Raw genomic sequence first — 57,671 nt, forward strand, 5'->3', positions numbered from 1 at the left:
TGTAAAGCAAACTGTACCGAAGAGGAGCATGCTAAAAACAGGAGAAGTGAGTTTGTTATTGTGAAGAAAGGTGAGGAAAAAAAATAAACGCTAATCTCTAAATAGTATATAAAAAATAAACCCTGCCAAACGGCAGGGTTTATTTTTTATATAAACTCATTGAGCTTTATAAGGTTATTTGAAAATCTAATTATCGCTTTGATACCATTCTGCAAATGAAGTTTCGGTTTCCTGTAGTTTGAGGGAGTAGAGCTTAATATTTTCAGGTAGCCTGCGTTTAATTTTTTCTGCAAAATCTATAACCATATTTTCGCTTGTAGGCTGGTAATCTACTAAAATTACATCATGCCCGCGACTTTTAAGTTCATTAGCGAGTTCCAGGTGTGGTGTATTTTGGTTAAATACTGTTGCATGGTCAAATACATCAACAATTTCTTCTTTTACTATGTGTTTCAGGTCACCAAAATCTATTACCATGCCATATTTTACGTGCTTGCTGTTAGTAATGGGTGTGCCTATAACGGTAACAGAAAGCTTGTAGCTATGCCCATGGACATTCTTGCATTTTCCATCATAGCCGTACAATGCATGGCCGGTTTCAAAATTAAATTGTTTGGTAATCCTGATTTTGCTCATTTTATAGTAATTATTACGCAAATTTACTAAATTAAAACGGCTCAATTATTTTTTATCAACATAACTGTTTTCAAACTATATTTGTCCGCTTTTAATTAGTGGCTATGTACGCGGAAAATAATCCTTTTTACGAAAAGGTAATTGATGACATTGCGCATCAACATTATAGTGTGGCGGATAATTTTTTTACGCTCGATGAAATTTCCGCCCTGCGGGATGGCCTTCTTGTTAAATATGAAGAGGATCAGTTCAAAAAATCAGCAATTGGTAACCAGTTTAACGAACAGGTTGTTAAAGCTATACGTGGTGATTTTATTTGCTGGCTGGATGCACAAAATATGGGTGAGGCAGAGAAACATTTTTTTTCTAAAATAAATGACTTTGTGGATTACCTTAATAGAACCTGTTTTTTAGGCATTGTTGAAAAAGAATTTCATTATGCCATTTATCCTCCGGGAACATATTATAAGCGCCATCTGGATGCTTTTGTAAATGATGACCGTCGCAGGCTTTCTATAGTATGTTACTTAAATGATGAAGACTGGCAAAACGATTATGGCGGAGAACTGGCTATCTATTTAAACAAAGATGGTAAAGAACAAGTAGTGGATATTTATCCCTTACCCGGCAGAATGGTTATTTTTGAAAGCCAGTTACTGGAACATGAAGTGAAGCCGGTAAAGCATGAAAGACTAAGTATTACCGGATGGTTAAAAACAAGGGGGCAGGCTATTTAAATTTATCAAGGGCATTTTTTGTAAACTCTGACATTGCCAGCCTTCCTGTTATTTTGGCTCTTTCGGACAAAAGTTGATCCCAATCATCAGTACCTTCCCAAAATATTTTTTTTAATGCATAAAGGGCTTCCGGATTCTGGGCAGATAAGTGTGCCGCCATTTTGTTTACTTCTTCAGTTAAAAGCTCTACTGTTGGCAATATTTTATTATAAAAACCTTTTTGTAATGCCCAATCACTGCTTTTCCATTCAGTGTCAAGGCTCATTTCAGCTAATGCACTGGTTCCGCACTTTTTTATTATAGCCGGAGCAATAACAAAAGGGCCTATACCAATGTTAATTTCAGGCAGGCGTATAGAGGCCTTTACGGTAGCTATTGCATAATCACAAGCAGCAATAAGGCCAACGCCACCCCCGGCGGCTTTACCCTGAATGGCCCCGATAATTATTTTTCCGCATGCCCTCATAGCATTAATTACATTGGCAAATCCCGAAAAATAAACAGCACCTTCTTCATAATTGGATATATGCTGCAATTCTGTAAAAGATGCTCCGGCGCAAAAAGTACCATTGCCTGAACTTTTAAGTACAATAACGTGCACCTCATGGTTATGTGCCAAGGTGTTAAATGTGCTGGAAAGCTGTTTTAAAAGCGCTGAAGGCAACGAATTTGCCGCTGGATGGCAAAACTCAACCCAAGCTGTGTTATTCATTATAGAAGTGGTTATTTCCCCGTTTTTATTTTCTGTTATCATTTAAAGTTCGTTTAGATATTGAAATTTACAAAATTGACAGGGGTATAGAAACTTTTTTTTAAAATTGTTTATTATTTGTAATGTGAAGTGATTTTATACTATATTTGCAAACGCAAAATTTAATGGGGATGTAGCTCAGCTGGCTAGAGCGCTTGCATGGCATGCAAGAGGTCGTGGGTTCGACTCCCATCTTCTCCACAAATAAAAATCGAAAATCCTTGTAATTTAAACAGTTATAAGGTTTTTGTGTTTTTAGTTATCCGTTTTGTATTAAATAATTCTCCTGATTATTAATCACTAACCAATATGCAATGGACAATTTACTCAATAAATAACCTCCATTTGATTAATCAGGTCTTTTATTTTGCTTTCATCGCTTTCACTGTTAAATAAATTTTCGCTTGGGAATTTCATTCCAGTATGAACTATTTTAGAGCGTAATGTATATAAAGCATTAAATTTCTTTTTATTGTTCTCATTATTGCCAATATATTTCAGAAGATAATCACGATATTTTTTTGACACACTATATTTTGGCTGGCCACATTCGCTACATTTGGGCGGCTTAAATTCTCTATTTTCATAATTAACCATTGTTTCAATTGAAGTAAATGCAGAGATTACAGATAATGTCTTTTTATACTGTCTAAGTTCAACAGCTGAAACATGATGTGATATTGCCGTGTCAATGATTTTTTTAGTTTCTTTATCCAGAAGATAATACGCATCTAAACCTAAAAAATCAAATCTGGGAATGTAATAACAGTATTGCTATAATAATTGCTAATTTATTGTTAATTTACAAAATTGCCTTCATCCACAAAATAATTGGTAACTTCTTCACCCTTGTTGTTGTAATAACAAAAGCGGAACACGCCTTCTAAAACGAAACCCACATAGCGGGGCACCTTACCGGCTTCAGAGAGGTAGTCGTCTTTTTTAAATTCAAGCATTTCAACCTTGCTGAGTAAAAACTCGATTTGCTGTTTGTTCAAGTCACCAAATTGCAGGATAAGATTAATGAGTGCTTCCATCATGTAAAGATAATGCACAGCGCAAAGCAGTCATTTACTATATAGTAAAAAAATAGAACACGCCGACACCAACTTATTTTTATTGCGAAAACATTATAGTGAGCCTTGTTAAAATTTGTCAATACTATAACGTTAAAAAACGAGTTATATTCATACCTTGAAACAAACTCATGACCAACAGTAACCTTATTAAGAAACTTAAGGAAGGCGACCAAAAAGCCTACCAGGAGGTATATATGGCCTATTTTGACCGGCTTGTGCAGGTTGCCAAAAAGTTTGATTTTAAATTCCTTACACCTCACGACCTGGTTCAGGAAACGTTTTTGCACCTCTACAAGCAGCGTGACCTGCTAAAAGAAGACGTACTGTTTGACAAGCAGCTTTTTGTAATGTGCAAAAATCTGATTATTAACCATCTTAACCGCGAAAATAAGGTCATACCCCTCGACCCGCATAAATTTCAGGTTCCGGCGGAAGAAGACATCCAACACAATTTTGAGGCCCAGAGGCTCAAGCTAAACCAGCTGCTGGACCAGCTGCCTGAGCAGCAGCGCAAAATATTTACCCTCCACAAACTGGACAACTATTCGTATCGTGAGATAGCTGAAATTACTAACCTTTCAGAGAAAACGATAGCCAACCACATTTATCTGGCTACAAAATTTATTAAAAAAAGTTAGCTTTTCATTAGGAACTTTTTTTTCGCCATTTGTTATACCCCAAAACAGCACTTGATTATGGGGCTTGCAGTATTTAAAACCAGCGTTACTACACAGCAACAGGCAGACCACCTGCTGCACCTTTTACGCCAGCGCATATCAGATGGCGTAATTTATTTCCACCCGCAGGGGACTGTGCACAATTGCCATATACAAACCAACCGCGATATTACCGATATAGCCTGCGCCTTTTTTAACAATGAAGGCTTTGACTGCCAGAAACTTTAAAAATATATACTATGCACGAAAAAGACATTGAAAAGAAGATGCAGGAAGCCTGGAACGCCCCGGTAACTCAACAATCGCAAACTGATAAGGAAGCCCTGTGGCAGCAATTTGCCAGCGAGGCCTTCCCGGCTAAGAAAAAACGCACATGGCTGTACCCGGCAGTGGCGGTATTTGTGGCGTCATTAGCCATAGCGGCTTATTTTACAGTGGTCAGCACAAGTAATGGTAATAGCGCGCTGGCCTATACCATTATAGAAAACCCGTCCACCATAATCAAGAAGGTTATTTTACCCGATAGTTCTGTGGTAGAGCTGGAACCCAAAGCCGAGATCCGCTATGGCGAAAACTTTACGTACAACCGTAACGTAAAGCTAACCGGCGAAGCCTCTTTCAGCGTTCAGAAGGACAGGCAGCATCCTTTTAGCGTAAACTGCGGCGAAACCACAACAACAGTGCTGGGCACCTGTTTTACGGTTAACGGCACTACCCAAAACAGCGTGCAGGTAAACCTGTATGAAGGTAGTGTGCAAATGAATGTAAAAGGCAGCAAGAGCAGCTGGATACTATCGCCCGGAGAAGAGTTTGAGTACGAAAACGGCTTGGTAACAGTAGAGGCGTTCAACCGTTTCCGTGATTTTAACAATACAGAGCTAAGCATCATAATAGCCTATATAAAAAACAATTACGGCTATAGTGTAGACATACCCGCAGAATACCTCATAAAAAAAATTACCCTGCGGCTTAATAAAAAGGAGGAGCTTGAAAATGTAGTGGGCATCATTGCCCATATCTATGAACTAAAACCCACAATAGATGAAAAAGTAAAGAAAATCACCTTACAGTAAAAATGCAAAAGGATGCCATAGCCGCGAAACTAAACATCCTTTCATGATTAAACAGAGTCTCGAAAACCCTCTTAACCTATTTCAAAAATACAAAAATTTATGAAGCATTTATTTTCAGCATGCTTTTTACTCTTTAGCCTGGCCCTTTTTGGGCAGCAGGTAACCCTTACGCTTACAAAAGGAGCCACTTTAAAAGAGATATTTGGCACAATAGAGCAGCAAACTGACTTTAAGTTTGCCTTTACAGACCAAATAGACCTTACCCAGAAATATACCGGGGAAAACGTTGGTCTTAAAGGCGCTACCATACAGCAGGTGCTCTACGCGCTAGGCAAAAACCTGCCATTTAAGTTCACCATTGCTGGCTACAATATCACGGTAAAGCGTGCAGCAACACTTGCGCCTGCATCAAAAAAGCTGGGGTCATACATACTTTCAGGCACGGTTACAGACGATAAGCAGGAAACCTTGGTGGCAGCCAACATACATATTTTAGAGACAGATGCATGGATCAGCACCGATGAAAACGGTAAATTCTCGGTAACACTTCCTCAAGGCGATTATTCACTTGAAACCAGCTTCATTGGCCTTAAAAAAAACAGCCTGAAGGTAAGCCTGTCTAAAAATACTAGCATAAATATTGGTATGCGGGAAGATGCCGAAACGCTGGATGAGCTGGTTATAACCCAAAACAAAAAGGCAGTAGACATCCGTAAGCCACAAATGAGTGTTAACAGCCTAACCTCTGCTGAAATTAAAAAAATACCGGTAGCCATGGGCGAACCTGATTTATTAAAATCGCTCATGACGTTGCCCGGCGTTACCAATGCCGGTGAGCTTTCTTCGGGCATAAACGTGCGCGGAGGCGCGGCTGACCAAAACTTGGTGCTCTTAGACGATGCACCTATCTTCAGCGATTCGCACATGTTTGGCTTCTTTTCGGTTTTCAATGCCGATGCCGTTAAAAGCCTAGACCTGTATAAAGGCGGCATACCCTCTAAATTTGGCGGCAGGGTGTCGTCTATATTAGATGTGCAACAGCAACCGGGTACTAACGACAGCCTCAGGTTTAACGGAGGTATAGGACTTATATCGAGCAAGTTGCTTATAGAAGGCCCTGTGCAGGGCGACAAGAGCTCGTTTATGGTGGCAGGCCGCACCTCTTATGCCCACCTGTTCCTTAAGTTGGCAGATAACAACAACTCGGCCATGTTTTATGATGTTAATGCCCGTTTTAACCAGAAGGTTAACGAAAACAACAGCCTCCATTTTTCGGGTTACTTAGGCCGAGACAAATTTGATATAGGTAACAACTTTTCCAGCAGCTATGGCAACACTATGGCAAACCTGAAGTGGAAACACAGTTTTTCAGATAACCTGCAAACCGCGCTTATGATGTTTTATAGCGATTACAAGTTTAAAGTAGGTGTTGGTTTTGAAGGGCTGGACTGGGACAGCGGCATTGCTACCTACGGCTTAAAATATGACTGGCTGCACAAGGCGGGCGAAAATTTCAGCTTTAATTATGGTATAGAAACCTCTTATTATGATTTTAACCCCGGCACGCTGAATCCTGTAAGTGAAGATTCGCAGTTTAACTACCAGCAGTTCCAGAAAAAGTATGCCCTGGAGCCATCGGCCTACCTGGATATTGAACAAAAAATCACCGATAAGCTCAACCTACGCTATGGCGTGCGCTATAGCATGTTTTACCGCTTTGGCCAGGAAGAGGTTAACATGTATGAAAACAGCAACCCGGTGCTGTACAACCCCACGTTTGGCATATATGAAGAAGCCGACCCTATAGGCACTATTAGTTACGGCCGTGGTGATAAAATAGCCAGCTTCAGCAACTTTGAGCCACGTGCTGCACTGTCATATACGCTTAACGAAGACCAGTCGTTTAAGGCCAGCTACAACCGGATGGCACAGTACCTGCACATTATTGCCAACACGCAGTCTCCGCTGCCACTGAACATCTGGACACCCAGCGGGCCTTACATAAAGCCGCAGTTGCTGGACCAGTATGCCCTGGGCTATTTCAGGAATTTTAGAAATAAGGAATACTCGCTTGAAACCGAGGTGTTTTACAAAAACATTAAAAACCGCATAGACTATGTAGACGGCGCCGATATTTTTGCCAATGAGCAAATTGAAACCGTACTGCTAAACGGCAAGGCGCGCTCTTACGGGCTTGAAGTATTATTCCGCAAAAATACCGGCCCCTTTACGGGATGGGTATCCTACACCCTTAGCAGGGCAGAGCAAAAAACCGAAGGCAGGACACCCGAAGAGCCCGGCATAGCCAAAGGCGGTTGGTACCTTTCGGCTTACGATAAGCTGCATAACCTGAACGTCACCTGTAGCTATGCCTTTAGCCCCAAGTGGTCATTCAACGCTAACTTCACGCTGCAGTCGGGCCGTCCGGTTACCTTCCCTAATGGATACTTTGATTTTGGCGGCATACAAGTGCCGAATTATTCGGAGCGTAATAAAGACCGCCTGCCGGCCTACCACCACCTTGACCTGGCCGCTACCTACACCCCGAAGCCCAACAAGAAAAAAGGCTGGCAAAGCGAGTGGGTATTTAGTATTTACAATGCGTATGGCCGTAAAAATGCGGCATCCATAACTTTTGGCGCTAACGAAGATACGGGCGCAAATGAGGCTACCCGCCTGTCTATATTTGGCATACTGCCCAGTATTTCTTATAACTTTAAATTTTAATTCCAATGAAAAAGAAGAACGTAACCTTATATAAGCATATTATAGTATTGATACTGGTAAGCTTTAGCTTGGTGTCGTGTGAAGACGTTATCCAGGCCGACCTTGATACCGGCGAGGCTAAGCTGGTCGTAGATGCCGAAATACTGTGGCAAAAAGGCACTGACGGGGCTGTGCAAACTATAAAAATAAGCCGCATGGCGGCCTACTACAATCCCCAAACCCCGAAAGTAACGGGTGCTGTTGTTTACATCTCAAACAGTGCAGGTACCCAGTTTGCCTTTGAAGAAACAGCGCCGGGGATTTATACCTGCACAAGTTTCGTACCTGTGCTTAACGAAAACTACACCCTGCATGTAGCCGCCGACGGGCAGGAGTATACCGCTAACGAAACCCTGATGCCTGTTGCTGAAATAGACCACACCGAACAAAGCGAGAATGGAGGCTTTTCTGGCGATGAACCCGAGGTTGCCATTTATTTTAACGATCCGGCTGGGCAGGCTAATTACTACCTCACCAGCTTTATAACCCATACACTGCCCTACCCTGATTATTATCTTTCCGATGACGAGCTTACTGACGGCAATGCCATTAGAGCCGATTACAGCCATGATGATTTAGTAGCTGGGGACGCACTTCAAATTACAGTAAGGGGTATTTCGCACCAATTTTACAACTATATGAACCTGATTCTGAGTGCGGCTGACTCAGACCCGTTTAGTACCCCTCCCGCTAACATTAAAGGTAATATACTCAATATTGAGGGTAATGGCACCCCCGCGCTGGGGTACTTCAGGCTTTCTGAAACGGATTATATCGAGTATATAATGCAATAACTTCTGCCAAAGCCCAGTAACCATATGCGCTTGGCAGAATAGGTACTGTTGTTCCGAAAATAACGATTTTATTTCGCGTTATCTAAAGGACTACAGGAGCAAGCCTTGGTTACCATGTTTAGTGATCGTTGTTGTTAAATATGATAGTGGCAGTTCTGCACACAAACTGTATCGTCTGTTACCTTTAGGAATTTCATCTATCATTTGTGTAATTTTTCTTATTTTCGAGCCAATATTAATACAAAGGCAATGCTGAATTCGTTTTTAATGATAGGTCAATCAAACATGGCTGGCCGTGGGTTTTTAAAAGATGTTCCCTTAATTTACAATCATCATATTAAAATGCTTAGAAACGGACGTTGGCAAACCATGTGGGAACCTATTAATTATGACCGCCCAAATGCCGGTGTTGGCCTTGCCGCTTCTTTTGCTGCCGCGTGGCATTTAGAAAATCAGGACAGTCAAATTGGGTTGATTCCATGTGCAGACGGAGGAACTAGCTTAGATGATTGGAATATTGATGGAGCCTTATTTCAAAATGCGGTTTCTCAAGCCAAACTTGCTCAAAAAACCAGCAATTTAAAAGGTATTCTATGGCATCAGGGGGAAAATGATTGTCAGCCAGAAAGCGCACAAAAATACGGTGAAAAATTTGCTGTAATAGTTGAAAAATTACGTGAGGAACTCGGTGATAATGTTATACCGTTACTTATTGGCGGACTAGGGGATTTTTTGACTGACGGTATTTATGGGGCTTATTTTGCATCCTACCAAAAAGTAAATGAAGCATTGGAAAAATTTGCCCAAAACACACATAACTGTTACTTTATTACAGCTACTGGTTTAACTGCAAACCCTGATAATATTCACATCGATGCACAATCTCAAAGAATTTTTGGAATTCGTTATTTTGAAGGTTTCTGGAAAAAGAAGCACATATTAAAACCTCTTGAAAACGAAAGTGAATTGGTAGACACTATATACCAGCGTACCCTAACCAAAGAAGAACAGAAAGGCTTTCTCGATATTCAGTTTTCTATGGGATATTTATCACTAGAAGCTTATACATCTAAAGTTTCCGGGTTATAGTATTAGCTGGAATTTATAAAACCTACGCCAGGCTTATACGCTTGGCGTAGGTTTTTATAAACAATGTATGATTACAGATTATCAATAGCTTCCTATACCGGGACCTCTCCATCGTGCATGCTTATCACTTTTTTAAAATGTTAGAACGATCTAATATTTTTGAAAGAGTTTTCTCAACATTTTCAATAGAATTCTCTTTATGATGCGCTACATTAAATTCTATTAAGCCAAAGCTTTTAGTCTCAGTTAAGGCTATCGGTTGCAAATGGCATAGTTCAATTTTGTCTGATGTAAAAACAGGTCAACATAATGCTTAGCCAGGTAATAATTTGTAAGGCTGGCAAGGCCTTCCTGTTTGCATTTTTCAGCAGATAAAGAATGTATTGTATTAGCTAATAATACTGAATGTTTTTATTTTCTGATACCTGCATTGTTTTACAGAGCCGTGTAAATCTATTTGTAATAAGTTTTTCCCAGGAACCTGATACAAAATACACAGCTCTATGGTCTCAGGCACCTTGTTTTGAAAAGCTAAAAAAATCGTTTCAGCAGAGAGGAAGGGATTCGAACCCTCGATGCCCTTTTGGAGCATACACACTTTCCAGGCGTGCGCCTTCGACCACTCGGCCACCTCTCTAAATAATGGCTGCAAAAATACTATAAATAGGGTAATAAAAAAATTATAAACTCATTTCACCACATAAGGGTGTTTCAAACTGCTCTTTAAAGTTATGGGGGGCTGTTTCTTTACCTAAAAGATACATCATTTTGGTTATTGCCGCTTCGGTTGTAATATCTGCGCCGGATATTACCCCTATCTCTTTTAACAGGGTGCTGGTTTCATATTGCCCCATATTTACCCTTCCTCCGGAGCATTGTGTAACATTAACTATATGCAGCCCTTTTTCTATGGCTTTTTGCAAAATACCAACAAACCAGTGAGAAGAAGGTGCATTACCAGAGCCATACGTTTCTAAAATAACACCCTTGAGCCCGGGTATGGATAGCATAGCCTGGAGTACGGTAGCGTTAATTCCAGGAAATAATTTTACTATAGCTACATTACCGTCTAATGTGTAATTAATCTGCAGGCCAGATTTGATTTCAGGTGCATACAGTGCAGCATCATTAATTTTTAGATGTACGCCGGATTCTGCCAAAGCAGGGTAATTTGGAGATGTAAAAGCATGAAAATGTTCGGCGCTTATTTTGGTTGTGCGGTTACCGCGATACAGTTTATACTCAAAATAAAGGCATACTTCTTTAATTACTGAGGTTCCATTTTCCTGCAGGGAGGCAATTTGTATGGCTGTAATGAGGTTTTCTTTAGCATCGGTACGTAAATCGCCAATGGGGAGTTGAGACCCTGTAAGGATTATGGGTTTAGCCAGGTTTTGTACTATAAAGCTAAGTGCAGATGCTGTGTAGCTCATAGTATCGCTGCCATGCAGTACTACAAAGCCATCAAAAGCATCATAATGGGCTATAATAATTTGTGCTATCTTTTCCCATTGCGAGGGATCCATGTTAGAGGAATCAATAGGGGCTTCAAACGAAAACGTTTCAATATCGCAATCCAACTGCTTTAATTCAGGTATCTGCTGCAGTAGTTTTTTAAAGTTGAAGACTTTTAAAGCCCCCGTTTCAAAATTTTTCACCATACCGATGGTGCCTCCGGTATAAAGCAATAAAATTTTGGGTTTAGGCATCATGATACTTCATTTTGTTTATCACAGGGTTGGCATACATGGCCAGAAAACCATCCCGCATAATTTTATTTTCTATATCAATGCGCATTTCAAGCCTGCGTTCAAAAAGCTGCTTTTCTTTTTCAGTATACTGGTCAGAAAACAATTCTGAATTGTTTAAAAGATCATATGCAATATAATTGGTAGGCCATAGTTTATATCCGCTTATCACAGCATCATCTATAACCTGCGCCAAGGCTTGTATTTGCTTATTAGCGTTATCAAATTCATCCAGCACATTTAATTCAGTGTCCAAAACCTTACCTATGTGAAGGTGAATGCGTTTTTTCTGGCCCATTATACCGCTAAGCAGGGTATTAAAATCTTCATTTTTACTTTTCACATACACCTCATCGTTTGCCTGAGCCATAAGCTGGGGCATTTTTAGCGCATCTGTAGGGTCATATTCATACGATATAGAAACAGGTACAATTTTTATTTTTTTAAAATATTCCGCAAGGCTTGGCTCATCTGATGCCATGGCAATCATTTTAAGTACGCCCTGTTGTGTTATATCGTTGCCATCTTTGGTACGCCCTTCGCGCTGTGCAATCCACACCGACCTGTTTTCCCGGCTTATTAGCTGGTAAATGTATTCAGACATCAATTTTGATGACATGAGTAATTCACGCGGAGAGAGTTCTCTTTGTACCAGAAAATTACGGTTAAGCCGCGAAAGGGTATGTATGAAAGGTTTTTTCACCAGGTTATCACCAATAGCTGAAGCCGTCATTATAAGTCCGTGTTCCCATAGCGACACATTTAGTAAAGAGGTGTCCAGAATAATATCCCGGTGGTTTGAAATATAAAGGTAAGAGGTATGTTTTTCCAGATTTTCAAAGCCGGAAGTGGTTAACCCTTCAGAGCTTTTTTTGAGTACCATTTGTATGGCATGGTAAATAAAATTAGCCTGAAAATCGCGTTTGCTGTGTGTGCGCTTTAGTTGTTCCATCCACACGGCATCCTCTATGTCCGGAAACGCAAAATTCATCAGGGCTTTCATCATTGGGTGGCTAACTACACTGCGTAAAGCCTCGTTAACCTCACTATCATAAAAAGGCCTTATATGATCATATTTCGACATTTATTCCAGATAATTTTTTTAGAATAAGCAAAAGAACAAAAAATAAATGGATTTTGTGGATATTCTTTGTTAAATGCTGTAAATATTACGGGAATTTTGTGTAGTAACGGTTGCTATTTCCTGAATAGTTGTGTTGTATATTTCGGCAAGTTTTTCGGCAATAATTGGTATGTAGGCACTTTCATTGCGTTTACCACGATAAGGAGCCGGAGCCAGGTAAGGCGCATCGGTTTCTAATACAATATTGCTAAGCGGTATCTGGCTTAAAAACTGGTCTATTTTACCATTTTTAAAAGTGGCTACCCCGCCTATGCCCAGCTTCATACCATAACCTATGGCAAGTTGCGCCTGATCAAAAGTGCCGGTAAAGCAGTGGAAAATCCCGAATAATTTTTCATCTTTTTCGCTTTCCAAAACTTCAAAAACCTCTTCAAAAGCATCACGGCAATGTATGTTAATAGGCAGGCCATGTTTTTTTGCCAGTTGTATCTGGTGTTTAAAAGCAAGCTGCTGCTCTTTTAAATAAGTCTTATCCCAGTATAGGTCTATGCCTATTTCGCCAACGGCATAAAATGTATTTTGAGCCAACTGCTGCTCTACATAGGCCAGTTCTTCCCGGTAATTTTCTTTAACATGGGTAGGGTGCAGGCCCATCATCAAAAAAATATTATCAGGATATTGCTGTTGCAGTTTCACCATGCCAGGGGTGCCTTTTGAATCGATAGACGGAATGAACAAACGTTTAACGCCGGCATCTAAAGCACGCTGTATTATTTGCTCACGGTCATCGGCAAAATTTTCGCTGTTTAAGTGGGTATGGGTATCTGTAAAAATCATTTTATTGCATTAAATGCAAAATTACAACTTTACACTTGTATTAGCTTCCTGATTGTATAAATTCCCTTAAATTTGGGTTTTTTGAAAATATAATTATGGAAAACCTTCACGATACGTTAAAACAAAAAGGATATAAACGCATAAGGTTTAAAATTTCTAAAACCCAGCACCTTTTAATTAAAGCGAAAGTAAATGGTATTGAGGGTAATTTTATATTAGATACGGGCGCCAGCAACAGTTGTGTAGGGTTTGAATCGGTTGAGCATTTTTGCCTTATGGCCCGCGACAGCGATGCTAAAGCGGCAGGTGCAGGCGGTGTGGGTATGCTTACAAAATCATCATTAAAAAACTCTATTAAAATGGGCCGTTGGGTTAGTGATGACTTTAACCTGATAATTTTTGATATGCAGCATGTAAACGAGGCATTAAAAGAATTTAAGGCAAAACCCGTTCATGGTATTATAGGTGCCGATGTATTGCAGGAAGGCAAAGCCATAATAGATTATTATAACTTTTGTTTGTATTTAAAGTAAACAATAAACCCATCCTCAAACTGGATGGGTTTATTGTTTATCGCATTTTAATAAGTACGCATCTTATCAAAAGTATGTTCTAATAAATGTTTCAATTTTTCTATAGCGCCGTTTATAGATTTTTCCACGGTATCGGCATGATTGGTTACTGCCATAGGTTTTTTGCCGCTAATATGTACCTCTATAGTACAACGTTTGTCGTCAGAACCTGATTTACTACTGCTGTTTTCGTCGGCAAGATGAATTTCAATATCGGTTATATTGTCTTCAAAACGCTTTAATTTCTGGTTGATTACTTCTGTATAGTACTCTTCCCTTCTTTCGCTTCCTTCAATATGATTGTCTGTTACAATTCTAATTTGCATAATAATTCAGTTTTTTTGTTAAACATCATTTACTTCAAAGTTACGTTTTTCGCAGCTTTTATACATTAAAATTAGTATAACATTAATAATTACGGGATGATATCTGTCATGATTTGTTTTAAAATATTAAGCAGTATAATAATGTTGTTTAACTCAGTTATTATTTAATTGTGCAAAGGCCATTATTATGTTAAACATATCTATAATGGGTTTTCTTTAGGGGGTGTATTCTGTAATTTTAGTGTCCTGAATTTCAAAACCACAGCTTATGAATTTTGATACCGAAACTATCTTGTATCTGGGCATTACGCTGGGCGCTTTGATAGCAGTGTATGCGGTTGCCTTTTTTATCCTGAAAAAAGTAGGGAAAAACCCTAAAAATATACTGCCGGATAATTTTGCCCATCGTATAAAATTGCCTTTGTTATTCTTTTTTATCTCTATTGCTACACGGGTTGTGGCCGCCAGTAAAATTATTAGTGATGAGTACCAAAACCCTATATCCCATATTGGTACTGTTTTATTAATTATTAGTGTTACCTGGTTTTTGATATTGTTTGTGGCACTGGTTAAAAAGGGACTTATCCGTAAATATGATATTACTGCTGCAGATAACCTTAATGCCAGGCGGGTTTATACACAGTTTAGCATACTGGAGCGTGTGGCTAATTTTATAATTGTAATTTTTGCGGTAGGTGCCGTGTTAATGAGTTTTGATAGTATCCGTTCTATTGGGGCCAGTCTTTTTGCTTCTGCCGGTGTTGCGGGTATTATAATAGGTTTTTCAGCTCAAAAGGCATTAGGTACCGTGTTAGCAGGTATGCAAATTGCCATAACCCAGCCCATACGATTAGATGATGTTGTAATTGTAGAAGGTGAATGGGGTTGGATAGAAGATATTTTTCTTACATATGTAGTAGTGCGTATATGGGATAAAAGGCGCCTTATCCTGCCTACTACTTATTTTATTGACAAGCCTTTTCAAAACTGGACACGAAAAAGTGCCGATATTATGGGTACAGTATTTATATATGTAGACTTTAAATTTCCTGTTGAGCCACTTCGTGAAGAGCTTGACCGCTTGCTGGAAAGCGTTAAAGGTGATTTATGGGACGGACAGGGAAAGGTGCTACAGGTTACCAATGCTTCAGAAAAAGGTATTGAGCTAAGGGCGCTCATGACCAGTAAAAGCTCGCCCATTAATTGGGATTTGAGGGTGTTTATACGTGAAAAACTGATATTGTTTATACAGCAGTATTATCCGCAACATTTACCAAAAACAAGAATTGAGATGCATGAGGAACAACACCTAAAGAAAGATAATAACACTGATGAACAAAACAATGGAACTACCTGATAATTTTATGCCTCAACCTGTTGCGGGTAAAAAAGTACTGGTTACCGGCGGTACAACCGGTATAGGCAGGGCTATAGTATTGCTGCTGGCTTCACAAGGGGCTGATGTGGTATTTTTTGGGCATGAGCAACACCATCTTAATGATGCATTGGTGGATATTTATAAAATAGCTAAAGGCAAGGTGTTTGGGTATGTAGCCGATGTATCTGACGAAAAAGATATACATTATATTTTACAACAGGCCGATGAAAAGCTCGGCGGGCTGGACATTTTAATAAACAATGCCGCCATTGGTTTTAGCAACGTAACCGATGGCAGTTATAAAGACATACAGAAAGTAGTAAACATAAATTTATTGGCATATATGGCTTTTTGTGCGGGCGCTATTGAGCGTATGCAGGTAAAAGGCAGTGGGCACATTGTAAATATTGGATCAATGAGTGCAGAAGTACGTGAAGCTACAGGATCGGTATACGTAGCGACAAAATCAGGTATACAGGGCTTTTCGGTGGCAATGCGCAAACAGGTGAACCCCATGGGTATAAAAGTAAGCCTTATAGAGCCCGGCGCAGTAGACACTGACCTGCAACAAAAGCCAACCCCCGCAAAACTGGAGGATATTGAGTCAGGAGAAATGCTAATGGCCGATGATATAGCCTCAGCAGTATTATACTGCCTTTGCCAGCCCAGCCGTTGCGATGTAGTTGAAATTAAAATAAAGCCACACAACCAGTTAATTTAAAGGGTATCTTGTAACCCTTGTTACTATAATAAAGCATCAAAATAAAAGGCATAAAAAAACAGAAGTAACCCTAAGGCTACTTCTGTCTAAAAAATGTTTTTATTATTAATCCTCTATCACTGTTTTAGGACTGGGAAGGATTATATGTTCTTACTGGAAATCAGCGGCTGTAACCCCTTCGTTAATTTTAACGCTGGTAGCGGTAAGCTCTACTTCTATACCAATATTAACGCTGGTTTTATAAGGTATTTTTACACCTTTAACCTCACGGTAATCTGTAAAAGGAGACATAATAGTCATAGTTTGCCCGCCTGGGCCTTCTACAGTTTGTGATTCGGCTATTTTAAGGCCGCTGTTTACATCATAATAGTAAACTGCATCGCCATTAGTTATAGCATAAGCATCGCTGCCGTTAATGTTTTCTATACCTTTAAGTTTTACATCGGCATTGTCTTTCATTTTTGTTTCTTCAAAAGGATAAGCCGTTTGTTTAAACTCAGCTACATCATCAGCCGAAAGGTCTGCTTTTTGCCCCTGTCCGCTCTGGTAGCCGGAAGTTCCGTTAAATACACGTTTCATTTCCTGGCCCATAACACTCATGCTTTCTGCCAGTTTGTTATCAGAGGTAACTTTTTTGGTAACCTGTAATTTTACACCCTGCACAGTACCTTCATACGTTACCACGAGTGATTTTACGGCATTAACAGCTTTTTCACCACCAATAGCATCAATATATTTATTAAGTACTGTTTTGGCAGTAACACCTGCAGGTATAGGTTTGTTTACAGTAGGTTTTTCTGTAGGATTACCCCATTTATCAAAATATTTGATAGGAATTTTAGAACCTTCAAGCGCAGGAAGTACATCGGCAGCTTTACCTACAATTACTATACGGGCATTATCTGCAGAGAAATATTTTTTAGCAGCATTCCTTATATCTTCAGGAGTAACAGCGTTAACATTTTTAATGTAGTTCTCAAAAAAGTCTTCAGGCAGTTTTTGTGTTTGAGTAAGCAGTGCATAACGGGCTATTGTAGCCGGTTTCTCCATCTGCATTACAAAGTTGCCTATGTATTTTGCTTTTGCAATTCTAAGCTCGTTTTCATCAACAAGGTCAGTCCTTATTTTTTTAAGCTCGTTTAGTATTTCAACTACAGAACTGTCAGTAACCGCATTTCTTACAGAAGTTGATGCTGTAAAATCGTTTACATATTTTCCGCTGCCTACTCTTGAATAAGCGCCATATGTCCAGCCGTGGGCTTCGCGAAGGTTATTAAACAGCCTTCCTTCACCACCACCGCCAAGTATCTGGTTGGCTAATAGTGCAGAAAAATATTCTTTATCTGTCATTTTAAGGTTAACCACATTTGCTACTGCAATTTCAGATTGCACAGCATTTGGCATATCCACAAAATTGATTTGTGTATACTGTACATCTTTAGGGTCGGTATAACTTACGTTTGGTGCCACATCATTTTTCCATTCACCAAACAATTTTTTAACCTCTTTTTTAACCTTTTTAAAATCTACGTCACCCACAATAACCAGGTAAGCGTTACCGGGTACAAAATAGGTTTCATAATTTTTTCTTACATCTTCAAGGCTCACATTATTAATAGTTTCTTCTGTGAGATATTCTCCACTTGGATGTTTTACTCCGTATACAAGTGCATCGGTTACCCTTGAGGCTACTGCAGAAACACTTTTCTCCTGAGATTTAAGAGCTTCTAAAAGCTGTGCTTTTTGTTTATCAAACTCGTCTTGTGTAAACACAGGGTTAAGCGCCCCATCGGCCATCAGTTCTAAAATCCTGTTAGAGTATTTAGAAAGTCCGCTGCCGTAAGCACTTTGTGAGCCAAATTCAATATTGGCCCCCATAAAGTCTACCTCTTCATTAAACTTTTCTTTCGGCATGTTTTTGGTGCCGGTACCCATAAGGGCACTGGTCATATCGCTTACCCCTTTTTTGCTGCCTTCGGCATAGGGTGCATTATCTAACGTTAAACTGTATGATACCCTTGGTAGTTTATGGTTTTCTACTACAAGTACTTTTAATCCGTTATCCAGTGTAAAAGTTTCCGGCTTATTTACGTGTACTGTTGGTACCGGTCCCGGTTTTGGCATAGAGCTGACCTGTGCCTGTGCGGCTACAGTTAAAAATAAGCCTGCTACTAAATATATTACTTTCTTCATAGTTGTTTCTGTTAGTTTTGTTCTGTGTCTTGGGCAGGTACATAATCAAGTACAAGCCTTTGGCCCGGCTTAAGATATTTTTTAGCGGCTTCCCTTATTTCCTCTTTAGTAATAGAGTTGTAAATGTTTATTTCAGTATTAATAAGGTTAGTATCGCCATATAGCAAATAGTATGTTGAAAGGTTATCTGCAATACCTTCTACACTTGCGTTGGCATTTACATAGGTGCTTTCCATCTGGTTTTTCAGTTTTTCAAGTTCCCTGTCAGATATAAGCTCTGTTTGCAGTTTTACAATTTCTTCGTCGGCAGCAGCAAGCACATCCTGTGGTGTAAAGCCCGGCATTGGTATGCCGTATACAAAATATACGCCGTAATCTTCTTCGCTGTAGTTAAAGGCGCCAATCTGCATTGCCTTTTTCTCTTCGTCTACAATCCTTTTATACATCCTTGAGCTTTTACCGTCACTTAATATAGACGATACAAGGTCCAGCACGCGTGCTTCTCTTGTAGTCATGGCAGGTGTGCGGTAAGCAGCTACAATCATAGGTAGTTGTATGTTAGGATCCTCATACTTAGCCTTAATGGTTTGGGTTATAGGAGCCTCTTCAAATTTTTGATGTGTAATAGGTGTGCCTTTAGGTATGTTGGCATAATATTTTTCTACCCATTTTTTTGTTTGGTCTATATCAATATCTCCGGCAACAACCAAAACAGCATTGTTAGGGATATAGAATTTTTTATTGAATGCCCTAAACTCCTCAAGGGTAGCCGCATCAAGGTGATCCATAGATCCGATAGTTGTCCAGCGGTATGGGTGCACGGTAAACATATTTTTCTTTACTTCGGCAAAAAGGGCACCATAAGGCTGATTATCATAACGTAATCTTTTTTCCTCTTTTACCACTTCATTCTGGGTGTCTACCCCAATCTGGTTAATAACAGGGTGCAACATCCTTTCGCTTTCCATCCAAAGCCCAAGCTCTGTATTGTTGCTTGGGAATACTTCATAATAATATGTCCTGTCATCAGTAGTATTGGCGTTATTGTTACCTCCGTTAGAAGATACAATTTTAAACCATTCGCCTCTTCCAATGTTTTCGGTACCTTCAAAAAGCAGGTGTTCAAAAAAGTGGGCAAAACCGGTTCTTTCCGGGTTTTCATCTTTAGAGCCAACATGGTACATTACTGAGGTAACTACAACCGGGGCCGATTTGTCCTGGTGCAGTATAACATGCAAGCCGTTGTCCAGATTATATTCTTCAAATGCCACTTTCTGAGCATATCCCGCTCCGCCAAGCATTAGAAGTGAACCTAAAGCCATTAGTGATTTTTTCATAAAATGTAGTTATTTTGTTTTGCAAATAAGTCTGCAATTTCGGCAATTTGTTACAATTACACTATTTTTTTTTGTTTAAAAGGGTGCAGGAGCTTAAAACACAGATATTTCGAATTATTTTACTGCCTATATTGTCTGATAAATAATAAGTTGTATATTTGCACACTCAAAAAATTAATTAAACCATATTGTTATGTACGCAATCGTAGAGATAGCAGGGCAACAATTTAAAGTTAGCAAAGACCAAAAGGTATTTGTTCACCGTTTAGAAGGTAAAGAAGGCGATGCGATAACTTTCGCAAAAGTACTTTTACTTGATGACAGCGGTAACATTACACTTGGCGCCCCGGCTATAGAAGGTGCTTCAGTAGAAGCTACAGTGCTTCAGCACATTAAAGGAGACAAAGTAATTGTTTTCAAAAAGAAAAGAAGAAAAGGATATAAAGTTAAAAATGGCCACCGCCAGTCTTTAACCCAAATCCAGGTTTCTGGCATTACTTTGCCAGGTGTTAAAAAGAAAGCATCTAAGAAAACCGAAACCGCAGAAACTGCAGAATAAATTACTAACAATTCTAAAATAAAATATCATGGCTCACAAAAAAGGCGTTGGTAGTTCTAAGAACGGAAGGGAATCAGAATCGAAACGTTTAGGCGTTAAGATTTTTGGCGGCCAGGCTGCTATTGCCGGAAACATTATTGTTAGGCAAAGAGGCTCAAGGCACAACCCAGGAGAAAATGTTTACATGGGTAAAGACCATACACTTCATGCAAGAGTTGACGGTGTGGTTAAATTCCAAAAGAAAAAAGATAACAAATCTTATGTGTCTATTGAGCCTTTCCAAGCTTAATACATAAGAATGAATTATATAAGCCTGCTCTATGAGCGGGCTTTTTTTATACTTTTTTTGAGTTTTTGCGTTGAAACACACCAACTTATTATTATGAAAAAACTACTTATTGTTTTAGCTGTTTTTTGTTGTATACCTGCTTTAGCACAAAATATGGAAAATGATACCATACAGTTGAAGGAAGTATTGATAAAGAATAAAAGACCAAAAATACGCCAAACACGTTTTACCTCTATTTGTACAGCCTATGAAAAACTTTTTGGAAAATATGAAATGGTAACTTTGGTAGATGATTTGCCTAAGGGTTATTTACAGTCGGTTACTTTTACATTTAATAAAAAAGCCTCAAGAAAAGATAAAGGTGGTTTTGAGGATACCGAAATAGAGCTAGTTTTTTATGAAGTAACTCCGCAGGGTAAGCCTGGTAACAGAATAGACCATCTTCAGAAAAAGGTTTTGGTGCCGGGAGATTTTTCCGGTAAGATGGAAATAGACCTTGCCTCCATTGCTATAAGGAATGAAGGGAAAATTTACATTGGTATTAAAAAAGGTGAAAAAGGCGATAAACCCAATGCAGCTTTTGAAGTAAACTGTACTTGTGGGATATATGATGACTATATTTCTTACGCCCGGTTTGATGAAACTAAATCCTGGGCTAAAAAAACATTTACTTCAGCTTTTAAAATGCGGGTTAAAGTAGCGGCTGATTAAGCACTATATAGAAAACAACCCCCACTTAACTATAAGCGGGGGATGAGGTGTGTTATATTACTGTAGGTTTTTGTTAATTATTTCATTCCACTTTTTAATCAGCCGTATTTCTTCATTTATATACAGGTTGGCTTCCTCTTCAAAAAAAGTAAGCGAAATGGGTTTATGGCTATTTTTAGGTGTTAGTAAAAGCTCCAGCTTGTTTACTGCATTAATATTGGTTGCTATGGCATTAAACTCTTTTCCTGAATTAATAATGCGGCATGCTGCTATTTGTGAAAGGTCTATATCTGTTGCAGCTTCATTTTTGTTTTTAATGTAGTATAACATTTTATCGGTACTGATGCTAATGGCATAATCATTCCACAAATCATATTGTTCTATAGGGCTGCCATTATTGCCGGCTGCGCTTTTAAGCTTATTGATAATTATTTTTTCTTTATTTTCTCCCTTAATGTGTATTATTGCCAGGGGTACAATTATTATAAGCAGGATAAATATCCCGATTAATGCTATTCTGATATCCATTTAAATTAAATTTTTTAAGTAATGCTGAATAAGGGCATACCCAATTAGTATTGGTTGCCCGAAGAAATTTTAAAAAAATAATGGTTGTTACCAGAAGTAATGAAACGGAAAAATTATATCGGTGCGGGCAAAGCGTATAGACATGCTTTTGCAAAATGCAAGGTAGCGGCAACCGGTACTTTTAAAAAGTTTTGACGCGGTATAACGTGAAAAGCAGGCTTTACTATAGGGGAGTTTGCCGGGTTGCGGATTTTGTTTTACCGCCGGTATAGCGCTTTCGGTATTGAAAAGCGAAGAAGGTAACAGTGCGGCCTGTTTATTAGTATGAAAGTTAGTGTCCTGAAATTTGTTGCCTGTTACATGCAGCGGTACAGATACCTCCCTGTTCCATACAACAGGTACACCCCATATATTTTGGTAGAGGAGTGTAATAATAAATAGTATAAATATCCGCATACTGACTTTCATGGGGGCAAAGTTACAGTTTTAAAGCTTTCAAAAACAAATCGCGCGTAATTTCACTTGCACCAAGGCTTTCTAAATGGTTGTTGTGCACCTGGCAGTCTAACAACCTGTAATTTTTCTGCTGTAGTTTTTTTGCCAGGGTAATAAAAGCCACCTTACTGGCATTGGGTACCAGAGAAAACATGCTCTCCCCACAAAAAATATGCCCAAGGTCAACACCATATAAACCACCCGCCAGTGTGTTGCCCTGCCATACTTCAACCGATTTGGCATAGCCCATTTTATGCAGTTGTATATAAGCATCAGTCATATCATCGGTTATCCAGGTGCCGTTCTGTCCCGGGCGTTTTGTATCCCTGCACTGTTTTATAACCTGCTCAAAAGCAGTATTAAAAGTTACTGTAAATATATTCCGGTTAAGTATATTTCGCATGCTTTTAGATACTTTCAGGTCGTCAAAAAACAGCACCATACGTTCCGGCGGGCACCACCATAGTATAGGTTCATCTTCTTCAAACCACGGAAAAATACCATTACGATAGGCTAATAAAAGCCTTTGCGGCGACAGGTCTCCGCCAATGGCCAGTATGCCCTCTGGTGAGGCAAATTCCGGTGGGGGAAAGTAAAGTTCGCTGGTAAGGAAGTACATGGCAGAAATTATGGGCAAATTTAAAATTTATTTGTCTGGGATACCCTGTAGCCTTTAAAAAATTAAGTAGTTTAGGGGATATTTAAAAATACAGTGTAATTATGAAGATGAGGCGCCTTTTTAGTTTTTTTATAGCAGTTTTGGGTATTGGCAGTATTTACGCGCAGACAGTACAGGAGCATGATACCATTATGCTTCAGGAAGTAGTTTTAAATAAAGAAACAGGTAGCACAAAATTAAAAACACTGAGTTTAAAGGGGCCGTGTTACCATCCGGATAACCTTAATGCAGCGCAGGAAATTATTACCCTGGTATCGGGGCTGCCAGAAGGTTACCTTGAAAACATAACTTTTACCTTTAACCGAAATAATAACCCTGCTAAAGCCGGTAGTACATTTAAGGATACAAAACTGGAACTGGTTTTTTTTGAGGTTGACGAGGACAACCAGCCTGGGCAGGAAATCTATGCCGAAACCAAGATTATTCCATTAAAAGAGGATTTTATAGGCCAGCTTGCTATTGATGTTTCTACGCTTAATATTAAAGTAGAAAAAAACATATTTGTAGGGGTAAAGCGTTTAGAAGCAAGTACGGAAAAAAGCGGAGTTAGTGTAGACTGCCTTTGCAGCGGTCAGGATAAGTATTTTACATTTATCCGGGCAGATGAGGCCAGCCCGTGGAGCCGCCGTTGGGAGTGTGCTGCCATAAGGGTAGATGTTACTGTGGCGGTGCAACGGTAAAATTTACATAGTAATAAAAAATCCCGGCTTATACCGGGAATTTTATTTTTAAAAAGGAAGGTCGTCATGATCTTCTTCTTTATAATTGTTTGCAGGTTCAAAAGCATCATTGGCACTTGGCTGCTGGTAGCCGCCTTGCTGTGGCTGTTGGTATCCCTGTGGGGCATAACCCTGTTGCGGTTGTTGGTAGCCTTGTGGTGCTTCCGGCTGTAGCTTTTCTATACGCCAGCCTTGTATAGAGTTAAAATATTTTGTTTCACCCTGTGGGTTTACCCATTCGCGGCCACGCAGGTTAATAGAAACCTTTACCGGCTCTCCCAATTGGTAACTGTTTAGCAGGTCGCACTTATCCTGTGTAAACTCAATCATTATATGCTGTGGGTATTGCTCATCGGTAGTTACTACCATTTCCCTTTTCCTGAAACCATTGGCACCAAAGGTTTTGGTTTCGTCAATCAATTTAATCCTTCCTGAAACTTCCATAGTATTTGTGGTTTTTTCTACCTGTTACGGTAGCAATCATTACTAAAATATATATTACTTAAAATCTTTTTTTGTGAGGAGCAGTTTCCAGGCATCCTGTACCCGGTCTGCATCAAGATATTCTTTAGCCCTGAGCATTTTTTTAGTAGGGTCATCAGCGCTAAGCAGGGCTTTTGCTTCAAAACTGCCTTTTACAAATATATCAATTTCTTCTTCGGTTGGCAAAGTTTCTGTGTTACCAAGTTTGCCTAAATCATTCCCGTTAAATATACCGCTTTCTTTAATAAAACCGGGTATGGCATCTACACCAATACCCAGTGTGGCAAGGGGTTTTTCTACTTCAAAAAGCCCTTCTCGAGAGCGGGAGTACCAATTGCCGCCAAGGCGTGAAACTAAGTCGATTTTACGCTGGTCTATAGCGCCATTTTCATCCAGTATTTCATCATGTATATGCATTTTGACTACTTCACACAGCACAAGGTTGCCCGCGCCGCCGCCATCGCCCAGGGCAATAATATCATTCACACGGCATTCAAACTGCACCGGGGCTTCAGCTACGCGCATGGGTGCAACAATATCCGAAGGCAACATAGTAAAGCCTGCTTTTTCAAACTCATTTACGCCTTCGGCATATTCGGTACTCGACAGCGATGTTTGCTGTACCATAGTATAGTTTACCACATTTATTACTACCTCGCGGTTTAGTTCAGCATTAATAAGTGTGTGTTTTATAGTATTATCGCGTACACGGCGTGAGGGTGAAAATATTAATATGGGCGGATTGGTGCTAAACAGGTTAAAGAAACTGAATGGGCTAAGGTTGGGTATGCCGTTTTTATCTATAGTACTTGCCAACGCTATGGGCCTGGGGCCTACAGCGCTTTGTAAATAGCCGTGCAGTTTTGGTGTAGGGAGTTCTTTTGGGTCTATAGTAAGCATAATTACATTGTATTTACTGCAAAGATACTTTATTATACTGTTTTGCCCTTGCGGGTGTAAATAAGTTGTTCATAAAATAAATGAGCCAAACCAACGTTAGTATACCCCGCCTTACACTTGCTAACTTTTACTATCTTTAAACACAAAATATACTGTATGCAGATTTCTGATAAAAGGAGCATTACCCGCTGGATTATCATAGCCGTATCGTTCTTTATTGTGGTATTTATTTTATGGAATACCTATTACCTGTTTCAGATCTTCAGGGAAGAAGAAACCCGTAAGATGGAGCTTTGGGCCGATTCTATGGAAACAGTTAATAATGCAGATCTTAATGTGGATGTTTCTCTGGCACAAAGCATACTGCATAAAAACACCTCAATCCCGCTTATACTTACTGATGAAAAAGGCCATGTGCTTAAAGTTGCCAATACGAATGAGGCTATTTTAAAAGACAGTATTTTAGCTAAAAAGTATATCGAAAATTTTAAGGCTCGTAACCCCCCTATATTAGTTAATACTTTAGGAGATACCCAATATCTTTATTATGGTAACTCCACCTTATTAAAGGTACTTAAGTATTACCCGTTTGCGCTGGCATTGGTTATTTTGCTGTTTGTGGGGGTTATTTATAACTTTTACCGGGCTACTAAAGCCGGGGCGCAAAACAGGCTTTGGGCGGGTATGGCCAAGGAAACAGCGCACCAGATAGGCACACCGCTATCATCTTTGTTAGGATGGATAGAAATTATGAGGGTTGATAATGTTGATGAAACCACCGTTCAGGAAATAGAAAAGGATGTAAAGCGCCTGCAAACCATAGCCGATAGGTTTAGTAAAATAGGCTCTGAACCAATACTGGAAGAGCTTGATATTGTGGCTGAAACCGAAAAGGCTTTTGAATATTTAAAATCGCGTACCTCAAAACAGGTTGAATTTACCTTTACTGCCCCCAACCACCCGGTACCGGTTATGCTTAACCACGAACTACACAGCTGGACAATAGAAAACCTGGTGAAAAATGCCATTGATGCCATGAGGGGTAAAGGCAGGCTTGAAATTGCCATAGCAGAGCGCGACAAGTTTGTTAAGATAAAGGTAACCGATAGCGGTAAGGGAATACCTAAAAGCCAGTTTAAAAAAGTTTTTGAGCCCGGGTTTACTACCAAAAAACGTGGCTGGGGACTGGGGCTTTCTTTAACCAGGAGGATAGTAGAAGAGTATCATAAAGGTAAAATAAAAGTAGCCTATAGTGAGGTAGGCAAGGGCACTACCATGCAGGCCAGTTATAAAAAAGTATAAACAGGTGACTAATCCTGTAAATAAGAGAAGCTGCCTTTTGGCAGCCTCTCTTATTTTTCTTTCACTTTTTGGCGTAAAATTAAAACTGCCCCGTGAACTATAAATTAGCCTGAATGGATTTGGCAAGCGCTTCAAATTCTTCTTTTTCCATTGTTACTTTTTGTACAAAACGCATCTCATCCATATTGTTTAATGGTATAAGGTGTACGTGCACATGAGGTACCTCAAGCCCAACAACAGCTACACCTACACGTTTGCAGGGCACTGTCTTTTCTAATGCAATAGCTACTTTACGGCTAAACTTCATCAGGCCCAGGTAATTTTCCTCGTCCATGTCAAAAATTTTATCCGTTTCTTTTTTTGGTATGCAAAGCGTATGCCCCTTTGCGTTGGGATTTACATCCAGAAAAGCAAGGAAATTATCATCTTCGGCTACTTTGTAGGCCGGGATTTCGCCGTTTACAATTTTAGTGAAAATGGAACTCATAACTATATTGTTTTTTGGGTTAATCCCTGCTTATTTCCAGTATCTCGAACTTAAGGGTGCCGTTGGGTACATTTATTTCGGCAGTTTCTCCAACAGTTTTGCCTAAAAGGCCTTTGCCAATAGGCGATGTAACCGAAATTTTGCCTGTTTTAAGGTCGGCTTCACTTTCGGCAACAAGGGTATATTTCATTTCCATGCCATTAGCCTGGTTTTTTATTTTTACGGTAGAAAGCACCAGTGCTTTAGAGGTGTCTAATTGCGACTCGTCTATAATTCTTGCATTGGCAAGTAATTCCTCCATTTTAGATATTTTCATTTCCAAAAGCCCCTGTGCTTCTTTGGCGGCATCATATTCTGCATTTTCAGATAAGTCTCCTTTATCCCTCGCATCGGCTATGGCCTGGCTCGCTTTAGGGCGCTCTATACTCTTTAGCTGTTCCAGCTCATCACGCAATTTTTTTAACCCTTCAGCAGTGTAATAAGATACTTTACTCATAACTTCATCGTTTATATATATAAAGAAAAGAATCCCATCAGTGCGGGATTCTTTTTACAAAGATAATATTTTTTTGTTTATTTATTTAGAAATGTGCAATGCTTAATACCAAAGTTAAATATAACTTTGTATTTTAAATGTAAGTATACCTAATGAGAAAAATTTTAATGTTGTTTGCCTGCCTCACGCTTTTTATGGCGTGCAGCGATGATGGTTTTAGTAATAATAACCCCTACCTCCCTAATTATAACTTTTCTGTTGATATTGATTTTAGCCTGCCGCTATATAACGATCTTAATTTTGTAGGCAATGCAGTACCTATTACTATAGAAGGTATAGGTATTAATGGTATTGTAGTAATGAAAACCGGGAGTGGGTTTGTTGCCTATGAGCTTAGCTGCCCTAATCAGGAGCTTACTAATTGTTCGGTACTTACTATAGATGGTATTAATGTAGTTTGCCCCTGCGATGGTGTGGAATACAGCCTGTATACCGGATTGCCGGCAGCTAATACCGAGGCAGACCTTAAATATTCATTAAAGCCGTACAGGATACAAATAATAAGCGATACGTATATAAGGGTTTCTAATTAAATATACATGCCACGTATAAACCTGCATACCTCTATTAATGCCCCTGCAGATATTGTTTTTGACCTTAGCAGGAGTATTGACCTCCACAAAATATCTACTGCCAGAACTAACGAAGAGGCTATAGCCGGCCGTACTTCCGGTTTAATTGAAATGGGTGAAGAGGTAACCTGGCGGGCCAGGCATTTGGGGATAACACAGTTGTTAACCTCAAAAATAACGGCGTTTAATGCGCCTGTGTTTTTTGCAGACGAAATGGTGTCGGGTGCTTTTAAATCGTTCAGGCACGAACACCTTTTTAAAGAAGAGGAAGGGATTACCGTAATGACGGATATTTTTGAGTATAAAAGCCCCTTAGGTATTTTTGGCAGGCTTGCCGATGTACTTTTTTTAAAAAGATATATGTACAATTTTTTGGCACAGCGTAATGCGATTATAAAATCTTTTGCGGAAAATCCTGATAGTTATAAAAAAGTCCTGCCGTTCTAAAGCGGCAGGACTTAGTTTTTTAAAGTAAAATACTTAAAATTTTAGGGTTAGCCCTGCAAGAAAGTTGATGCCTGCCTGCGGGTAATAATATGCCCCATAATAATAGTATCCGTTTGATGCATATTGTTCATCAAAAATATTGTTTACCAAACCGGTAACCGTAATTTCTTTAAAAACCGAACGGGGTTTAAAAGTGTAACTCACGTTAAGGTCGGTAGTGGTATAGGAGGGTAGTTTAGCATCAGCTGTTTCAAGGTTGTCCATATACTGTTCGCCTACATATTTTGTAGCGAGCATACCATACCAACCTTTATTTTGGTATACCAGCTGTACTGCCCCTATGACATTTGGTGAGAATGCAATATCTGTATCGCCTTCATTTTGGGCGCCTTCTTCGGTTTCGGTATAAAAATCTATATTTTTATTTACACTAACAGAAACATTTGGCCTTATAGAAAAACCTGCTATAAGGGGTATGCTGGCGTTGGCCTCTATACCGGTGCGGTAACTGTCCCCGCTGTTGGCATATACCGGTGCGCCTACATCATCTATGGTTCCGGTTAGTACAAGCTGGTCTTTATAACACATATAATAACCATTTATGCTAATAGCAGTTTTGGCGGTATTGTAACGCCACCCCAGCTCAAAATCGTTAAGACTTTCTGGCTTGGTGCTGCCGTTTTCATAATCAGAACGGCGGGGCTCTTTATTGCTGCGGCCGTAGCTAAAATATATGTTGTTATTATTGTTTACTGTATAGGTAAGCCCTGCTTTAGGGTTAAAAAAGTTAAAGGTGTCATCTACAGGTATGGGTGCGTCACTGCTTTCTAATACATTTCCGGCAGTGTAATGCACGCCGCGGTATTGCATGTCGCCAAACAGGCTCAGGTTATTGGTTAAAGCATACGTGGCCTTGGCAAATATATTAAAGTCGGTTTTAGTGGCATCATTGTCATAATACCGGTCGTCAGGCCTTACAGATCCGGGGTTTAATGCCCAGATAACATTGCCATAGTGAGCGCCCTGATATTGGTTCAATCCCCCGCCCAAAATTACATTTACAGCGCTGCCGGAATAATTAGCTGAAAATGTAGTGCCATAAAAATCATTATCCAGCCATTTACGCCTTATCAGGTCAGTCCCCGGAACGGTTTCACCGTAGTAATCAACCAAAGAAGTAGGCTGTATACCGGGGTAACCGTCAACAGGTATATTGTCCATGTAGTTTTCATAATATCCTTTACCCCTAGTATAAAATACAGCAAGGTTGGTATTCCATTTTGCCCCCCAGCGCTGGTTCCAATGCAGTTGATACTGGTCTTGCTGGTAATTGTCGGTTTCGTTATCATAGTAACGTATGTTGCCGTTTTCATCTGTATAAATACCAGAAGTATTAAAACGCCTGTTTTCTTCCAGTGTAGCCTGGTCTATACCATTCCATGCCTGATACGTTTTTTCTTTACCGCCAAAAGCTAACGCTTTTATTAATGTATTGCCATTAATATATGTTCCCTGCAAAAAATATGACTTTAGGCTGCTGGAAGCACGGTCTATATAGCCGTCGCTTTCAATATTAGAAAGGCGCCCGGCTATTTCAAAATGGTCGTTCATAAGCCCGGTGCTAAACTTTACGGTGTGCTTACGGCTGTTAAAGCTGCCAAAGGAATTAGATATTTCTCCACTGGCCTCTTTTTTATGGGCATCGGTAAGCACATTAAGGCTGGCGCCAAAGGCACCTGCACCGTTGGTTGAAGTACCCACCCCACGCTGTACCTGTATGTTTTCAGCAGATGAGGCAAAGTCGCCCATGTTTACCCAATACGTACCATGTGATTCGGCATCGTTATAGGGTATGCCGTTAATGGTTACGTTTATACGGCTTGCATCAGCCCCCCTTATGCGTATGCCGGTATACCCAATGCCGTTACCTGCATCTGTAGTGGTAACTACAGAGGGAAGGTAGTTTAACAACACAGGTATATCCTGCCCAAGGTTGCGCGGGGCAATTTCCTGTTTAGTAATATTGGTGAAAGTTACCGGGGTATTGCCGGTGGCGCGCACCGATTGTACCAGTACCTCGTCAAGTTTATATGTTTCTGCCTGTGTAGTATCCTGCACTGCCGGTTGTTGGGCCGCCGCTGTAAATGTGGCAAGTCCTGCTGCTGCCAGGTAGATAAATTGTTGCTTTTTCTTAACTGGTGCGTGTAAAAAAAAGTACTTTTTGTGGAATAAATTTTTCATCCGTAAAAAAATTACGAATAAAAGGGGTAATTATTCTGTTGTTAATTAAATAATTGAATTTATGGCGTTATTACGGCGTGCACTCCGCTTTTTTGCCTGTTTCCCTTGGCAGCATTACCCGCCCAGGTTCTTTGGGTATGATCTCAGCCCGAAAATTATAGGGCACCCCTTTGAGACGGGGCAAATGTATGTATTTTTTCGGAGTAAAAAATTTTGGGGCTGTATATTTTTAAAAATCCGGCCTTTTTCTCGATTGCTTTTTTTCTGCATTGCGCCGCTTACCCTCTAACCGTTTTTTAATAACCGACCGGGGTGTTTTTGTTGGCCTGCGTACTTTTTGCGGCTTAACAGCTTCGAGCATTATCTGCAAAAAGCGGCGGGTAACAATATCTTTGTTGCGCAGCTGGCTACGGTCTTCATCACACTGCAATATAAGTATATTGTCTTCGGTAAGGCGGGATGATAGCTGTGTTGTAATAAGACTTTTTTCTTCGTCAGTAAGGGCTGCCGATGCAGGTACGCTAAAACTAAGTACTACTTTAGAGGACACTTTATTTACATTTTGCCCACCTGCACCGCTGCTTCTTACGGCTTTATAATTAAGTTCAGATATTATTTTTTCGCTATCCACATTGCATTTTTTAAACCGGTTTCTGGTGTGCCGGCTTCAGGAGGTCGTTTACTGTTTTTACGGGGTTAAATGTTTTTAACGGCACCTCTGCAAAAACGGTTATCCAGCCTGCCATGGCGCCATTCCATAAACCGGGTAATTCGTATGATTTTACATCTACGCCCATCCTGTTTTTGGTTACTATAAAACCGGTGTTAGGGTCTACATAACGGGGCAGGTCAAACCGGTTGCCCTTATAGTCTTTAAGCCCGCAAACAATATCTACAGGGTTAAAATGGGTAGACTGGGAGAAAATGTGGCTTTGTATTTTATTATCAAGGTCTATTTGCGAACTTTCTACAATTTGTAAAGAAAGCCTGCCTTTATTGCCTTTTACCCAAAACGGCCCGCCACCGGGTTCGCCTTCATTTTTTACCATACCGCACACCCTAATAGGCCTGTTAAGTAATTCTTTTACTGTAAGGAACTTATTTTCTACGGTAAATTTATCAAAGTCAGGGCTTATATCCTGCATCAGTTTATCCGTGGCAAAGTCTAGAATTTCATCCAGTTCGGCTTCAGATGCCTCATGGTTTTCTATACGGTTAAGGTAGTAAAATACTTTTTCCTGAAGTTTTGCCAGCATGCCTGCCAATGCGTTTTTATATAGCGCAATGGTCTCCATTTTAGTGTGGCGGACATTGTCAATATTTTTTACAAAAACAATATCGGCATCAATCATGTTGAGGTTTTCAATAAGAGCACCATGCCCACCCGGGCGGAACAACAGGGTGAGCTTAGAATCCCTGAACGGCCTGTTTTGCATATCCACTGCAATGGTATCGGTTTCTTTTTGCTGATAGGTAAAATCAAAACTTATTTTTACACCTGTTTCTTCTTCTACCTTAGACCTTGCCTCATTTATAGAATCTAAAAAGCCATCAAGATGGTTTTCAGATATGGTAAAATGCACATGGGTTTTCCCCTGGCTTTCGGCATAGGCTGCAGCCTCACGCAGGTGTTCATATACCGGTGTTGCTGCTATATGGTCATATTTATGAAAAGGCAATATTCCCTTTGGTTTATTAGCATAATCAAAACCATTTTCGCCCATCATGGTTTTTATAAAGTTGTAATTGCGGGCGTCTTCCCTAACATTTTCATTATCTGCATCAGGGTATACAATGCCTTTTTCGGCAGCGGCAGCAATTTCTTCATAAAAAGGGAAACGCTCAAGCCCCAGTAAAAATACTTCCAGGTTAGTATCTTTTTTCCGGTTTATATATCCGTTTATGGTTTCTTTTTCCGGGTTGTAATTAGCTAAAAATTCATGCAGAAATTTAAACATCCTTGTAGCGGCACCAGATGCGGGTACAAATTTTTCCAGTTTAAAGTTGTGTTTCTTCTTTTCAAAGTATTCCGCATATTCCGTAGCTACTTCTTTACTTAGCGGTAAAATACCATCGCCAAGTACGGCAGGCCTTTCCAGCGAAATTTTAGATATGCCTGTTTTAAAGTTTTTTAACTGGCTTTCAATTTTATACATGGGTATGTTACGTCTGTATACCTGTACATAATCGGTTAAAAGCAAGCCTAGCTCCAACGCTTTTTCAAGTTCTATAATCATATAGGTAACCTGCTTGTACATATTGTCTAACCCGCGGGTAACTCTAATGCGCAGGTTGCCTTCTTTACGCAGGTTGTCAGAAAGTTCATTAGCTTTTTTATTGTCTTCAGCTGCTATTATTATAGCAAGGTCGCACGGTTTAATAGTAGTAACGTCCTCAATATTTTTACCTTTAAATGCCAGTATACGGTTATCTTTTTCTTCAGCAAAAGTTTGCTTACTAAGGTCTGCTGCAATTTGTTTACTGTCTCCTTCCGTATAAATGGTAATATTTATTGTACGGGTGCGTTGTTGAGTAAAGTTTTCTTCCATGCTTTGTAGCCGTATATGGCGATTATTGTTAAAAATATATTTAATATACCGGTAAGCGCATAACCTTTAATGAAAAAGAGGGGAATGGCTATAACATCTCCTGCAATAAGAAACAGCCAATTCTCCAGTTTTCGTTTTGCAAGCAGCCATGTACCTACAAACAATAACCCTGTCATTATAATATCAGGGTAACTCCACCAATGTCCAAATTTGTCAAAAAATATGTAGATGGTTGAAGCAAATATAATAGAAATAATAAAGATTAAAGAGCAATTTAGGTAATCTTTAGGGGAAATTTTTGTTATTTTTAGACAATCATTGTTTTTTTTATATTGTCCGGTCCATAATACCCAACCGTAAATACTCATATAAACATAGTATGAATTTATAGTTAAATCTCCATACAACTGCCAGTGGTATAATAGGTATATATATATAAGTGAGCTTATTAATCCTGTAGGGTAAAGCAGTACACTATTGCGTTTAGAATATAGTACACTTACAATACCCAATACTACCGCTACCGCTTCAAGTATTTTTTCTGTAAGCGTATAGTTTTGATAAGGGCCAAACAGCAGGTCAAATAAATCACGCATGGTATAAAGGGGCAAATATGGTTATAAATTTTCCAGGCAATATACCAGTGTAAAGCCTTCTACTTCCTCAAAATAAAACGGATGTGTGCTTTGGTGGCCTTCAAAATCAACTACGGCACTGCCTTTGCCGTCTTCTATAGTAAAAGGCAGCACCTCTATGTTTTGTTTAAAGCTGAGGCCGGGCTTAGAAAGCATTTTATATACCGATTCTTTAACCCCCCATATAGCTATAAGCATACGTATATAGTTTTGAGTATCATCAGAGTTAAGGTAGGTAAATTCTTTTTCAATAAACTTATCGGCTATGGCAACCACCTTTGGGCGCTGCATTTCCATATCTATGCCGCTGTTTTTTTTACTGATAATTATGGCAGAAAAGGTATAAGAATGTGTTATAGATATAGCATTACCATCGTTTAGATGCGGTTTGCCATTGGTGTCATAATACAGGTCAAAATCGGTATACCCCGCTTCTTCCATCAGTTTGCGCACGCTCATAAAGCCCTTGCGGTGCTGTTCGCTTTTCATTTTTTGCACCCTTGCAGCGCAAACCTCTTTCAGGCCTGTACCTGTAGAGAGCTCTTCCAGGCTTTCGGTAATCTTCCACACCAGCAGGCGGGTGTCATTGTTTATTGTTACAGATTTACAGAGCGGCATTTATATATTAATATAGGAGGAGGTTATTAACCAATTTATTACCTTTGCAGTAAACAAAATGTAATACAAATATACAGAATATTCATGAGTACTAAAACACTGCCCTATGTGGCCTATAAAGTAAAAGATATTTCCCTTGCGGAATGGGGAAGGAAGGAAATTGAACTGGCAGAGGCAGAAATGCCGGGGCTTATGGCCCTGCGTGAAGAGTATGGTGCGCAACAGCCACTTAAAGGCGCGCGTATTGCAGGCTGCCTGCACATGACTATACAAACTGCTGTATTAATTGAAACCCTTGTAGCCCTGGGTGCCGAAGTTACCTGGAGCTCTTGTAACATATTTTCAACACAAGACCATGCCGCTGCTGCCATAGCTGCTGCTGGTATATCTGTGTATGCATGGAAAGGCCTTAGTGAAGAAGATTTTGACTGGTGTATTGAACAAACCCTGTTTTTTGGTGAAGACCGCAAACCGCTTAACATGATTCTTGATGATGGTGGCGACCTTACCAATATGGTGTTTGACCGTTATCCTGAACTTGTTGCCGAAATTAAAGGCCTTAGCGAGGAAACTACAACAGGTGTGCACCGCCTGTATGAAAGGATGAAAAAAGGTACCCTGCCAATGCCGGCTATTAATGTGAACGACTCGGTTACCAAATCTAAATTTGATAATAAATACGGCTGCCGTGAAAGCGCTGTTGATGCTGTACGCCGTGCTACCGATATAATGCTTGCAGGTAAAAGGGTAGTGGTATGCGGTTATGGCGATGTGGGTAAAGGTACTGCGGCTTCGTTCCGTGGGGCAGGAGCTATTGTTACCGTTACCGAGATAGACCCTATTTGTGCGCTACAGGCTGCTATGGACGGTTATGAAGTGAAAAAACTGGATACTGTTGTAGGCAATGCCGATATTGTAATTACCACCACAGGTAACAAAGATATTGTGGTAGGCCGCCATTTTGAGGCTATGAAAGATAAAGCCATTGTATGTAATATTGGCCACTTTGATAACGAAATTGATATGGCATGGCTTAACAAAAAGTCTGGTGCTGCAAAAGTTGAAATTAAACCACAGGTTGATAAATATACTTTGAACGGTAAAGATATTATTGTACTTGCCGAAGGCCGCCTTGTAAACCTTGGCTGTGCAACAGGCCACCCGAGTTTTGTAATGAGTAACTCATTCACTAACCAAACGCTTGCGCAGATGGAATTGTGGAACAACAGCGAAAGTTACGAAAACAAAGTATACATGCTGCCTAAGCACCTTGATGAAAAAGTGGCTGCCCTACACCTTGCAAAACTGGGTGTTGAGCTTGAAACGCTAAACCAGGAGCAGGCTGAATATATTGGTGTGGAGGTTGAAGGGCCATTTAAACCCGAATACTACCGTTACTAAGATTTTTAGATATAGTACTAAAAGCTCCCGCCATTGGCGGGAGCTTTTTTATTTTATTAGTTTTACTTATCTATACTTTTTTCGGAAAGCACGCGGAGTGCAATTATTTATTTTTAAAAATGCCGCATTAAAATTGCTTATAGAGTTAAAGCCAGAATCATAAGCTATTTCTGTAATACTGGTATCTGTTGTTACGAGTTTACGTTGTGCGTGGTTAACACGCTCTTCAATTATATATTCGTTCAGGGTACAGTTAAAAGCCTTTTTAAAAATAGTATTGGCATAATCAGGATGAAGCCCTGTTTCTCTGCCTATATCACTAATTTTTATTGGGTTTAAGTAGTTTTTAGCAATATAAACAGTCATTTTTTCAACCGGGGTTATTTCTTTTTCAGTGATGGAAGAAGCATGGAGCGACTGGCAGCAGATGCTTTTGCTAACTGATAGCCTGCTTAATCTTGCACGCATTTCAAGTAAGGCTATATCAGCTAGTTTTGCATTATGGATTTCCTTTATCCAGTATTTAAACAGAAATTCATCATATTGGGCAAATTCGTCAGAGCCTTCATATAAAATTTCTCCCTTTAGCAGCCTGTTTAAAAACGCATCGGGCAGTTTCCACTCTAAAAACTGTGAAAAGGGTATGGTAAAAACATAATAAGGCAACTCTCCTTCATAATATATAATCTGGTGAGGCACCAGACCCCAAAATACAGTAAACCTTTTGGCGGGTACAGTTATTTTTTTGCCCTGAAATAGATAGGTTATAGACCCTTGTGTTATGTAGTTTACTTCTATCTCATTATGCCTGTCCGGTTTACCCATAAATTGTGGCTTCCATAACTCGCATGTCAGTCCATAAGGCTTAAATTCGTCCCGGTTTTCATTGTACGTGCTAATCTCGGAATTCCGCATAAATATTTTATATAACAGGTGGTATTAACTGATATCCCATATTATATTTACAATTTTAAATAAAAATTTTATGAAAACTTTTAAATTAACGGTACTATTTTTATTTATTTCAGGGTTTACATCTGTTTTTTCGCAATCTCTTGAAAAAAACAGGGTGGTTATTCTTACAGATATTGAGGCAGACCCTGATGATACACAGTCTTTGGTTCGCCTGTTTATTTATGCCAACCAGATTGATATAATGGGGCTGATAGCTACAACATCTACCCATCAGAAAAATGCCATACATCCACAATCCATAATTAAAATAATAGAGGCATACGGTGAAGTACAGCCCAATCTTCAATTACATGAGCAGGGATATCCTAAAGCCAGTGACCTGTTAAAGCTGGTAAAAAAAGGTTCGGAATTATATGGAATGAAAGGTGTAGGGAAAGGAAAGGGCACAGAAGGGTCTGAATGGATAATAAAAGTACTTGAGGACAAAGATGAAAGGCCTTTATGGGTTTCGGTATGGGGGGGCGCCAATACTCTTGCCCAGGCATTATATACAATCAAACATACTAAAAGTAAGGCGGAGGCTGCCCGTTTGGTTTCTAAATTAAGAGTATATACCATTTCAGACCAGGATGACAGCGGGATATGGATCAGGAATAATTTTCCGGAATTATTTTATATTGTAAGTCCCGGTACTTATGGGCGCTCCACATGGATAGCTATTAATCAGGTTGTAAAGGGCCTTAATAATAATGTTATCAGTAACCAATGGCTTGCAGAGAATATTCAGCAGAGCCATGGGCCTTTGGGAGCATTGTATCCTGATGTAATGTGGGGAATGGAAGGCGATACGCCTGCTTTTTTGCACCTGATACCTAATGGGCTTAACTGTCCGGAACATCCCGAATGGGGAAGCTGGGGAGGAAGATATGAGCTTTATAAGCCGGAATTCATGACTGATGAAGGATCGGGTGGGGTTAAGACAGAACCTGAAACACGACCTATATGGACGAATGCTAGTGACAACTATATTATGTACACATATAACCCTTACGGAAGAGCATTAAAACTTGATGAGGAAAATAAATTATCAGATAATAAAGCTACTATTTTACGCTGGAGGGAAGATTTCCAAAATGATTTTGCTGCCCGTATGGACTGGTGTATCAGGCCTTATGATAAAGCTAACCATCCTCCTGTTCCGTCTTTTAAGCATCAGGAAGAGATTACTGTTAAATCAGGAGAATATTTTACACTGGATGCCACTGGAACTTATGACCCAGATGGCGACCATATTAGTTATTTATGGTTTAGCTACCCTGAAGCCGGAAGTTATAAAAAGCCATTAATAACTAATGTACAAAATTCTTACAGGGCAAACATACAAGCCCCATCGGTTGATAAAATTGAAACTGCACATATTATTTTAAAAGTTACTGATACAGGTACGCCCAGACTTTCGCGTTATAAGCGTTTAATTGTTACTATACTCCCAAAGTAACCGCAATAGTTTTTCGTCGTTATATTTTGTGCTAGCCTTTAATCCTTTAATACTGATTCCTCGTCCAGCAATCCATAATATGGTCATTAACCATGCCGGTGGCCTGCATGTGGGCATAAATAATGGTAGAACCTACAAACTTAAAGCCACGCTTTTTAAGGTCTTTACTTATTTTGTCGCTTAATGGGGTAGTGGCAGGAATTTCAGACATTGACTTAAACTTATTATCAATGGGTTTTCCGTCAGTAAAGTTCCAGAAATAGTTGCTGAAACTGCCAAATTCTTCCTGAACCTTCATAAATGCTTTGGCGTTGGTTACTGCGGCATTTACCTTTAATTTATTACGGATGATACCGGGATCCTGTAACAGGGCATCCAGTTTATCCTGGGTATATTGGGCAATTTTTTTATAGTCAAAATTATCAAATGCTCTACGGAAGCTCTCTCGGCGGCGCAAAATGGTAATCCAGCTCAGCCCGGCCTGAAAGCCTTCCAGCAATAAAAATTCAAACAGGGTAGCATCATCATACACCGGTTTTCCCCATTCGTTATCGTGGTAAGCTTCATACAGCGCATCGCCCTTGCACCAGCTACACCTTTTTTTGTCTTCCATTTTTTTTGCTTTTTTAAAAGTCAATATACTCTTCCATTTCCCCATTATTGTCGCTTACCTTACCAAAGCTGGCCCGTTGCCTGTTGGCATTTAAAGTTTTATCAATCATGGTATTGATGTTTTCTTCGATCTCACTGTCATCCAGGATACGGTTTACGCCAATGTGTTTATACGCCAGCGGATTAATTCTTTCTCCCTTGTTTATAAAAGCAATAGCGGTAAGCCTGTTTGCAGTGGGGGCGTAGCCATACATATAATCATCATTCTCATCATCGCTTATATCTTCTATTTTATAAAAGTAAAACGTTATCTGCTTATCATTAAACGCCACTGTCTTTTTACTGATGAGGCTAAGCGAATCTTTTTCGGTGTTTAGCTTTGCTATAGTTAAAACGGCAGATTGGGCAATCTGCTCATCAGCAATATTTTTAAGGTATGAGGTTTGCCGGTTTGCCGTTAAAACCCCCAGTACTTTAAAAAGGGTTTCCGGATTGGCAAGCAGCGCATTAATTTCTGTTTCATTTATATTACCGCTTCTTATATCAAGAGTTGCCATTTCAAGTTTTGTGTCTTCCATGTCAAGCGCTCTTATGTTTTTAAAAACGGCTTTTACATCTTTATCATTGCGGAAAGGGTATAGCAACTCCATATAATCGCTTAAATCGCCAGATCGTGAGCCGGAGTAATAATTATTGCCGTTAGACTCCCGGCTGGCAAGGCGGCTTTTTTCCCGTTTAATTTCAAGCCGGGTATTGGTAAGCAGCATTTTTTTATAGCTTTTCAGCTTTTTGGGTTTTATAACATCATCTTCAATAAGTTGTGCCACAAAGCTTACAATGGGTTTTTGGTATTCGGGTATGCTGTAGTATTGCAATATATCGGGGAAGAGTATGGCGCTATGCCTGGTATCCTGTTTAAATTTAGCAAACAGGTTGGCAACCTCAAACTTTTTATCTGAAACCGGAAGGTCATATTCCAGCAACTCGCCAATTTTGGTATAGGCCTCTTCGGTTTCAAACCCTGTAAGGGCTTCCAGTACGGCAAACTGTATTATGGTGTTGGTGTCTTCACGTTTGTATTGCTGCTCTAAAAACGGTAAAACCGATGGTTCTTTAGTGTCACCTAAAATATCATATAAACGTGTAAGGGTGCTGATTTCGTCTTTTTTAAAATTGAAAGAACGCATAAAACGTTCCAGCTGGGGCAGGTTTTCTTTAGTAACAACCAACTGGTTTACTGATGCCATTGCTGAGCTGCGTATGCTGTCATGCTCACTGTTTGCATCTTCTATAAAAACCTGTAGCCTGTCCTTAGGCAATTTTTCTTTTTCAGTATTTTCAGTCACTGTAAAAGAGCCAAATACCGTTTCTATATCAGGATTTGAAGTGTAATTACGGTCAACCAGCGTATATAAAAGATAAACTTCCCCATTACGGTACAGCGCCTTAAACTTTCGTGCCTGGTTGCTTTTATCGGCCATGGCAAGGCCTTCAAAAGTATAAAACCCTGCTTTCTCATCATGGGCTTTTTTTTCTGCAGTAAGCTTTATAGAAAGCCTGTTGCGTTCCATAGTGTCATTCCATAGCCTGGAGGCTGCATTGTTATAGTTATCAATACCTGCCATTTCTGCGCTTGTGCCATAAAGTTCTTCATATTCAGGTTGCTCTTCGCGGTCATTAAAAGCAGTCATGTAATTTTTTACCGTTTGCCAAATAGTATCCACATTTTGTATGGTATGGTAGCGGTGGTATTTATGGTAATAAAGGTTTATTTTTTGCCCTGAAGGCAAAACAATTTCTCTATTGCTAAACTGCTCTTTAAAAACATTTTTACTCTCGCTGCCATAATTATAATTATTAGAGAGCATTTTTGGCTGAAAATCCAGTGCCTCATTTTCCTTTCGCGGTACTTTTACGGTATAGTGGGCAGCGGTATCGGCATAGGTACGGTAATCGTTACTATTAACAGGTTCCGCAAAAGCAAAGCTGTTAAAAAAAGCCTGCGTTTTTTCTGTGGAGGCGCCCACGCTACCCAACAGGTAATATTTAGGGCCTTTAATAAGCGATTTTAACTTTATTTCTTTGCTCCCAATTTTAGAAGATGAAGTAAACGCTTCCGGTTTGGTTGTATATAATACAGTATTGGTAGTGTCAGCATCCAATTGGTTATAAAACTCGTAATGCATACGCTTTAGTTCAAAACCGGTATCTTCCATTATCTCTGCATCATCCAGGGTACGCTCAATAACAAAATAATTTGCCTTTTCGGCTTCATCATAGCCAAATAACGCTATATCTCCCGCCGTGGGGTTTTTAACCGATTCTCCATACAAAACGGTATAGTCCGGCATATAAGCCGAGAAAACACCCTTTTCAGGGTTTATAGCCTGCCAGTTTTGTCCGGGTGATTTCAGTGTGATATTATTGTACACAACATCTTCAAATTTTTTAACATAATCACGCTCTCCGGACATGCTCACCATTATTATTTCCAATGGGGTGATATAGTACCTGTAGTGCTGTGCATTGCCGGTTTTAGTGGTGTTTTTTATGTCGTAAACGGAATAACCGTCTTTAGTATAAAATTTCTTTTCCAGTATTTTTCCGGGAATGTTTTCATAAAAAAGGCTATCTAACGATTGGTGGTTAAACGGTTTGTTGTCTTTTTTAAGATAGTCGTTCAATAAGAGCCGCTTTACATTAATGTAGCCGCCGTTGGTAAGGTCTGGAGACTGTATATCTGTGCCATCTTCAATAACCGCACCTTTAAATACCGGCAGGGTTATAATACCATCGGTTGAGGTGTAGGTTTCAAAATCTGGTTTTTTAAAATAGCTTTCTATCATTTCTTTTTTAGCCTTGCCGGCATCAGTATACCGGTCTGCTACCGGCTTTACCGTATAGCCTTTGGCGCGGAGTAATTCTATAAGTCCCTTTTTACCGGGTAGATGTGCCGCGCCAACTGCTGCAAACAGGCTGCCTTTTTTTACAAGCGAATCTATAGACTGTACAAAAACCTTATTACGGTCATACAACAGCGCTTTAAGGTAAGCCTGGCCAGAGGCCAGTGTAGTTAACGAGTCCAGCATATCTAAATCCTTCTCGCGGTAATAATTCATAAGCGCCTCCTGGTAATTGGTGTTTTTGAGTATGCGCTGCATGGCTACAATATTCTCTTCTTTTGGTTTCATGGCATCATAATCCATGTCCATCATGTTTAATAGCGATTGTTTGGTATCTTCAAGCCCCACTGTAGTTTTACTGTACTTCCTACCTGTGCGGTATATAAACATATCAAGGTAGGTTTCTTCCTGATACTCTTTTTCATACTCATTAGTGCGGAATAACAGGTTGTTTAGCGTGAAATTTTTAGTGTAAAAAAGGCTGAAAAGGTCTTGTTTAGTAGCTGGCAGCAGGTAAAATTGTGCATATAGTTTTTGGTAACCATAGCCACCACTATTGCCCATAAGGCCCATTACGTCAATCCAGGTAGAAGGTTCGCTTTCATTAGCCACCATATCTGCCTCCAGCAAGTGTTTAAAAAAAGCATCAGACAAATGGTACGAAATTTTATCGCTTACGTGCATGGAGCCATACAGGTACGAATTTTTTTCAAGGCCATTGCCCGAAACTTCCCATAATAGCCCCTGGTATTTTTTTTCCTGTGCGGTTAGTAGTGTGGTAAACAGTACAAATAATAGAACAATATATCTCAAAACAGTAAAATTTAGTAAGTAATATCAAATATAATCCATAGTTTTTAATAAGCTGCGGCTAAACGCGGCTTATTGCAGTGTAAAGTAGGGTAAACGCCACTCCGTTATACTATAACGAATGTAAGTGTAAATTATTTGTTGTGAATGTATTTCTCTATAAGCCAATGCCCAAGGTAAATTAATGGCGTAAGTGCTATGGCAATAATAAGTTTTACTACATAGCTGGTTATTGAAGATGCTATATAGGTATCGGTATCCATTTTGCCTGTAAGGTAAAAGGCGATGCCCAGTACAATAAAGGTATCAAACAACTGCGATATTACTGTTGAACCTGTACTGCGCAGCCATAGCATGGCTTTGCCGGTTTTGTTTTTTAAAAAGTGGAAAATAGTAACATCTACAAGCTGCGAAACAATAAAGGCTATAATACTGGCTATAATAATCCACATGCTTTGCCCAAAAACAGCTTTAAACTGAGAATCGGTAACCAGGCCGGGGCCTTTGGCAGCAGGTATGCTCAGTGCAAAATATAAAAGCACAAAGCAATAGGCTATAAGTGCTGCTGTAATAAGCGAAAGTTTTTTAACACCCTTTTGCCCAAAATATTCATTTATCAGGTCGGTTGTTATAAAAACCACCGGCCAGGGCACAATACCCACACTCATAAGGTAGGGACCAAAGCCAAAAAACGGGCCTACATTTATAAGCTTACCCCCAATAAGTTCGGCAACTACTGCATTGGTAATAAATATACCTGCAAGTATAACATACAGGGTATTTTTACGGTTTTCAAACATAAGTAAAGGCTAAAATATAAAGATAGCGCAATTTGATAAACCTGTATATAGGGTAATAAAAAAATCCCGCAGCAAAAGGCTGCGGGATCTTGTTTATATCATAAGGATATCACTTATGCAAGGGCAACCCTTTTAAAACCGGTTACGGTTAGGGAAGCGTCTATTGACTTAACATAAGCGCTAACGCTTAATTTGCTGTCTTTAATATAATCCTGGTTAACAAGGGTGTTGTCTTTAAAGAAACGGCCCAGTTTACCTTTTGCAATATTTTCAAGCATAGCCTCAGGCTTGCCTTCCTGGCGAAGCTGGTCTTTAGCTATCTCAATTTCTTTTTCAACAGTTTCTGCATCAACACCATCTTCGTTAAGGGCTATAGGAGCCATAGCGGCAGCCTGCATAGCCACGTTACGGGCAGCTTCTTCAGCACCATCTACGTTGGCAGAAAGGCTTACAAGGGTAGCAATACGGTTACCTGCGTGTATATAAGAACCTACAAATGGGCCTTCAAGCTTTTCAAAAGCGCCTATTTCAATTTTTTCACCAATAACACCGGTTTGTTCAGTAAGTTTTTCACCTACAGTAATTCCGCTGTATGGTTTGGCAAGAAGCTCCTCAAGGGTAGCGCTTTCCAGTGCAAGGGCAGCAAAATCATTAGCAAGCTTTACAAAAGACTCATTTTTGGCAACAAAGTCGGTTTCGCAGTTTAGAGAAATAACAGCACCTTCTGTTTGTGCATCATTTACTACAGCAATAACAGCACCTTCGCTAGATTCGCGGTCAGCACGGTTAGCAGCAACTTTTTGTCCTTTTTTACGAAGTATTTCAATTGCTTTATCAAAATCTCCTTCAGCTTCTACAAGCGCTTTTTTGCAGTCCATCATACCGGCGCCTGTGGTCTGGCGCAGTTTATTTACGTCTGCAGCAGTAATATTTGCCATTTTATTCAGATGTTTTTTTAATGTTTATAAAAAAAAAGTAAAACCGTTATACAGATAATGCTACAAAAGTAAACATCACCCCGCACAACGGCTTTACTGTAATGTTAATTTTATTCTTCAGATGTAGTGGCAGCAGCTTCAGTAGCCGGTGCTTCAGCAGTAGCCGGTGCCTCAGGTTGTACCTGGTCATCTTTTTCTGCTTTTCTGTCGGCAAGGCCATCTACTACGGCGCCTGTTACAAGAGATAAAATTTTGTCTATTGATTTAGAAGCATCATCATTTGCAGGTATAACATAATCAACCTCACGTGGGTCTGAGTTTGTATCTACCATTGCAAAAATTGGAATGTTTAATTTTTGAGCTTCTTTTACTGCGATGTGTTCTGCCTTGATGTCTACAATGAATAACGCAGCCGGTAGCCTTGTCATATCAGCAATAGAACCAAGGTTTTTTTCAAGCTTTGCACGAAGGCGGTCTACCTGTAAACGCTCTTTCTTAGAAAGTGTATTAAATGTACCGTCTTTTTTCATTTTGTCTATAGAAGCCATTTTTTTAACGGCTTTACGTATAGTAACAAAATTTGTAAGCATACCACCAGGCCACCTTTCAGTAATGTAAGGCATATTAGCGGCAGCAGCTTTTTCAGCTACAATGTCTTTAGCTTGTTTTTTAGTGGCTACGAAAAGGATTTTTCGGCCAGATGCAGCAATTTTTTTAAGGGCTTCATTAGCCTCTTCTATTTTAGCTGCAGTTTTATACAGGTTGATAATGTGTATACCATTACGCTCCATGTATATGTAAGGGGCCATGTTTGGGTCCCATTTCCTGGTCATGTGTCCAAAGTGTACACCTGCTTCCAGTAAGTCTTTAACTTCTACTTTGTTTGCCATTTTTGTAATAGTTTACGTTCTGTTGAGTAAGCAATGTGCAGGTGGCGATAATTTCTGTTTCGGCCCTGCCCATTTAGATGCTAAACTAATCTTCGCCTCGGCGAAGCAACAACAACTTGGTTTTTTAATTCAATAATAAAAAATAACATTTTTACACCTATCCCTTGCAAGCTCAGGACAGTAAAAATATTAACGTTTAGAGAACTGGAATTTCTTACGGGCTTTCTTCTGTCCGAATTTCTTACGTTCTACCATACGAGGATCCCTTGTTAAAAGGCCTTCTGGCTTAAGGATGCTCCTGTTTTCTGCATCTACCTCGCACATAGCGCGGGCAATTGCCATACGTACAGCCTCAGCCTGTCCGGTAATACCACCACCGTATACATTTATTTTTACATCAAAGTTTTCGGCACTGTTAGTCATGCTAAGCGGCTGTTTTACTTTGTACTGTAATGTACCGGTAGGGAAGTATACTTCAAGTTCTTTTTTGTTAACCGTGATTTTTCCTGAACCTTCAGTCAGGTAAATACGGGCAACAGCAGTTTTTCTCCTGCCAATTTTGTGAATTGTCGCCATCTTACTTTAGGTCGTTTAAGTTAACGGTTTTAGGGGTCTGAGCCTCATGTTTGTGGTCAGGTCCTGCATATACATTTAAATTGCGGAATAGCTCTGCACCCAATTTGTTTTTAGGCAGCATTCCTTTTACAGCTTTCTCTACTAAAATTGCAGGGTTTTTAGCCATAACATTTTTAGCGGTAAGTGTTCTTTGTCCTCCTGGGTAGCCAGTATGGCGGATGTAGGTTTTATCCTCCAGCTTGTTCCCGGTAAGGTTGATTTTTCCGGCGTTGATAACAATTACGTTATCACCACAATCAACGTGCGGGGTATAATTTGGCTTGTATTTGCCTCTTAAAAGCATCGCAACTTTAGAAGCAAAACGTCCCAGATTATGCCCTTCAGCATCAACAACAATCCACTCCTTTTGGGCAGTGGCTTTGTTAGCCGAAACTGTTTTGTAGCTTAATGTGTTCACAGTAAATAATTTTAATTAAACATTCCATCCCCAATAAAGGGAGTGCAAAAGTACAATTAATTATGAGATTATCAAATATGAAGAAAAAATATTCTATAAGCCTCCTTTTTTATTGAATAGCCAAGGCTGTTAATTATGAGTATTGTATGAATTTTTTTCTTAATTTGATTAAGGAAGTAAGCGTCCGCGCAAAACTAATATAATATTGTGTACTATACTGTGTCTATAAACCTGTTTTGTGTTTATGAAATTATATTTATGTAAAAACGGATAATCTAAATGCTATAAGGTTATAAAATATAACGCTGCATTATCCGGATTTGTAATCAAATTACAAATCATACCCTAAAGGCCGTAGTGTATTACTATAAGTAAGTATGTATTGTTTTTCGCCGCCGGGGTTTTTCATCAGGTATATGAATTTATATTTAGATGCCTTGTCTGCGGGAATGGTTATTACCTGTTTTGTAAGGTTATCATATACCTTAGTTTCTTTGGTGTTGTCTATTTTAAGCTTGTCTCCAATACCGGTATCCAGGTTGCTTATTATGTAGTCATTATATATACGTTTGCCTTTGCTTTTAACCTCAATTTTTTCTCCTTTGTAGTTTTGGGTAAATATAAGTACCGATGCTTCATTAGCGGTGGCTTTCAGTTCTGAAAGCACGTTGCTGCGCTCACTTGTAGTGGCCGCCCTGAAATCATCACGGTAGCGTACTTCAACCGATGACATATCATCTTTTTTAGTATCACTACTTGTTTTTGCGCTTTTGCACATTACCATAAAAAACGAAATTGCAATTATAAAAAACAGCTTTTTCATGCCTTGTTACGTATTTTTAAATTCATAAAACATAAAAATACATTTGGTGCCCCGTTTATCCAACAAGTTTATAATATATATAACAAAAGGGCTGCCATAAAGCAGCCCCTCTTGCATTACTTAAACTAACAAACCCAAATTTATTTAACAATAAGTTTTTTAGTGCTTATAGAGTTGTTTTCGTCGGTTATCCTTACCATATAAATACCTTTGGTAAGCCCGGTAATTGTATACTGTGTATTAGCCTGTGCAGGCCCAAATAATTTTACCAGTTGCCCGGTTATGGCATAAACCTCTACTTTGTTAACAGGTGTGTTTATGCTGAAATTATCAGTGGCAGGGTTAGGGTAAAGTGTAGCGGCAGGTGTACTTTGAAACGTTTGGTTGCCAAGATATGCCTGCTGGTTGCCCAGTAAAACAAATTCACCCGGTTGCAGGGTAATGTTCTGGGTGTTGCCGTCTACTGTACTGTTATCCCAAAGGTTGTACCAGGTGCCTGTGTATGGAAAAGAAGTGTTAACCGTTTTTGCAGTAACATCAAAATTGGCCAGCACTATAACATTGCGCAGTTCATCTGTTGCAATAGATTCATCCCAAATATCTATCCTTGGGGTGAGGCTGCCCGAAGTTACCGTAAAGGTATTGGTACTGAATACCGGGTTGCCGGTACGTATATTTATTAATTTACTCCATGCCTCATAAAGCGATTTGCGCTGTGGATTGGCATAGTACCCAATTTCAAAAGGAACGGGTTTTGGATTGGTGCGGCAACCGTTATCATATGTGCCGTTTTCGCAATAGTTTATGCCATAATCATACCCCAGTTCACCAAACTGCCAAAACATTTTAGGTCCGGGTACAGTAAATAAAATTGCCCCGATGGCTTTTTGGCGTTCTAAAGCAGTATTAAGGTCTTTTGCGCTGTAGTTGCCAGACTGGTTACCGTATAACAGGTTTTTAAACATAAGGCGTTCTTCGTCATGGCTTTCGGCATAGCCTACAAGCCTTGGCTGCTGGTAGCCCCTGTTTTCAAAATCAATACTGTTAAAGTTGCTGCCATCTGCATAGCCCATACTCAACTGGTTATAGGCATGGTTATAAATACCCCAAAGCATAATGCCTTTGCCTTCATCTACCCGGTAGTTGGCCCATTCGGTTTCTTCCGTTGCCGAACCGCCCACGCCAAGGTGTTCAAATATCACATAAAAATCGGGGTCAATAGCCCATTGGTAGTCTGCATATTGTTTTAATATGGCAACCCTGTCTGCCTGGTAGGCATTGGTACAGGTTTCGTCAGAAGCGGTACAGTTCTGGGTAAAGCCTTTTGTTAAATCCCAACGGAACCCGTCAATATTAAATTCGGTCATCCAGTGTTCTATAGTACGCTCTACATAATATTGCGTTAATGCGCTCTGGTGATTCAGGTCAGTACCCACGCTGTAGGCATGCTTAGCCGTTACGTTACAATAAGGGTTATCTGTAGCGGCATTGCCAAAGCCATCGCCATCGGGGTCATTTACCCACATACGTGCCAGTGGCGATCGCCCGTACACATGGTTAAGCGCTACATCAAGTATTACTGCTATACCGTTTTGGTGGCACAGGTCAATAAAATCCTTCATACTTTCAGCTGTGCCATACGCTTTATCATTAGCCGTGTGGAAAGCTGTGTTATACCCCCATGAAATATTGCCTTCAAACTCCATTACCGGCATAAGCTCTATAGCATTTATGTGCAGGTTTTTAAAATAATCTATCTGGTTAGAGAGCGACTCCCAAGTTTTAGTAGTATTAAAATCGCGTATAAGCGCCTCATAAATTATCAGGTCTTCTTTGGCCGGCCTTACCCAGTTAGTAGCCTGCCAGTTATAAGCGGTTTGCCCGGTTTGCAATACGGTTACTTCAAACTCCTGCCCGGCAGGGTAAACCGGCATATTTGGGTACACATCGGCAGTTATATAAGGGTCATCATAAGGAGATAATACTAAAGTGCTGAACGGGTCTGCTGTTTTAACCAATTGCTGCGAATTGGCTATAGGGGTTTCATCTACCACCCAATACTGGTAGCTGTAAGGCTGCCCGGCTGTAAGGCCGTTTAGCTGTAGCCAGAATTTGCCCGTTTCGGGGTCTTTTTTCATGGCATACGCTACGGTAGGCTGCCAGTTGTTAAAGCTGCCCGCCACATATACATAATCTTTGCCGGGTGCATTAAGCACAAGGGTAGCCGTTGTGGCATCAACATCACTATAGGTAATACCGTCCTGCACGCCCGCAGGCATAGCTGCGGTTGCCGTATTAGGGTTAACTATAACCCTGAAATTTTTGGTAATAACATTATCTCCCTGTGTAATTACAAGTTCATAATTTTGATTTGAAGTGATGTTACTATGGTTATAGTTATAGGAGGTAGTGTTATTAGCGGTGTTAATACTTGCCCCGTTGGCCATTAAGTTATAATTGGCATTGCCGCCCGTATTGGTAGCAGAAACAGTAAATGTGCTGCCCGATGCCAGCAATGTAGTGCTATTGGCTTGTGGGGCTGTGAGATTAACCTGAAATGCACCAACACTTATAAAATTATCTGAAGTTTGAGGAGAACCCGATGCCCCCCTTAATACTACACATATTTGTGTAATGGTGCTGGTTGTGGGTACCCCGAAATAAGAATATAAATCGGGTGTTAATTCTAATTTATAGGTGGTTCCTGATACGAGTGTAAGCTGTGGCTGTACTGTGTTTTCGCCCCAGTTGCCTATTACATACTGCCATTGCTGGTCATTAACCGTAAGGCCTATGTGTGCATATATGGTACCGGTGTAAGACGCCATAGGCGTGCCTGCTTTATCAAAAAATAAAGTAACAGGGCCATTTGCCACTGCCGGAGAAGGCGAGGTGGTAATTTGAGCAAAGCAAAAGGTGTTTGATAACACCATTAATAAAAGTAAAATCTTTTTCATAGTATGAACTAAAGTATAAAAGGGCTGGCAGCGCCAGCCCTTTTAATAGGTTATAATTATATTCCGGTTACGGTGGCAGTACCTGTAAAATCTATCATCAGAGTGATATCATGAGATCCTGCTGTTACGGTAAAGTTTCCGGCAGAGGGGTCATAAGTAACCATTGGGTCACTATTTCCGACATTAAATTTCCATGCATCATTTGCAATATAAGTACCTGTGTTGGCCGACCTGAATTTTAATTCGGCAGCGGTTAATGTTGCTGTAACAGACCAGGTATTGGTGGCAAAGTCATACGTCATTGGGGTTTCATCGCTCCACCCGCCAGGTGTTGAATCTCCTATAATACCCCATTGCATTTTTACTGCTTTGTATTGCATAGCATCCATGTCTACCCATACATAATACTGTCCGTCGCCATCGGCCTCAGCAACTTTAATATCGCCGCTGCCGCCTGAGTTTTCCAGGTTGCCATCCTGGGCGCCGCCAATGGTGCCATAGTTGCCTTCAAGGTCGCCCCAGTCTGCCTGTGCGCTAACAAATTTAAATCCGTCGCCAGCACCTACTTTTACATACGCTTCAAATACCTGTGTTGTACCGTCTCCAATATAACGCATTGGTATAGCTGTAACAGGAGACCAGGCATCCAGGCCATAGTATGCCTGTGGCGCACCAACTAAGTATAATACAGGGTCTTGTGGTTCTTCAATAACTTCGCCACTTCCAAAAGTAATGCTAAGGGCAAGCGGATCAGAAACCATTGGCAGATCATCATTATCGCCAATTGTTGCGGTTACCCTTACTTCTATTAGGGCATCCTCAGTATCAGGTAACCCTAAGCCGGGTGTGCCGGCATCTGTTGCATTTGTTAACAGGCTTTTAAGGCGTTCGCCAGTAAGTAATAAAAAGCGGTCTGTAGTGCTTCCTATTTCAAGCGGGGCCGTAAAATCTGTACCTGCCACCGCAATATCAACAGTATAATTAATTTCTGTTGACTCTGTATATGCTGCGTGATCCCATACTAATGTAAGCGCTGTGGTTTCCATAGCATTGGGATTAATAACTATATTGTCCCCACTTGCAGGTGCAATAAGCACAGGGGTTGTAGATTTATCTATGATGATTTTATTATCATCGCTACTGCACGACACTATCGATAAAAACAATACTGTTAATAATGATAAGCTAAATATCTTTTTCATTTGTTACGTATTAAGATTAATAACCTGGGTTTTGAGTTAAATTAAGATTTGCTTCCAGCGCACTTGTCGGAATAGGGAACACATTATATGTTGAAGGTATAGCCGAACCGTTAAGGCTGTTACCCTTCCACGGCCATAAATAGGTTCCGCCGGTAAACTTGCCAAAGCGTATAAGATCTGTCCTTCGTTGCCCTTCAAGGTTAAGTTCTCTGCCCCTTTCATCCAGTATAAAGTTAAGGTTAAGCTCAGCGGCAGAAATTGCACTGGCATTAGCCCTTTGCCTTACGGCATTTACATAAGTTAACGCCTGGCTTTCAGAACCGCCCCCGCCTCTCAAAACGCACTCGGCATATATCAGGTAGGCATCAGCCAGCCTGAAGAATGGAAAATCGGTAGGTGAAAAAGAGGTGGCGTTTGAGGTGCCTGTAAAGTTTGTGTTCCTAAATTTTATAGAAGGATAACCATCAGTCCATTGTTTATAATTTTCCATTTCATAACTGTGCCCTTCTGTCCAGAACAGGGCAGCCCTGTCATCGGTTGAGGTTTCCAGGTCTCCGTAAAGCGAATACCATGCTTTGGTAGCCCTGTGGCCCGACCAGCCTTCGGTAGCGCCAAACTGGCCCAGCGGCATGGTTTCGGTACCTAAAGACCCGTTTACAATATAAGTGGTGTTACCATAACTCTGGCTTACTACTGCATCGGCAATAAGCGGGAAGATAATTTCCGGCGAGGTGTTATTATCGCCCGAAAAGTTCATTACAAAGTTCTCTGCAAGGTTGTATCCGCCTTCATCTATAACCAGGCTTATATATTGTAAAGCATCATCATAACGCGGTGTACCGGTATATACCTCGGCATTAAGGTATAGTTTTGCCAATAGCATACGCACCACGCTTTTGTTTGCCCTTCCATACCCGGTGTTAAGCGGTAAAGACGGTTCTATAGCAAGAAGCTCGCTTTCTACATAGTTAAACAGTTCTGTCCTGCTGCTTTCTGGTAGTGGTACTGTGGTTCCGTAATTACTCTCGTTTACCAATACCCCTTTACCAAAACAGTCAATCATATAATAGTAAGCCAGTGACCTTATAAAACGCAGTTCGCTCACAATTTGCTCTTCGTTATTTACATCAACATTTTCAAGCGCCAGGATAATGTTTGTGGTTTGCGGCACTATGTAGTATACCCTGTCATATAAATACCTGAAGAATTTGTTTCTGGGATTCCAGTCAGACGTTGTGGTAAGCTGGTCTAAACCATCATCGCCCCAACGGTTCTTCATGCCGTCTGCAGTAAAATCCTGCAGGTTGATGATGCCTCTTAAAAAGGCAGTTTCGCCCGGGTCTGGACCGCTGATGTCCTGGCTGCCGGGGCCATTAGGTCCCGAAAGGGCAAAAGTACCGTACATTTTAGAGAGTAGTCCCTCTACCGCGTTAGGATCTTTTGCCAGAAGGTTCTCCAGCGATAATTCTACCTTAGGCTTTGTATCAAGGTCGCTGGTACAGGAAGCAGAGAGCAGCAGCAATGCCGCACTTATTCCTAAAATTATCTTTTTATTAAAATTTTTCATATTCAATTTTATTTTTATTAAAAGTCAAGATTTACACCGAAGTTGTAAATTCTCGGACGTGGATAAAAATTGTTATCTATAGCATTAAAGTTTTCAGGATCCTGGCCTGAATAATCTGTAACAATAAAAGCATTGTTTACTGTTGCATATATACGTAACGATGCAGTTTTTATCAGCTTATTAAATCTGTACCCCAGCGTAATGTTATCACACCTTAAAAAGGCAGCATTTTCCAGGTAGTAATCTGATAATGGTACGGGGTCCAGTATGGTTTTTATGCGTGGATCAGCGGCGCCGTCATAAAAGTCAAGTACGTTGTTAAGGCTGTTAGAGTTATTAGGCACCGGCCTGTTTACCCAGCCCCCCTGTAGTTTAACCGAGTTGTACACCTGCCCGTCTAACTGCCCGTGGAAGTTTGCCGAAAGGTCAAAGTTTTTGTAGTTGAAATTGGTGCTGAAACCAAAAGTCCAGTTAGGGCGCAATGCCTTGTAATACCTGTCAGCATCGGTTATCATACCATCCTGGTTACGGTCTTTAAAGGCGCCGGGAATAATGTGGCCCTCGCTATCATAAAGCTGCTCATATACATAGGCAGAGTAGGGCTGTGAGCCAACACTGTGCCTTGCCAGTTTTATACCGGTTGATACAGGTAGCCCGGATTCTCCGGCATCAATAGCCGTTACATCTTTCAGGTCTGTCACCTGGCCAAAGTTGTAGGCCATGTTGCCCAGTATTTCCCATGAAAAATTATCGGTAGTTATGGGTTTAAAGTTCAGGTCTACTTCTACACCTTTGTTTTCCATACTGCCCACATTTTGTATAATCTGGTTTGTTAAAAACTGTCCCGGTGGTACATAAGCTGTTACAAGCAGGTCATCAGTCACCTTTTTGTATACTTCTACACTACCCGAAACAAGCTGGTTTTTGAACAATGAAAAATCAAGACCCAGGTTATAGGTGGTAGTTACTTCCCATTTTAGTTTATCATTAAACGCATTAGCGCTATAGGTACTTACACCCGGCAGGTACTGGCTGTTAGGACTACCGATACCGAAAAGTGCCGAAGTAGGGTAATAACCGGCAACCTGCGTGATATCCTGCTGCCCTGTCTGGCCTACACCTAAACGGAGTTTAAGGTTGGTGATTACGCTGTTATCCCTTAAAAAGCTTTCGTCTGTAATCCTCCAGGCAAGTGCAGCAGCAGGGAAATAACCCCAGCGGTCATCTTTACGGAATAGTGAAGAGCCGTCTGCCCTTAGTGTAAATGTAAACAGGTATTTATCAAAAAGGTCTACATTGGCACGGCCAAAAAATGATTCAAGTACTGTTTTATTATAATATCTGTTATTTGGGTTTTGAGCATTAATTTGTTCTTCTCTTAAACCGGTAGTAGTGTTATACTGGTAGGTTGTTTTATACCCATCATTCACAAAACTCTGGTAAGAGTGGCCTGCCTGTGCATCAACACGGGTTATAACACCGTCAAACGTTTTGGTATAGGCCAGGTAAGCATCCATCAGCTTATTGGTAATGTGCTGTGTTTCCCTGTAGTTTACGCCCGGATTAAATACCCAGGTGTTATTTTCATTATCTTTTTGGTAAGTAGCAAATGCATATTGCCCAAACTCTTCCAGTATGCTGGCGCGAGAGGCATCTAAACCAAAGTTAACAACAGCCCTTAGCTCAGGAAGGAAATGCATTTTATAATCAAACTGAATGTTTCCTAAAAGCTTATTTACTTTTTCGGGCCTTCTCCTTTCATTTAAAAGGTTTACCGGGTTATACTGCCCATCAAAATCAAGCGGGTCTGATAAGGTTGTGTTTTGATAATAGCCACCAAAATTGTTAGTGTTGCCTGTAGCATATATAGGCTTAGTAGGGTCCATGTTTAACGAACCTGCAAGTACACTTCCTTCATCAATAGCATTTTTATCTACCCAAAGGCCTTTGGCATTTACATCTACTTTAAGGTGGTCATCAAAAAAAGTAGGGGTAAGTTTTACCGAGGCGCTGTACCGCTCGTAATCATTTGTTTTAACAAGGCCTTCGTTTTTAGTATAGCCAACAGAGGCGCGTACCGGCATTGTTTTAAACAGGTTAGCACGTGCGCTAAAATTATGGTCAGTAAAAAACGAGTTCCTTAGTATGGCATCCTGCCAGTTGGTGTTAGAAAGAATCCTTCCTTCTACCTCAGGCGTAGCCGGGTTGTCAAGAGCATCTGTTGTAGGGTCATCTACACCCAGCATATCAGTCAACCCTCTAATACCCTGCTCATAATTAGTCATGCTGTTAGGGTGGTATTCCTGTATAAAACGGGTAAAAGTAGGCCCGTCCATAACATCAATAATCTTTCTGGCCTTACCAAAGCCCACGCTGGCATTATAATTAAACTGCGGCGCGCCCGAAGTACCTTTTTTAGTAGTAATGATAATTACACCATTTGATGCCCTTGAACCGTAAATAGCCGTAGCCGAAGCATCTTTAAGTACGGTGAACGACTCAATGTCATTAGGATTTACCAAAGTAAGTGGGTTGCTTACACCGGCTGGTGTAACAAAGTCTAACGGTACACCATCTATAACTATAAGGGGGTTGTTTTGCGCGTTGAGTGAGCTACCACCGCGTATCCTTATATTTGGTGCGGCATCGGGCTGTCCGCCGTTGCTTGTTATACGTACACCGGGCGCCCTGCCTGCCAGTAACTGGTCTGCAGAGGTAATGGCCCCTTTATTAAATTCATCAGCATTTACCACGGTAAGTGCGCCTGTAGCATCTTTTTTAGTGGTGCTGCCGTACCCTATTACCACTACTTCCTGTAGTTGTGTGGCATCTTCTTTAAGGGTTATATCTATTTTAGCCTGTCCGTTATAAGTAATAACCTGGCTGGAAAAGCCTATAAAGCTAAATACGATTTTATCACCGTTGCTTACATTCCCCAGTGTATAATTACCATCCATATCGGTAACTGTACCGTTTTGCGTGCCCTGCACCAGCACATTTGCCCCCGGTATGGGCTGGGCTGTGAGGCTATCGCGAACAATACCGCTTACTGTGCTCTGAGCCAGTGCACTAAAAGGTAGTATAAGCAACAAAAGTAATAACTTTTTATACATTGTTTTCATACAAGTTGTTTAGGTTAAATTTTGCTTTTAAATAGCTTATAAATTCACTTCAGAGATTAAAATTATCTAAAATAGCAGTATAAAAAAACGTTTTCGAAATTCAGGGCTAACGCAAACGTTTGCGTGTTGAAAACTTTTCAATTTCAGGGCTTTATAGCGAGTAATATTGCTATTATAAGAAATATACTTTACCTTTATTTGTATATTAATAATTTTTGGTCAAAATCATGAAGAGAAAGGTTACCCTTAAACAAATTGCCCGTGAACTTGATGTATCTATTTCTACCGTATCAAAATCATTACGTAACAGCCCGGAAATCAGTGAGGATACACGCCAAAAAGTGCAGGCATTTGCAAAACTGTATAATTACAGGCCCAATAACATTGCACTAAGCCTTAAAAACAAGAAAACCAAAACCATTGGTATTATAATCCCGGAAATTGTACATCACTTTTTTGCAACGGTTATAGGGGGTATAGAGCAGGTAGCTAATGAAAACGGTTATAACGTAATTGTGTGCCTTAGCAATGAATCTTTTGATAAAGAAGTAATAAACATGGAGATGCTGGCTACGGGCAGTACCGATGGTTTTATCATGTCGTTAAGCAAGGAAACTGAACAAAAGAAGGATTTTCACCACATACAGGAGGTAATTAACCAGGGGATGCCGGTAGTAATGTTTGACAGGGTTACCAACGATGTACTTTGTGATAAAGTGATTATAGATGACCAGATGGCGGCGTATGAAGCAGTAGACTATCTTATTGGTAAAGGTTTTAAAAAGATTGCATTGGTTACTACTGTTGATTATGTAAGTGTGGGCAAACTGCGTACTGATGGCTATATAAATGCGCTGCACGACCATGATATGGCTGTAGATGATACGCTGATTGTTAAGATTGAGGATATTGAACATTGCGAGGAGCCTATTGCAGCACTGCTGAAAACACAAAAGCCCGATGCTATATTTGCAGTAAATGAACTTTTTGCGGTTACCTGTATTAAACAGGCCAATAAAATAGGCATAAAAGTGCCGGACGACCTGAGTGTTATAGGATTTACTGATGGTATTATATCACAATACAGCAGCCCAAGCATTACTACCGTGAGCCAAAATGGCGAAGTTATGGGGGGGCGTGCCGCAAAAATGCTTATAGACAGACTTGAACTGGAGGAAGAAAATGAACTTTACAAGACAGAACTGATAGAAACCCACCTTGTAGAACGGGAATCTACGACAACCTTGTAGTTTTATTTAAAACACTGATTTTTAAAACTTTAATTTTTAATAATTTCATTCGTCAATAAAAAATATTTTTACGAAACCGTTTTTTTAAATTAAAAACCATTTATATTTGTTACTGATTATCAAAGCTTATAACATTCACTTCAACAAATTTTTTAAGTTTTGATAAGCATTACGCTTATCGTATACAATAATTAAATTACGATAATGGAAAAGCGTAAATTAGGTTTCTGGGAAATCTGGAACATGAGTTTCGGGTACCTGGGAATACAAATGGGCTTTGCACTGCAAAATGCCAATGCAAGCCGCATCCTTCAGACTTTTGGTGCCGATGTACACACCCTTTCGTGGTTCTGGATTATTCCGCCGCTAATGGGGCTTATTG

Annotated in this window: 55 protein-coding genes and 2 tRNA genes (1 of these 57 running past the window's edge); 22 read left to right on the forward strand and 35 right to left on the reverse strand. The window is 40.0% G+C overall.

Features of this window, described 5'->3' with window-relative positions:
- Positions 1 to 186: 186 nt before the first annotated feature.
- Complete coding sequence (locus tag ABS766_RS12870; RefSeq protein ID WP_408085595.1) at positions 187 to 636, reverse strand: 6-pyruvoyl trahydropterin synthase family protein; 450 nt, start codon at positions 634 to 636, stop codon at positions 187 to 189.
- Between the two features lie 104 nt (positions 637 to 740).
- On the opposite strand from ABS766_RS12870, the gene ABS766_RS12875 reads away from it, so the two are divergent.
- Positions 741 to 1,373: a 2OG-Fe(II) oxygenase gene (locus tag ABS766_RS12875; RefSeq protein ID WP_408085596.1), complete on the forward strand. Its 633-nt coding sequence runs from the start codon at positions 741 to 743 to the stop codon at positions 1,371 to 1,373.
- Here the strand turns inward: ABS766_RS12875 and ABS766_RS12880 are convergent.
- Positions 1,366 to 2,127 carry an enoyl-CoA hydratase/isomerase family protein gene (locus ABS766_RS12880; protein ID WP_408085597.1) on the reverse strand — a complete coding sequence of 254 codons (762 nt, stop codon included), beginning with the start codon at positions 2,125 to 2,127 and terminating at the stop codon, positions 1,366 to 1,368. The genes ABS766_RS12875 and ABS766_RS12880 overlap by 8 nt on opposite strands.
- 124 nt (positions 2,128 to 2,251) lie before the next feature.
- Here ABS766_RS12880 and ABS766_RS12885 point away from each other — a divergent pair.
- Positions 2,252 to 2,325 (forward strand) — tRNA-Ala (locus tag ABS766_RS12885).
- Between the two features lie 596 nt (positions 2,326 to 2,921).
- Here the strand turns inward: ABS766_RS12885 and ABS766_RS12890 are convergent.
- On the reverse strand, positions 2,922 to 3,164 hold the full coding sequence (locus ABS766_RS12890) for a Crp/Fnr family transcriptional regulator (RefSeq protein ID WP_408085598.1): 243 nt from the start codon (positions 3,162 to 3,164) through the stop codon (positions 2,922 to 2,924).
- A gap of 167 nt (positions 3,165 to 3,331) precedes the next feature.
- Here ABS766_RS12890 and ABS766_RS12895 point away from each other — a divergent pair, with 167 nt between their 5' ends.
- From ABS766_RS12895 to ABS766_RS12920, 6 genes are all read left to right on the forward strand, one after another.
- The gene (locus ABS766_RS12895) at positions 3,332 to 3,841 is read left to right on the forward strand and encodes an RNA polymerase sigma factor (RefSeq protein ID WP_408085599.1); all 510 of its coding nucleotides are present in this window, start codon (positions 3,332 to 3,334) and stop codon (positions 3,839 to 3,841) included.
- Positions 3,842 to 3,898: 57 nt separating this feature from the next.
- Positions 3,899 to 4,108, forward strand: a complete 210-nt coding sequence (locus ABS766_RS12900) for a hypothetical protein (RefSeq protein WP_408085600.1) — start codon at positions 3,899 to 3,901, stop codon at positions 4,106 to 4,108.
- Between the two features lie 11 nt (positions 4,109 to 4,119).
- Positions 4,120 to 4,953, forward strand: coding sequence for a FecR family protein (locus tag ABS766_RS12905; RefSeq protein ID WP_408085601.1), 834 nt, complete (start codon positions 4,120 to 4,122; stop codon positions 4,951 to 4,953).
- A gap of 99 nt (positions 4,954 to 5,052) precedes the next feature.
- A complete protein-coding gene (locus ABS766_RS12910) occupies positions 5,053 to 7,680 on the forward strand; it encodes a carboxypeptidase-like regulatory domain-containing protein (RefSeq protein WP_408085602.1) in 2,628 nt (875 codons plus the stop codon).
- A gap of 5 nt (positions 7,681 to 7,685) precedes the next feature.
- Positions 7,686 to 8,513 carry a DUF4249 domain-containing protein gene (locus tag ABS766_RS12915; RefSeq protein ID WP_408085603.1) on the forward strand — a complete coding sequence of 276 codons (828 nt, stop codon included), beginning with the start codon at positions 7,686 to 7,688 and terminating at the stop codon, positions 8,511 to 8,513.
- Positions 8,514 to 8,762: 249 nt separating this feature from the next.
- Entirely contained in the window at positions 8,763 to 9,602 is an 840-nt protein-coding gene (locus ABS766_RS12920; RefSeq protein WP_408085604.1) for a sialate O-acetylesterase, read from the forward strand.
- Positions 9,603 to 10,151: 549 nt separating this feature from the next.
- On the opposite strand, the gene ABS766_RS12925 is transcribed toward ABS766_RS12920, so the two are convergent.
- From ABS766_RS12925 to ABS766_RS12940, 4 genes are all read right to left on the reverse strand, one after another.
- A tRNA-Ser gene (locus tag ABS766_RS12925) sits at positions 10,152 to 10,239 on the reverse strand.
- Between the two features lie 43 nt (positions 10,240 to 10,282).
- A complete protein-coding gene (locus ABS766_RS12930; protein ID WP_408085606.1) occupies positions 10,283 to 11,314 on the reverse strand; it encodes an asparaginase in 1,032 nt (343 codons plus the stop codon).
- Positions 11,304 to 12,434, reverse strand: coding sequence for a 1-acyl-sn-glycerol-3-phosphate acyltransferase (locus tag ABS766_RS12935; RefSeq protein ID WP_408085607.1), 1,131 nt, complete (start codon positions 12,432 to 12,434; stop codon positions 11,304 to 11,306). Before ABS766_RS12935 ends, ABS766_RS12930 begins: the two co-directional genes overlap by 11 nt.
- A gap of 69 nt (positions 12,435 to 12,503) precedes the next feature.
- A complete protein-coding gene (locus ABS766_RS12940) occupies positions 12,504 to 13,271 on the reverse strand; it encodes a TatD family hydrolase (protein WP_408085608.1) in 768 nt (255 codons plus the stop codon).
- A gap of 95 nt (positions 13,272 to 13,366) precedes the next feature.
- Here ABS766_RS12940 and ABS766_RS12945 point away from each other — a divergent pair, with 95 nt between their 5' ends.
- Positions 13,367 to 13,804, forward strand: coding sequence for a retropepsin-like aspartic protease (locus ABS766_RS12945; RefSeq protein ID WP_408085609.1), 438 nt, complete (start codon positions 13,367 to 13,369; stop codon positions 13,802 to 13,804).
- 47 nt (positions 13,805 to 13,851) lie between these two features.
- Here ABS766_RS12945 and ABS766_RS12950 read toward each other — a convergent pair whose 3' ends face one another.
- Positions 13,852 to 14,169 (reverse strand): HPF/RaiA family ribosome-associated protein, encoded by a 318-nt coding sequence (locus ABS766_RS12950; RefSeq protein ID WP_408085610.1) that lies wholly within the window; start codon positions 14,167 to 14,169, stop codon positions 13,852 to 13,854.
- Between the two features lie 268 nt (positions 14,170 to 14,437).
- Here ABS766_RS12950 and ABS766_RS12955 point away from each other — a divergent pair, with 268 nt between their 5' ends.
- Complete coding sequence (locus ABS766_RS12955) at positions 14,438 to 15,526, forward strand: mechanosensitive ion channel family protein (protein WP_408085611.1); 1,089 nt, start codon at positions 14,438 to 14,440, stop codon at positions 15,524 to 15,526.
- Positions 15,501 to 16,268 (forward strand): SDR family oxidoreductase, encoded by a 768-nt coding sequence (locus tag ABS766_RS12960; RefSeq protein ID WP_408085612.1) that lies wholly within the window; start codon positions 15,501 to 15,503, stop codon positions 16,266 to 16,268. Before ABS766_RS12955 ends, ABS766_RS12960 begins: the two co-directional genes overlap by 26 nt.
- Positions 16,269 to 16,418: 150 nt before the next feature.
- Here ABS766_RS12960 and ABS766_RS12965 read toward each other — a convergent pair whose 3' ends face one another.
- Both ABS766_RS12965 and ABS766_RS12970 read right to left on the reverse strand, forming a co-directional pair.
- A complete protein-coding gene (locus ABS766_RS12965) occupies positions 16,419 to 18,461 on the reverse strand; it encodes an insulinase family protein (protein ID WP_408085613.1) in 2,043 nt (680 codons plus the stop codon).
- An 11-nt stretch (positions 18,462 to 18,472) separates the two neighbouring features.
- Positions 18,473 to 19,798, reverse strand: coding sequence for a M16 family metallopeptidase (locus tag ABS766_RS12970; RefSeq protein WP_408085614.1), 1,326 nt, complete (start codon positions 19,796 to 19,798; stop codon positions 18,473 to 18,475).
- Positions 19,799 to 19,991: 193 nt separating this feature from the next.
- Here ABS766_RS12970 and rplU point away from each other — a divergent pair, with 193 nt between their 5' ends.
- From rplU to ABS766_RS12985, 3 genes are all read left to right on the forward strand, one after another.
- The gene (rplU, locus tag ABS766_RS12975) at positions 19,992 to 20,357 is read left to right on the forward strand and encodes a 50S ribosomal protein L21 (RefSeq protein WP_408085615.1); all 366 of its coding nucleotides are present in this window, start codon (positions 19,992 to 19,994) and stop codon (positions 20,355 to 20,357) included.
- A 28-nt stretch (positions 20,358 to 20,385) separates the two neighbouring features.
- Positions 20,386 to 20,646, forward strand: a complete 261-nt coding sequence (rpmA, locus tag ABS766_RS12980) for a 50S ribosomal protein L27 (RefSeq protein ID WP_408085616.1) — start codon at positions 20,386 to 20,388, stop codon at positions 20,644 to 20,646.
- 93 nt (positions 20,647 to 20,739) lie between these two features.
- Complete coding sequence (locus ABS766_RS12985; RefSeq protein WP_408085617.1) at positions 20,740 to 21,357, forward strand: hypothetical protein; 618 nt, start codon at positions 20,740 to 20,742, stop codon at positions 21,355 to 21,357.
- 57 nt (positions 21,358 to 21,414) lie between these two features.
- Here the strand turns inward: ABS766_RS12985 and ABS766_RS12990 are convergent, their stop codons facing one another.
- The 3 genes from ABS766_RS12990 to aat form a co-directional block, all read right to left on the reverse strand.
- Positions 21,415 to 21,885 (reverse strand): hypothetical protein, encoded by a 471-nt coding sequence (locus ABS766_RS12990; protein WP_408085618.1) that lies wholly within the window; start codon positions 21,883 to 21,885, stop codon positions 21,415 to 21,417.
- 87 nt (positions 21,886 to 21,972) lie between these two features.
- Entirely contained in the window at positions 21,973 to 22,353 is a 381-nt protein-coding gene (locus ABS766_RS12995) for a hypothetical protein (RefSeq protein WP_408085619.1), read from the reverse strand.
- A 10-nt stretch (positions 22,354 to 22,363) separates the two neighbouring features.
- Positions 22,364 to 22,999 carry a leucyl/phenylalanyl-tRNA--protein transferase gene (gene aat / locus ABS766_RS13000; RefSeq protein WP_408085669.1) on the reverse strand — a complete coding sequence of 212 codons (636 nt, stop codon included), beginning with the start codon at positions 22,997 to 22,999 and terminating at the stop codon, positions 22,364 to 22,366.
- Between the two features lie 101 nt (positions 23,000 to 23,100).
- Here aat and ABS766_RS13005 point away from each other — a divergent pair, with 101 nt between their 5' ends.
- Positions 23,101 to 23,739, forward strand: coding sequence for a hypothetical protein (locus tag ABS766_RS13005; RefSeq protein WP_408085620.1), 639 nt, complete (start codon positions 23,101 to 23,103; stop codon positions 23,737 to 23,739).
- A 48-nt stretch (positions 23,740 to 23,787) separates the two neighbouring features.
- On the opposite strand, the gene ABS766_RS13010 is transcribed toward ABS766_RS13005, so the two are convergent.
- The gene (locus ABS766_RS13010) at positions 23,788 to 24,222 is read right to left on the reverse strand and encodes a DUF3127 domain-containing protein (RefSeq protein WP_408085621.1); all 435 of its coding nucleotides are present in this window, start codon (positions 24,220 to 24,222) and stop codon (positions 23,788 to 23,790) included.
- Positions 24,223 to 24,276: 54 nt separating this feature from the next.
- On the reverse strand, positions 24,277 to 25,161 hold the full coding sequence (locus ABS766_RS13015; protein WP_408085622.1) for a flavin reductase family protein: 885 nt from the start codon (positions 25,159 to 25,161) through the stop codon (positions 24,277 to 24,279).
- Between the two features lie 156 nt (positions 25,162 to 25,317).
- Between ABS766_RS13015 and ABS766_RS13020 the strand changes: the two genes are divergently transcribed.
- Complete coding sequence (locus tag ABS766_RS13020; protein ID WP_408085623.1) at positions 25,318 to 26,463, forward strand: sensor histidine kinase; 1,146 nt, start codon at positions 25,318 to 25,320, stop codon at positions 26,461 to 26,463.
- A 97-nt stretch (positions 26,464 to 26,560) separates the two neighbouring features.
- Here the strand turns inward: ABS766_RS13020 and ABS766_RS13025 are convergent, their stop codons facing one another.
- Together ABS766_RS13025 and greA are read right to left on the reverse strand one after the other, a co-directional pair.
- Positions 26,561 to 26,950 carry an HIT family protein gene (locus ABS766_RS13025; RefSeq protein WP_408085624.1) on the reverse strand — a complete coding sequence of 130 codons (390 nt, stop codon included), beginning with the start codon at positions 26,948 to 26,950 and terminating at the stop codon, positions 26,561 to 26,563.
- Between the two features lie 19 nt (positions 26,951 to 26,969).
- Complete coding sequence (gene greA, locus ABS766_RS13030) at positions 26,970 to 27,446, reverse strand: transcription elongation factor GreA (protein ID WP_408085625.1); 477 nt, start codon at positions 27,444 to 27,446, stop codon at positions 26,970 to 26,972.
- 152 nt (positions 27,447 to 27,598) lie between these two features.
- Between greA and ABS766_RS13035 the strand changes: the two genes are divergently transcribed.
- Positions 27,599 to 28,039 (forward strand): Rieske (2Fe-2S) protein, encoded by a 441-nt coding sequence (locus ABS766_RS13035; RefSeq protein ID WP_408085626.1) that lies wholly within the window; start codon positions 27,599 to 27,601, stop codon positions 28,037 to 28,039.
- Between the two features lie 6 nt (positions 28,040 to 28,045).
- Positions 28,046 to 28,525 carry an SRPBCC family protein gene (locus ABS766_RS13040; protein WP_408085627.1) on the forward strand — a complete coding sequence of 160 codons (480 nt, stop codon included), beginning with the start codon at positions 28,046 to 28,048 and terminating at the stop codon, positions 28,523 to 28,525.
- Between the two features lie 33 nt (positions 28,526 to 28,558).
- Here ABS766_RS13040 and ABS766_RS13045 read toward each other — a convergent pair whose 3' ends face one another.
- From ABS766_RS13045 to ABS766_RS13065, 5 genes are all read right to left on the reverse strand, one after another.
- Positions 28,559 to 30,766 (reverse strand): TonB-dependent receptor, encoded by a 2,208-nt coding sequence (locus tag ABS766_RS13045; RefSeq protein ID WP_408085628.1) that lies wholly within the window; start codon positions 30,764 to 30,766, stop codon positions 28,559 to 28,561.
- A 229-nt stretch (positions 30,767 to 30,995) separates the two neighbouring features.
- Positions 30,996 to 31,397: an alternative ribosome rescue aminoacyl-tRNA hydrolase ArfB gene (arfB, locus tag ABS766_RS13050; RefSeq protein WP_408085629.1), complete on the reverse strand. Its 402-nt coding sequence runs from the start codon at positions 31,395 to 31,397 to the stop codon at positions 30,996 to 30,998.
- Between the two features lie 10 nt (positions 31,398 to 31,407).
- Positions 31,408 to 33,315, reverse strand: coding sequence for a DUF4301 family protein (locus ABS766_RS13055; protein WP_408085630.1), 1,908 nt, complete (start codon positions 33,313 to 33,315; stop codon positions 31,408 to 31,410).
- Positions 33,276 to 33,911 (reverse strand): nicotinamide riboside transporter PnuC, encoded by a 636-nt coding sequence (pnuC, locus tag ABS766_RS13060; RefSeq protein ID WP_408085631.1) that lies wholly within the window; start codon positions 33,909 to 33,911, stop codon positions 33,276 to 33,278. Before pnuC ends, ABS766_RS13055 begins: the two co-directional genes overlap by 40 nt.
- A 21-nt stretch (positions 33,912 to 33,932) precedes the next feature.
- Positions 33,933 to 34,568, reverse strand: coding sequence for a 4'-phosphopantetheinyl transferase family protein (locus tag ABS766_RS13065; RefSeq protein WP_408085632.1), 636 nt, complete (start codon positions 34,566 to 34,568; stop codon positions 33,933 to 33,935).
- Positions 34,569 to 34,652: 84 nt separating this feature from the next.
- Between ABS766_RS13065 and ahcY the strand changes: the two genes are divergently transcribed.
- Positions 34,653 to 35,969, forward strand: a complete 1,317-nt coding sequence (ahcY, locus tag ABS766_RS13070) for an adenosylhomocysteinase (protein ID WP_408085633.1) — start codon at positions 34,653 to 34,655, stop codon at positions 35,967 to 35,969.
- A gap of 66 nt (positions 35,970 to 36,035) precedes the next feature.
- Here the strand turns inward: ahcY and ABS766_RS13075 are convergent, their stop codons facing one another.
- Complete coding sequence (locus ABS766_RS13075; RefSeq protein WP_408085634.1) at positions 36,036 to 36,884, reverse strand: helix-turn-helix domain-containing protein; 849 nt, start codon at positions 36,882 to 36,884, stop codon at positions 36,036 to 36,038.
- 70 nt (positions 36,885 to 36,954) lie between these two features.
- Here ABS766_RS13075 and ABS766_RS13080 point away from each other — a divergent pair, with 70 nt between their 5' ends.
- Positions 36,955 to 38,382: a nucleoside hydrolase-like domain-containing protein gene (locus ABS766_RS13080; protein WP_408085635.1), complete on the forward strand. Its 1,428-nt coding sequence runs from the start codon at positions 36,955 to 36,957 to the stop codon at positions 38,380 to 38,382.
- A gap of 46 nt (positions 38,383 to 38,428) precedes the next feature.
- Here ABS766_RS13080 and ABS766_RS13085 read toward each other — a convergent pair whose 3' ends face one another.
- From ABS766_RS13085 to ABS766_RS13140, 12 genes are all read right to left on the reverse strand, one after another.
- Positions 38,429 to 38,995 (reverse strand): DNA-3-methyladenine glycosylase I, encoded by a 567-nt coding sequence (locus tag ABS766_RS13085; RefSeq protein WP_408085636.1) that lies wholly within the window; start codon positions 38,993 to 38,995, stop codon positions 38,429 to 38,431.
- A 13-nt stretch (positions 38,996 to 39,008) separates the two neighbouring features.
- Positions 39,009 to 42,710 (reverse strand): TraB/GumN family protein, encoded by a 3,702-nt coding sequence (locus tag ABS766_RS13090; RefSeq protein WP_408085637.1) that lies wholly within the window; start codon positions 42,708 to 42,710, stop codon positions 39,009 to 39,011.
- Between the two features lie 131 nt (positions 42,711 to 42,841).
- On the reverse strand, positions 42,842 to 43,507 hold the full coding sequence (locus tag ABS766_RS13095; protein WP_408085638.1) for a queuosine precursor transporter: 666 nt from the start codon (positions 43,505 to 43,507) through the stop codon (positions 42,842 to 42,844).
- Positions 43,508 to 43,620: 113 nt separating this feature from the next.
- Positions 43,621 to 44,445, reverse strand: a complete 825-nt coding sequence (gene tsf, locus ABS766_RS13100) for a translation elongation factor Ts (RefSeq protein ID WP_408085639.1) — start codon at positions 44,443 to 44,445, stop codon at positions 43,621 to 43,623.
- Positions 44,446 to 44,555: 110 nt separating this feature from the next.
- Positions 44,556 to 45,335, reverse strand: coding sequence for a 30S ribosomal protein S2 (gene rpsB, locus ABS766_RS13105; protein ID WP_408085640.1), 780 nt, complete (start codon positions 45,333 to 45,335; stop codon positions 44,556 to 44,558).
- A gap of 189 nt (positions 45,336 to 45,524) precedes the next feature.
- Positions 45,525 to 45,911, reverse strand: a complete 387-nt coding sequence (gene rpsI, locus ABS766_RS13110) for a 30S ribosomal protein S9 (RefSeq protein ID WP_408085641.1) — start codon at positions 45,909 to 45,911, stop codon at positions 45,525 to 45,527.
- Position 45,912: 1 nt separating this feature from the next.
- Entirely contained in the window at positions 45,913 to 46,368 is a 456-nt protein-coding gene (gene rplM, locus ABS766_RS13115) for a 50S ribosomal protein L13 (RefSeq protein WP_408085642.1), read from the reverse strand.
- 331 nt (positions 46,369 to 46,699) lie between these two features.
- On the reverse strand, positions 46,700 to 47,191 hold the full coding sequence (locus ABS766_RS13120; RefSeq protein WP_408085643.1) for a hypothetical protein: 492 nt from the start codon (positions 47,189 to 47,191) through the stop codon (positions 46,700 to 46,702).
- Between the two features lie 140 nt (positions 47,192 to 47,331).
- The gene (locus ABS766_RS13125; RefSeq protein ID WP_408085644.1) at positions 47,332 to 50,148 is read right to left on the reverse strand and encodes an alpha-amylase family glycosyl hydrolase; all 2,817 of its coding nucleotides are present in this window, start codon (positions 50,146 to 50,148) and stop codon (positions 47,332 to 47,334) included.
- Positions 50,149 to 50,204: 56 nt separating this feature from the next.
- The gene (locus tag ABS766_RS13130) at positions 50,205 to 51,350 is read right to left on the reverse strand and encodes a SusE domain-containing protein (protein ID WP_408085645.1); all 1,146 of its coding nucleotides are present in this window, start codon (positions 51,348 to 51,350) and stop codon (positions 50,205 to 50,207) included.
- A gap of 16 nt (positions 51,351 to 51,366) precedes the next feature.
- Positions 51,367 to 52,917 carry a RagB/SusD family nutrient uptake outer membrane protein gene (locus ABS766_RS13135; protein ID WP_408085646.1) on the reverse strand — a complete coding sequence of 517 codons (1,551 nt, stop codon included), beginning with the start codon at positions 52,915 to 52,917 and terminating at the stop codon, positions 51,367 to 51,369.
- A 17-nt stretch (positions 52,918 to 52,934) separates the two neighbouring features.
- A complete protein-coding gene (locus ABS766_RS13140) occupies positions 52,935 to 56,039 on the reverse strand; it encodes a SusC/RagA family TonB-linked outer membrane protein (RefSeq protein ID WP_408085647.1) in 3,105 nt (1,034 codons plus the stop codon).
- Positions 56,040 to 56,266: 227 nt separating this feature from the next.
- Between ABS766_RS13140 and ABS766_RS13145 the strand changes: the two genes are divergently transcribed.
- Both ABS766_RS13145 and ABS766_RS13150 read left to right on the forward strand, forming a co-directional pair.
- Positions 56,267 to 57,289 (forward strand): LacI family DNA-binding transcriptional regulator, encoded by a 1,023-nt coding sequence (locus ABS766_RS13145; RefSeq protein ID WP_408085648.1) that lies wholly within the window; start codon positions 56,267 to 56,269, stop codon positions 57,287 to 57,289.
- A gap of 204 nt (positions 57,290 to 57,493) precedes the next feature.
- A protein-coding gene (locus tag ABS766_RS13150) for an MFS transporter (RefSeq protein WP_408085649.1) crosses the window boundary here: on the forward strand, positions 57,494 to 57,671 show its 5' portion. 1,196 nt of this gene lie beyond the right edge of the window; 178 of the gene's 1,374 nt are visible here — the first part of the coding sequence; it begins with the start codon at positions 57,494 to 57,496; its stop codon lies off the right edge, out of view.

Origin of the sequence: Flavobacterium rhizosphaerae, from assembly GCF_046000445.1 — a bacterium.
Classification (GTDB): domain Bacteria; phylum Bacteroidota; class Bacteroidia; order Flavobacteriales; family Flavobacteriaceae; genus Flavobacterium; species Flavobacterium rhizosphaerae.

Coding starts and splice junctions, on each gene's coding strand:
- ABS766_RS12870 (WP_408085595.1), bottom strand. CDS start 636: ATGAGCAAAATCAGGATTACCAAACAATTTAATTTTGAAACCGGCCAT.
- ABS766_RS12875 (WP_408085596.1), top strand. CDS start 741: ATGTACGCGGAAAATAATCCTTTTTACGAAAAGGTAATTGATGACATT.
- ABS766_RS12880 (WP_408085597.1), bottom strand. CDS start 2,127: ATGATAACAGAAAATAAAAACGGGGAAATAACCACTTCTATAATGAAT.
- ABS766_RS12890 (WP_408085598.1), bottom strand. CDS start 3,164: ATGATGGAAGCACTCATTAATCTTATCCTGCAATTTGGTGACTTGAAC.
- ABS766_RS12895 (WP_408085599.1), top strand. CDS start 3,332: ATGACCAACAGTAACCTTATTAAGAAACTTAAGGAAGGCGACCAAAAA.
- ABS766_RS12900 (WP_408085600.1), top strand. CDS start 3,899: ATGGGGCTTGCAGTATTTAAAACCAGCGTTACTACACAGCAACAGGCA.
- ABS766_RS12905 (WP_408085601.1), top strand. CDS start 4,120: ATGCACGAAAAAGACATTGAAAAGAAGATGCAGGAAGCCTGGAACGCC.
- ABS766_RS12910 (WP_408085602.1), top strand. CDS start 5,053: ATGAAGCATTTATTTTCAGCATGCTTTTTACTCTTTAGCCTGGCCCTT.
- ABS766_RS12915 (WP_408085603.1), top strand. CDS start 7,686: ATGAAAAAGAAGAACGTAACCTTATATAAGCATATTATAGTATTGATA.
- ABS766_RS12920 (WP_408085604.1), top strand. CDS start 8,763: ATGCTGAATTCGTTTTTAATGATAGGTCAATCAAACATGGCTGGCCGT.
- ABS766_RS12930 (WP_408085606.1), bottom strand. CDS start 11,314: ATGATGCCTAAACCCAAAATTTTATTGCTTTATACCGGAGGCACCATC.
- ABS766_RS12935 (WP_408085607.1), bottom strand. CDS start 12,434: ATGTCGAAATATGATCATATAAGGCCTTTTTATGATAGTGAGGTTAAC.
- ABS766_RS12940 (WP_408085608.1), bottom strand. CDS start 13,271: ATGATTTTTACAGATACCCATACCCACTTAAACAGCGAAAATTTTGCC.
- ABS766_RS12945 (WP_408085609.1), top strand. CDS start 13,367: ATGGAAAACCTTCACGATACGTTAAAACAAAAAGGATATAAACGCATA.
- ABS766_RS12950 (WP_408085610.1), bottom strand. CDS start 14,169: ATGCAAATTAGAATTGTAACAGACAATCATATTGAAGGAAGCGAAAGA.
- ABS766_RS12955 (WP_408085611.1), top strand. CDS start 14,438: ATGAATTTTGATACCGAAACTATCTTGTATCTGGGCATTACGCTGGGC.
- ABS766_RS12960 (WP_408085612.1), top strand. CDS start 15,501: ATGAACAAAACAATGGAACTACCTGATAATTTTATGCCTCAACCTGTT.
- ABS766_RS12965 (WP_408085613.1), bottom strand. CDS start 18,461: ATGAAGAAAGTAATATATTTAGTAGCAGGCTTATTTTTAACTGTAGCC.
- ABS766_RS12970 (WP_408085614.1), bottom strand. CDS start 19,798: ATGAAAAAATCACTAATGGCTTTAGGTTCACTTCTAATGCTTGGCGGA.
- rplU (WP_408085615.1), top strand. CDS start 19,992: ATGTACGCAATCGTAGAGATAGCAGGGCAACAATTTAAAGTTAGCAAA.
- rpmA (WP_408085616.1), top strand. CDS start 20,386: ATGGCTCACAAAAAAGGCGTTGGTAGTTCTAAGAACGGAAGGGAATCA.
- ABS766_RS12985 (WP_408085617.1), top strand. CDS start 20,740: ATGAAAAAACTACTTATTGTTTTAGCTGTTTTTTGTTGTATACCTGCT.
- ABS766_RS12990 (WP_408085618.1), bottom strand. CDS start 21,885: ATGGATATCAGAATAGCATTAATCGGGATATTTATCCTGCTTATAATA.
- ABS766_RS12995 (WP_408085619.1), bottom strand. CDS start 22,353: ATGAAAGTCAGTATGCGGATATTTATACTATTTATTATTACACTCCTC.
- aat (WP_408085669.1), bottom strand. CDS start 22,999: ATGTACTTCCTTACCAGCGAACTTTACTTTCCCCCACCGGAATTTGCC.
- ABS766_RS13005 (WP_408085620.1), top strand. CDS start 23,101: ATGAAGATGAGGCGCCTTTTTAGTTTTTTTATAGCAGTTTTGGGTATT.
- ABS766_RS13010 (WP_408085621.1), bottom strand. CDS start 24,222: ATGGAAGTTTCAGGAAGGATTAAATTGATTGACGAAACCAAAACCTTT.
- ABS766_RS13015 (WP_408085622.1), bottom strand. CDS start 25,161: ATGCTTACTATAGACCCAAAAGAACTCCCTACACCAAAACTGCACGGC.
- ABS766_RS13020 (WP_408085623.1), top strand. CDS start 25,318: ATGCAGATTTCTGATAAAAGGAGCATTACCCGCTGGATTATCATAGCC.
- ABS766_RS13025 (WP_408085624.1), bottom strand. CDS start 26,950: ATGAGTTCCATTTTCACTAAAATTGTAAACGGCGAAATCCCGGCCTAC.
- greA (WP_408085625.1), bottom strand. CDS start 27,446: ATGAGTAAAGTATCTTATTACACTGCTGAAGGGTTAAAAAAATTGCGT.
- ABS766_RS13035 (WP_408085626.1), top strand. CDS start 27,599: ATGAGAAAAATTTTAATGTTGTTTGCCTGCCTCACGCTTTTTATGGCG.
- ABS766_RS13040 (WP_408085627.1), top strand. CDS start 28,046: ATGCCACGTATAAACCTGCATACCTCTATTAATGCCCCTGCAGATATT.
- ABS766_RS13045 (WP_408085628.1), bottom strand. CDS start 30,766: ATGAAAAATTTATTCCACAAAAAGTACTTTTTTTTACACGCACCAGTT.
- ABS766_RS13055 (WP_408085630.1), bottom strand. CDS start 33,315: ATGGAAGAAAACTTTACTCAACAACGCACCCGTACAATAAATATTACC.
- pnuC (WP_408085631.1), bottom strand. CDS start 33,911: ATGCGTGATTTATTTGACCTGCTGTTTGGCCCTTATCAAAACTATACG.
- ABS766_RS13065 (WP_408085632.1), bottom strand. CDS start 34,568: ATGCCGCTCTGTAAATCTGTAACAATAAACAATGACACCCGCCTGCTG.
- ahcY (WP_408085633.1), top strand. CDS start 34,653: ATGAGTACTAAAACACTGCCCTATGTGGCCTATAAAGTAAAAGATATT.
- ABS766_RS13075 (WP_408085634.1), bottom strand. CDS start 36,884: ATGCGGAATTCCGAGATTAGCACGTACAATGAAAACCGGGACGAATTT.
- ABS766_RS13080 (WP_408085635.1), top strand. CDS start 36,955: ATGAAAACTTTTAAATTAACGGTACTATTTTTATTTATTTCAGGGTTT.
- ABS766_RS13085 (WP_408085636.1), bottom strand. CDS start 38,995: ATGGAAGACAAAAAAAGGTGTAGCTGGTGCAAGGGCGATGCGCTGTAT.
- ABS766_RS13095 (WP_408085638.1), bottom strand. CDS start 43,507: ATGTTTGAAAACCGTAAAAATACCCTGTATGTTATACTTGCAGGTATA.
- tsf (WP_408085639.1), bottom strand. CDS start 44,445: ATGGCAAATATTACTGCTGCAGACGTAAATAAACTGCGCCAGACCACA.
- rpsB (WP_408085640.1), bottom strand. CDS start 45,335: ATGGCAAACAAAGTAGAAGTTAAAGACTTACTGGAAGCAGGTGTACAC.
- rpsI (WP_408085641.1), bottom strand. CDS start 45,911: ATGGCGACAATTCACAAAATTGGCAGGAGAAAAACTGCTGTTGCCCGT.
- ABS766_RS13120 (WP_408085643.1), bottom strand. CDS start 47,191: ATGAAAAAGCTGTTTTTTATAATTGCAATTTCGTTTTTTATGGTAATG.
- ABS766_RS13125 (WP_408085644.1), bottom strand. CDS start 50,148: ATGAAAAAGATTTTACTTTTATTAATGGTGTTATCAAACACCTTTTGC.
- ABS766_RS13130 (WP_408085645.1), bottom strand. CDS start 51,350: ATGAAAAAGATATTTAGCTTATCATTATTAACAGTATTGTTTTTATCG.
- ABS766_RS13135 (WP_408085646.1), bottom strand. CDS start 52,917: ATGAAAAATTTTAATAAAAAGATAATTTTAGGAATAAGTGCGGCATTG.
- ABS766_RS13140 (WP_408085647.1), bottom strand. CDS start 56,039: ATGAAAACAATGTATAAAAAGTTATTACTTTTGTTGCTTATACTACCT.
- ABS766_RS13145 (WP_408085648.1), top strand. CDS start 56,267: ATGAAGAGAAAGGTTACCCTTAAACAAATTGCCCGTGAACTTGATGTA.